The organism is Streptomyces sp. NPDC030021, from assembly GCF_055574035.1.
Genome location: NZ_JBVIAH010000017.1, coordinates 56138 through 112534 on the forward strand (window position 1 = coordinate 56138; position 56397 = coordinate 112534).

Here is a 56397-nt window from a genome sequence, read left to right on the forward strand (position 1 = left end):
GCCACCCTCGGCTCGCTGTACCACTTCTTCCCGGGCGGCAAGCAGGAACTCGCGGTGGCCGCGATCCACTTCGGCGACGAGGAGTTCGCGGAGCTGCTCCGCGCCGGGCTCGCCGCCCACACCGACCCCGCGGAGGCGGTCGAGGGCGTGGCCGCCGTGCTCGCGCAGGCACTGGAGGCCTCCGACTGGCGGGACGGCTGCCCGGTGACGGCCACGGCCCTGGAGACGGTCGGCCGTCTCCCGGAGCTCCAGGACGCCTGCGCCCAGGCCTTCGCCAACTGGCAGCACCTGGTGGCCGCGAAGCTCCTCGCGTCGGGCTACCCGGAGCCGGAGGCCCGCGACCTGGCGATCACCGTGATCAACACCCTGGAGGGCGCCGAGACGACCTCACAGGTCACCCGGAGCCGCACCCCGCTCCTGGTGGCGGGCCGGCACCTGGCCCGGCTGGTGGCCTCGTACCGGGACTGACCCCGGGGACCGGCCGGGCAGGTGCGACGGGACAGGACCTAGGAGATCGCGGTCCGGAGGCGGGCCACGTCGATCGGCTCGGTCTCGTCATGGGCCGTCAGGTCGATGACCTGGCCCACCGCGCGGGTCTCGTCGGTCGCCGGCTTGAACTCCGGCTCGGCCACGGCCTGGGCGGACTCGGCCTTGTGCACCGCGAGGGCCTCCGCGCCGACCACGTCGGCCAGGTCCTCGTTCTGCACCGCCTCGATCACCGCGCGGGCCTGCGCCGCGTTCTTGGTGCCGAAGAAGTCGAAGCCGCCCTCGACGCGCGAGGCGGTACGCCGCTGGGCCGCGTACGGGGCCACCGCGGCCGCCGGACGGCGCGCGGGGACCGAGGGCGCGGCAGCGGGGGCGGGAGCGTGGCCACGGCCGGGACCGGGATCGGGCTCCGGGGCCGACGGCCCCGCGGGCAGCGCCCGCGCCTCCCGCCTGCGGGAGGCCAGCGCCTCCAGGGCCGAGTGGGCCCGGGCGTAGCCGACCGCGGTGGGCGCGCCCGCCGAGGTGCGCTCCTCGGTGACGGGCGGAAGTTCCTTCGGTGCGGCGGCCGGCGCCGCAGAGGCCTCGATGGCCAGCAGCCGGCGGCCCTCCAGGGCGCTGGCGCGCTCGGTCTCGGCGGTCGCGTACCGGCGCAGCAGTGCCGCGTGCTCGCCGCGCAGGCCCGCCAGTTCGACCCGCTTGGCGCGCAGCTTGGCATCGAGCCTGGCCCGCAGCATCCGGGCCTCTTCGAGGTCGGATTCGAGCTCGGCTATCCGCTCGTCGGTCCGCCACTCGTCCTTGACCCGCTCGCGCGCGAGCTCGGCGACGCGGCGGCCCGCCGAGCGGTCCCAGGCGCGCATGACGACGGCGCCGGCGACCCCGGCCGCCGCCGTGACGGCCACGAGGAGCCGGAGCGCCATCGGTTCCGCCAGCAGCCAGGCCGCGCCGGCGGCGGCGACGGACACACCGGCCACGGTCGTCGGCGTGAGCAGCCGGTGCAGGGGTTCGGGATTGCGGTGGCGTCCACGGGGCATGGCCCGAAATTTACAGGGCATGGGGGTCCAGTGGGATACCCGCCCGGCAAACTCTTCCCGGGCAGTTGAGCCACTTTTCCCGGTCAACCCCGTGCGCGCTACTTCTTCAGCAGGCCCTTGGACTCCAGGTAGGCCTTCGCGACGTCGGCCGGCTTGGCGCGCTCGGCGTCCACCTTGCGGTTCAGGTCGACCAGATCGGCCGTCGTGAGCGCCTTGGTCAGCTTGTCGAGCGCGGCGGCGACCTCCGGCGTTCCGGCGTCCTTGGCGTTGACCACCGGCAGGACGTTGTCGGCGTTCTGGAGCTTCTTGTCGTCGTCCAGCAGGACCAGGCCGTAGCTGTCGAGGGTGGCGTCGGTGGTCGTGGTGAGCACGAGCTGGTCGGCGCCGTCCTTGACCGCCTGCTTGGCCTGCGGGGTGCCGACGCCCTTCGGGTCGATACCGGAAACCTGAATTCCGTACGTCTTCGTCAACCCCGGCGCGCAGAAGGGCCTGACGCTGCATTCGTCGCCGGCCGCGATCTTCACCTTGAGTCCGGACTTACCAAGATCGGAAAGCGTCTTCAGGTTGTTCTTCTGGGCGAATTCCCTGGTCACGGCGAATGCGTTCTGGTCGACCGCCTCACCGGCGGCCAGCGCCTTCAGACCGAGCGGGGCCGCGAGCTTCTCCAGGCCCGCCACCGTCGCCGCGACGTCGCTGGAGGCGACGGGCTTCTCCTCGGGCGCCTTCGGACCGTTCACCTTGGCGTTGAGGAACTCCGCGAGCGTGGCCGCGTACTCCGGGACGACGTCGATCTCGCCCTTCTCCAGCGACGGCTCGTAGAGCTCACGGTTGTTGACCGTCTTGACCGAGGTGCTGTAGCCCGCGTCCTTCAGGATCTGCGCATACAGCTCGGCCAGTACGTTCGACTCGGTGAACCCGGCCGCGCCGATCACCAGGCTGCCCTTGCCGCCGCCCGCGGACGAGGAGGAGTCGGCGGAGGCCGGGCCGCCGTCCTTGCTCTTCTCCAGGCTGTCGCCGCCGCACGCGGCCAGCGACACCGTCAGGGCCAGGGCGCCCAGGGACGCGCCAAGGACGCGCGTGGTCTTGGTCATGGAGGTACTCCGTTCGAGGCGATGGACAGGAATCAGCGGGACGACGCCGCCCGCGGCAGCAGCAGCCGGTCCGCCGCCACCAGCACGCCCTCCACCAGCAGGGCGAGTGCGGCCACCAGCAGGGCGCCCGCGACGACCTGCGGGGTGTTGTACGTGTTGAAGCCGGCGGTGATGATCCGGCCGAGGCCGCCCTGGCCGACCATGGCGGCGATCGTGGCCGTGGCGATGACCTGTACGGCGCCCGAGCGCAGCCCGGTCATCACCATGGCGCGCGCGAGCGGAAGTTCGACGCGCAGGAAGAGCTGGATCCCGGACATGCCCATGCCGCGGGCGGCCTCCACGACCGAGCGGTCCACCTCGCGCATGCCGACGTAGGCGTTGGTCAGCAGCGGCGGGACGGCGAAGAGCACGAGCGCGGCGATGGTGGGCAGGTAGCCGGCGTTGCGCAGCGGCGAGACCATGAACAGCGCCAGCACCGCGAAGACGGGGACGGCCCGGCCGATGTTGGAGATGTTGATCGCGAGGGTGCCGCCCTTGCCGAGGTGGCCGAGGAACAGGCCGATCGGCAGCGCCACCGCGCAGGCGATCGCGAGCGCGACCGCACTGACGTAGACGTGCTCGCCGAGCCGGTGCCAGACACCGCTCTCCCCCGACCAGTTGGCGCCGTTCGCCAGCCAGTCCCAGGCCCCTCCGATGACGCCCACGGATTCAGGCCTCCTTCGCCGGAGCCGCAGCCGCAGCCGGAGCCGCAGCCGCAGGCCGGGCACCGGCACGCGCACGGGCTCGGTCACCGGCACCGGCCCGGGTCCACGGGGTGAGCAGCCGCTGTACGCCGAGCAGCAGCAGGTCGGCCACGAGCGCGAGCAGCACGCACAGCACCGACGCGGTGAGCACCTGGGCCTTGAAGGAGCTGTTCACGGCCGGGGCGATGAGATTGCCGAGTCCGCCCTTGCCGACGATGGAGCCGACCGTGGTCAGCGCGACCGTCGAGACGGTGGCGATCCGGACCCCGGCGAGCAGTGCGGGCAGCGCGAGGGGCAGTTCGACCTGCCACAGCAGGCGCCCCGGGCCGTACCCCATGCCGCGCGCGGCCTCCCGTACGTCCTCGGGGACGGCTTCCAGGCCGGCCAGGACGTTACGGACCAGGATCGTCAGCGAATACAGCACCAGCCCGGTCACCACCAGTGCCGCCGAGAGCCCGAAGACCGGCAGCAGCAGGGAGAACATGGCCAGCGAGGGGATCGTGTAGAGGAGGGTGGTCAGGCCCAGGACGGGGGCCGCCCAGCGGCGTCCGCGGCGGGCCAGCAGGGCGAGCGGCACGGACACGGCTATGCCGATCAGGACGGACACGCCCGTGATCCAGATGTGTTCGAGGGTGGCGTCGGTGAGTTCCTGGGAGCGGGAGGTGACGTAGTCCCAGCAGATCCAGTCGTTCGCCACCAGGCAGTTCTGCGCCGCCATGCCCCTCACCCCCCCATCATTCGAACGTACGTCTTCACGATCACCTGTCACAGCGACCCTAACCCGCACCACCCTCAATGGCCGGAATCCTTCGCAGTCGGGCAACACGCCCTTCACAAATCAGCGGCCGGCGTGCGGAAAGATGGGCTTGTGATCCGATTCGAGCATGTGACCAAGCGCTACCCCGACGGGACGACAGCCGTCGAGGACCTGTCCTTCGAGGTGGCGGAGGGTGAGCTGGTCACGCTCGTGGGACCGTCCGGCTGCGGCAAGACGACCACGATGAAGATGGTCAACCGGCTCATCGACCCGACCTCCGGCCGGATCCTGCTGAACGGCGAGGACATCGCGGCCGCCGATCCGGTCGAGCTGCGCCGCCGGATCGGGTACGTCATCCAGCAGGTCGGGCTGTTCCCGCACAAGACGGTGCTGGAGAACACGGCGACCGTGCCGCAGCTGATCGGCACCCCGAAGGCACAGGCCCGCGCCCGGGCGGCCGAACTGCTGGAGCTGGTGGGCCTGGACCCGTCCGTGTACGGGGGCCGGTACCCGGAGCAGCTGTCCGGCGGGCAGCGCCAGCGCGTCGGTGTGGCCCGCGCGCTCGCCGCCGATCCGCCGGTGCTGTTGATGGACGAGCCGTTCGGCGCGGTGGACCCGGTGGTGCGTGAGCGGCTGCAGAACGAGTTCCTGACCCTGCAGAGGACGGTGCGCAAGACGATCCTGCTGGTCACCCACGACCTGGAGGAGGCGATCCGGCTCGGCGACCGCATCGCGGTCTACGGCACCGGCACCATCGAGCAGTTCGCCCGCCCGGCGGCGGTGCTCGGGGCGCCCGCCACCGAGTACGTGGCCTCCTTCGTCGGCGCCGACCGGGGGCTCAAGCGGCTCGCGGTCACCGCGGTCGAGGCGGCCGACCTGGCCGCGGCGCAGGGGAAGGACCCGGCGGCCTCGGTGGAACTGGGCGCGACACTGCGCGAGGCGCTCTCCGCCCTGCTGCAGGAGGACTCGGGGCGGATCGGGGTCACGGACCCGGAATCCGGCGCGCTGGTCGGCGTCCTGACGCCGGAGGGCGTCCACCGGGCACTGCGCCGGGCCCGGTTGCAGGAGGCGTAGGCCGTCTCTTCCGGATCCTGCGGGTCAGGCAGGATCCGGAAGAGACGGCCTCGCCCCGCAACGGCGCCGGGCGGCCCCGGAAGCAGCTGTGACCGGCCTCGGGAGGCCGGTCACGGGTGTGTCGGGCGGTCGGGGGCGCCGGACGTCGGACGTCGGCGCGAGGCGGGTCAGGCCTGGATGCGGCCGCTCATCCACATCAGCATCGGCGGGATCTCCCGTCGCCACGTGTTGAAGTTGTGGCCACCGCTGTCGAGGATGATGGAGGAGACCCGGTCCGGGCCCTGCACCTTCTTGATGAACTTCCTGGTGTCCGTGAGGTTCGGCTCGCCCTTCTCGCTGCTGGTCACGAGGAAGGACGTACCGCTCGGCTTCTTGTGCTCGATGCTGTGCAGCACATCCGCACGCTTCTTCAGCTTCTCGTCCCCGTGGAACAGGTCACCGGTCGTCGGGTCGTCCGGGGCCTCGTAGTACGCGGACAGACCCGCGGCGGCGCCGAAGGTCTGCGGGTAGTGCGCGGCGATCTTCAGGGCGCAGTAGCCGCCCGTGGAGTTGCCGATGAAGCCCATGTTCTGGGGCTTCTTGCCGACCCGGAAGGTGTCCGTGATGGCCTGCGGGAGGTCCTCGCCGAAGAAGGTCTCGGTCTGCGGGCCACCGGGTATATCGACGCACTCGGTGTCACGCGGCGGCGCCACGGTCGGGCGCAGCATGACCAGGATCATCGGCTTCATCTTGCCCGACTTGGACAGGCTGAAGGCCTTCATGGGGTAGTCGAGCCCTTTGACGAGGTTCTCGGCGGTGCCCGGGTACCCCGTCAGGACGATGGACGCGGGGAAGTTCTGGTCCTTGTGCTGGGGCTGGAAGTACTCCGGCGGGAGCCAGACGTAGCCGGGGCTCGTTATCTTCGACTTCTGCCCGGTTATGGCAACCTTCAGGATCTGACCACCGACCTGGGGCTTGGCGCCACCGGGTACGTCCAGCTTCTGCTTGTCGACGACCTTGATGTCCTTGCTGCTCATCGAGTGGTCGACGACCTTGCCCATGGACGTCTCCTGACCGAGCAGGTCGGCCCAGGAACCGTAGAAGAGGAACGACTTGTTGGCCGCCAGCCCCACAGCCGAGAACAGCGCCAGCTGGGTCGCCAGCAGCAGCCCGATCCGGCCGGCGAACGCGCGCCAGGTGCGGCCCGAGAGCTTCGGCCAGAACCACACCGTGGCCGCGAAGAGCAGCACACCGGCGATGATGGCCAGCGCCAGAACCGTATTACTGGTGAGACCCATGAGCAGTCAGTCGACTTTCTGGTGGCAGGACTGTTTTTTTCCGACGAAAGAGTGAACCCGCTCCTCGTCGATGTCGTCCTAAGGGACGCACCACAACACCGGAGGCTGTCGCGGCCTTCGGCCACATGATCTCTCGCGGAGCAACGGGAAGCGATGTCTAGCAGGATAGATGGCGATAAGTCGGGACAGGTTCCGAGCAGGGCCCGCCGAATCCTCCGAGGCCCACAGCCGGAGTCGGTGCCCGGCCTGGTAGGTACGGCCGTCATGATCGTCGGCCTTCTGGACGTCGCAGCAGGGGTGTTCCCGCGTTTCCGGCACAGCCGGATCCACGCGCTGGCGGAGGTGCTGCCGGTCTTCGGGCCGTTCGCAGCGGCCCTCGCCATCAGCGCGGGCGTACTGCTCCTGCTGCTCGCGCACGGCCTCAAGCGCCGCAAGCGCCGGGCCTGGCGGGCGGCGATCGTGCTGCTGCCGGCCGGTGCCGTGGCGCAGTTCCTCTACCGGCACTCGATCCCCGGCGTGATCATCGCGGCGGTGCTCTTCGCGCTGCTGCTGCGCCACCAGAGTGAATTCAAGGCGCTGCCCGACCCGCGCAGCCGCTGGAAGGCCCTCGCCAACTTCGTGGTGATGAGCGCCGGCTCCATCGGGCTCGGCCTGCTCATCGTGAACGTCCACCCGAACCGGGTCGTCGGCAACCCGAGCCTGTACGAGCAGATCACGCACGTCGTCTACGGCCTCTTCGGCTTCGAGGGCCCCGTCGACTACGCGGGCCAGGTGTCCTGGACCGTCGGGTACTCCCTCGGCGCCCTCGGCATGCTGACCGCCCTCACCACCATCTACCTGGCCTTCCGCCCCGAGCACCCGGCCGCCCGGCTCACCGCCGACGACGAGGGCAAGCTGCGCGAGCTGCTGGCCAGGCACGGCGGCCGCGACTCGCTCGGCCACTTCGCGCTCCGCCGCGACAAGGCCGTCGTCTTCTCTCCCAGCGGCAAGGCCGCCGTCACCTACCGCGTCGTCTCCGGTGTGATGCTCGCCTCCGGCGACCCCATCGGCGACGTCGAGGCCTGGCCCGGCGCGATCGAGCGGTTCATGGAGGAGGCCAAGGCCCACTCGTGGACCCCCGCCGTCGTGGGCTGCAGCGAGACCGGTGGCGAGGTCTGGACCCGCGAGACCGGTCTGGACGCCCTGGAGCTGGGTGACGAGGCGATTGTCGATGTCAAAGACTTCTCCCTCGCGGGCCGTCCCATGCGCAACGTCCGCCAGATGGTGAAGCGCATCGAGCGCAACGGCTACACCACCCAGGTGCGCCGGGTCAGCGAGCTGACCGAGGAGGAGCTGGAGCGGGTCCGCGGCGCGGCCGAGGCCTGGCGCGGCACCGACACCGAGCGCGGCTTCTCGATGGCCCTGGGCCGGGTCGGCGAGGAGGGCGACGGCGACTGCTTCATCGCCACCGCGCACCGCGTGGAGGAGGGCGACACCAGCCCGTTCGGCGACCTGAAGGCCGTCCTGCACTTCGTCCCGTGGGGCACCGACGGCATGTCGCTGGAGCTGATGCGCCGCGACCGCGCCGCCGACCCCGGCATGAACGAGCTGCTGATCGTCGCCTCCCTCCAGGCCGCCCCCGACCTGAAGATCGAGAAGGTCTCGCTGAACTTCGCGATGTTCCGCGCGGCCCTCGCCCGCGGCGAGAAGATCGGCGCCGGCCCGGTCCTGCGGATGTGGCGCGGCCTGCTGGTCTTCCTCTCCCGCTGGTTCCAGATCGAGTCGCTCTACAAGTTCAACGAGAAGTTCCGCCCCCGCTGGGAGCCGCGCTTCATGGTCTACCGCACCACCCGCGACCTGCCCCGCATCGGCTTCGCCGTGATGCAGGCCGAGGGCTTCGTCACGGTGGCCCTGCCCCGGCTCTTCGCCAGCCGCCGCCGTCCCAAGCCGGTGCGCACCTGCACGCACAACCACATGACGGCCGTGCCCAAGCAGCCGGAGCGCGAGGTCCAGGCGGCATAACCCCCGCAAGCGCCCGTCCAGGGCCCCGGCGGTCGCGAGACGCCGGGGCCCTGTCGTATCCAGGTCAGCCCTACCCTTGGACCTATGAACACGAAGCGCGGAGCCACCGGCAGGGGCCGGGTCGCAGGTCTGCCGGACTGGGACCGCTGCGCGGTCATGGGCGTCGTCAACGTCACCCCCGACTCCTTCTCCGACGGCGGTCGCTGGTTCGACACCACCGCCGCGGTCAAGCGCGGCCTCGACCTCGTCGAGCACGGCGCCGACCTCATCGACGTCGGCGGCGAGTCCACCCGCCCCGGCGCCTCCCGCGTCGACGAGGAGGAGGAGCTGCGCCGGGTCGTCCCCGTGGTCCGCGGCCTGGCCTCCGAAGGCGTCACCGTCTCCGTGGACACCATGCGCGCGGTCGTCGCCGCCCGCGCCGTCGAGGCCGGCGCGACCCTGGTCAACGACGTCAGCGGCGGCCTGGCCGACCCCGGGATGATCCCGGCCGTCGCCGCCGCCGAGGTGCCCTTCGTCGTGATGCACTGGCGCGGCTTCAGCGCCGGCATGAACAGCCTCGCCGTCTACGACGACGTGCTCGCCGAGGTCACCGCCGAGCTGCGGGCCCGGATCGACGCGGTCGTGGCCGGCGGGATCGCCCCCGAGCGGCTCCTCGTCGACCCCGGACTCGGCTTCGCCAAGAACGCCGAGCACGACCTGGCCCTCGTCGCCCACCTGCCCGAGCTGCGCGCCCTGGGCTTCCCGCTGCTGGTCGCCGCGTCGCGGAAGCGTTTCCTCGGCCGGGTCCTGGCCGGCGGGGCCGGCACCACCCCGCCGCCCGCCCGCGAACGGGACGCCGCCACGGCCGCCGTCTCCGCGATCGCCGCCCACCAGGGCGCCTGGGCCGTACGGGTGCACGAGGTACGGGCGACCGCGGACGCGGTTCGGGTGGCCCGTGCCGTGGAAGGCGCACTCTGATCCGTACCCACCGACAAGGAGCACCGTGAGCAGAACCGACATCGAGGCGGTCGAAGAGGTCAACACGGCCTTCTACGAGGCAATGGAGCGGGGGGACTTCGACTCACTGTCGGCGCTCTGGCTGGAGGACGAGATCTCCTGCGTCCACCCCGGCTGGCCGGTGCTCTCGGGCCGCGGCGAGGTCCTGCGCTCGTACGCGCTCATCATGTCGCACACCGACTACATCCAGTTCTTCCTCACCGACACCAAAGTGGCCGTAATAGGTGATACCGCCCTGGTGACGTGCACGGAGAACATCCTCAGCGGCGGCCCCGCCGAGGACGGCGGGGAACTCGGCCCGCTCGTCGGTCAGCTGGTCGTCGCCACGAATGTGTTCCGACGCACATCCGAGGGCTGGCGCCTCTGGTCCCACCACGGTTCTCCCGTCCTCACGGAGTCCGACGAGGACGAGGAGGAGGACGCCTCCTGACCCCTCCGGCGGGATCCGGAGTATTTCGCAGGTAAATTCGAAGACGGACGACGCCGACCGCACTCGGCGCAGCCATGGCCCCGGGGAGCCCCGGGACCGGAAGCACCTACGAAAGCAGGAGTGATTCGCGTGGATCGTGTCGCGCTGCGCGGCCTCAAGGCTCGCGGGCACCACGGCGTCTTCCCCCGGGAACGCGAGGAAGGCCAGACCTTCATCGTCGACCTCGTGCTGCACCTCGACACCCGCCCCGCGGCGGCCGGAGACGACCTGGCGAAGACCGTGCACTACGGGGTCGTCGCCGAGGAGGTCGTCGACGTGGTCCAGGGTGAGCCCGTCGACCTGATCGAAACCCTGGCCGAGCGAATCGCCCAGCAGTGCCTCAAGCACGAAGCGGTGGCACAGGTGGAGGTCGTCGTCCACAAGCCGGACGCGCCCATCACCGTCCCCTTCGACGACGTGACCATCACGATCACCCGGAGCCGCGCATGAACAACGGACTGAACGCACCGAGCGACCCCACCGTCCAGCCGGTACCCGCCTCCGTCGTCGAGACGGTCGACGCGGCGGACGTGACCCTGTCCAACCCCAAATGGGCCGTGATCGCGCTCGGCTCGAACCTCGGCAACCGGCTGGAGACCCTGCAGGGCGCCATCGACGCCCTCGGCGACACCCCCGGCATGCGGGTCAAGGCCGTCTCCCCCGTCTACGAGACCGAGCCGTGGGGGGTCGAGCCCGGCTCGCAGCCCTCGTACCTCAACGCGGTCGTCGCCGTGAAGACCACCCTGCCGCCGTCCTCGCTCCTGGAGCGCGCGCACGCCGTCGAGGAGGCGTTCGACCGCGTCCGCGAGGAGCGCTGGGGCCCGCGCACGATCGACGTGGACATCGTCGCGTACGCCGACCGGGTCTCCGACGACCCGGTCCTCACCCTCCCGCACCCGCGCGCGCACCAGCGTGCCTTCGTGCTGGCCCCCTGGCACGACATCGACCCGGAGGCCCGGATCCCGGGCCGCGGCCCGGTCACGGAGCTGCTGGCCGAAATCGGCCTGGTCGGCGTGGCGCCGCGCCCCGACCTGGAACTCCACCTCCCCGAGTAGTCGTTAGTAGCCTGTTCACGGCTACTCGCTGAAAGTGGGGAACAGGCAAGTGAAGCAACTGAGGCCGGGGGTCCTGGCGGGCATCTTCGTGGTCGCCGGGGTCCTGTCCTGGGCCGGTGCCCGGCTGTGGAACGCGTACGGCACCCTGCCGGGCGTTCCGCTGGCCGCGCCGATCGTCCTGGGCATCATCGCGGCGGTGCTGCTGGCCACGGCCCTGTCCATGCGCGCCCGCCTCAAGGCCCAGCGGGAGCGCCGCCCTGGCGCCAAGGGCGTGGAGCCGCTGATGGCGGCCCGCGCCGTGGTCTTCGGCCAGGCCAGTGCCCTGGTGGCGGCGCTGGTGGCGGGCATGTACGGCGGTGTGGGCGTCTTCCTGCTGACCGACGCCCTCGACGTCCCCGCCCGCCGCGACCAGGCCTGGTACGCCGGCTTCTCGGTCCTGGCGGGCGTGGCGGTCATCGCCGCCGCCCTCTTCCTGGAACACGTCCTCAAGCTGCCGGAGGACGAGGACCCGAGCAAGGCCCCGGCCCGGGCCTAGGTCCCCCACGACGTACGGACCAGATGCCCGTTCACCAGAAAGTCAGGGTGGGGGGGTGAGGCCGAAGTCGTACAGGGTGGACGGCTTGGCGCTGGGCGCCCGTGGCGTGACGGCTCTGACCTCGACCCACGCCGACTCATCGAGTTCGAGAGGGTGCTCCTCCGTCTGGAACGTCCCGCGCGACGGCCAGCTGTCGGCGACCACGAGCCGCGATGCCGAGCCGTTCGTACGGGGTGTGAACCGCGCGCCGATGACCTGTGCGAGCTCCGCCAGAAAGGGGGCGTTCGAGCTGACGAGCGCCCTCGCAGGCCATCGGGTGATCCTGTACCCGTCTCCGTCCTCGTAGCCGTCCAGGAATCCGCCGAAGGTCACCTCGTCTCTGAGTACGACCCTGGGAAACCGCTGGCGCATGTGGTGAGGGTCGCCGCCCACGTACTGCCGCATGAGGTCGGCGAGGTACGAAGAGACCACGCGGACCCGAAAACCGGGAGCGTCCCGCCCGAGGTAGCCGGATGGCCTTGTCACAGCTTCCAGCCGGGCAGGAAGTCCCGTGGCCCGCGTCAAGGACTCCGCGTACTTCGCGGCGAACGCCTCGTCGTTGACCACCAGGGACAGATAGTTCTTGCCCACCGTGCCGTCGGAGCACGTCGCCCCCACCAGGTACCCGAACTGGTATCCAGGCTGAATCGAAAGTCGTTCGCGGCGCAGCTTGCGCGCGTGAGCCCAGGCCACCACGGTACCCACGGCATCGCGTGCGTGCGTCCATCCGTCAGGAGTCCACAGAAGCTGGTCGGGAGCCACGGCGAAGGTCGCATGATCCGTGGTCACGTCGACGAGCAGGCGGGCCTTGGCCGCACGCACGTCGGTGACCTCGGTCTGCTCGGTTCGGCCTTCTCGCAGTGTCCATACACGGTCCCCCGGTCGGACATCACAGGCCCGGAGCCGCCCCCCGACGGCGTTCACCGTCTGCCTGCTCGGTACGCCCCAATGCATCGGTCCCCCTCCGTGACGTCCTGGAGGGGGACCGTAGCGGACGGTACTGACAACCCGGCTAGCGCGCCATGATCAGGCTCATCGCCTCGGCACGGGTGGCCGTGGCACGGAGTTGGCCGCGGACTGCGGACGTGGTGGTCTTGGCGCCCGGCTTGCGTATACCGCGGACCGACATGCACATGTGCTCGGCCTCGATCACCACGATGGCGCCGCGCGCATCGAGGATGTCCATCAGGGAATCCGCGATCTGCGTGGTGAGACGTTCCTGTACCTGCGGTCGGCGAGCGAAGACGTCCACGAGGCGAGCCAGCTTCGACAGGCCCGTGATCTTGCCGTTCTCCGCCGGGATGTAGCCGACGTGGGCGACTCCGTGGAACGGCAGCAGGTGATGTTCGCACAGCGATACGATTTCGATGTCCTTCACCAGGACCATCTCGTCATGCCCCAGGTCGAAGACCGTCGTCAGGACGTCTTCGGGCTTCTGCCACAGACCCCCCAGGATCTCCTTGTACGCCCGCGCCACGCGCGCCGGGGTCTCCAGGAGGCCCTCACGGTCCGGGTCCTCGCCGACCGCGATCAGGAGCTCACGGACCGCCGCTTCGGCGCGCTTCTCGTCGAACACGCCGATCGTGCCCTCATCGCCGGTCAGGGTCACTGGGTCCGTCATCGATTCCTCGTTCCTGTGAAAAAATACCGCGCCCCCCAGGCTAGAACCTGGGGGGCGCGGCTTCCATTCCGGGTGGGGCGAGCCGCCGGTTACTCGGGGCGGTCCTCTGGAGCCACCTCGATGCCCTTCTCCGTGGAGACCGGCGCGACGGCGGCAGACGTGCCGTTCGCCGAGTTCGTCAGCTGGAGCTCCTTGGGAGAGAGCACCGGCGGACGGGTGGAGGGGGTGCGGCGGGAGGAGCCGGTCCACGCGGGGCGGGCCGGACGCTTCACGATCGTCGAGAAGATCTCGGCGATCTGCTCCTTGTTCAGCGTCTCCTTCTCCAGCAGCGCGAGGACCAGGTTGTCGAGGACGTCGCGGTTCTCGACCAGGATCTCCCAGGCCTCGTTGTGCGCGGTCTCGATGAGCTTCTTGACCTCTTCGTCGACCAGCGCCGCGACCTCTTCCGAGTAGTCCCGCGGGTGCGACATCTCGCGTCCCAGGAACGGCTCGGTGTTGTCGCCGCCGAACTTGATCGCACCGAGACGCTCGGTCATGCCGTACTGCGTGACCATGGCCCGCGCCGTGGCGGTGGCCTTCTCGATGTCGTTCGCCGCGCCGGTGGTCGGGTCGTGGAAGACCAGCTCCTCCGCCGCGCGCCCGCCCAGCATGTACGCCAGCTGGTCGAGCATCTCGTTGCGCGTGGTCGAGTACTTGTCCTCGTCGGGCAGGACCATGGTGTAACCCAGGGCCCGGCCGCGGGACAGGATCGTGATCTTGTGGACCGGGTCGGAGTTCGGGGAGGCCGCCGCGACCAGGGCGTGTCCGCCCTCGTGGTACGCGGTGATCTTCTTTTCCCGGTCCGACATGATCCGGGTCCGCTTCTGCGGGCCCGCCACGACACGGTCGATCGCCTCGTCCAGCGCGTGGTTGTCGACCAGCTTCTTGTCCGAGCGGGCCGTGAGCAGCGCGGCCTCGTTCAGGACGTTGGAGAGATCGGCACCGGTGAAGCCGGGCGTACGACGGGCGACCGCGCCCAGGTCGACGTCCGGGGCGACCGGCTTGCCCTTCTGGTGGACCTTGAGGATCTCCAGCCGGCCCTGCATGTCGGGACGGTCGACCGCGATCTGCCGGTCGAAGCGGCCCGGGCGCAGCAGCGCCGGGTCGAGGATGTCGGGACGGTTCGTGGCGGCGATCAGGATGACGCCGCCCTTCACGTCGAAGCCGTCCATCTCGACCAGCAGCTGGTTGAGGGTCTGCTCGCGCTCGTCGTGACCGCCGCCGAGACCCGCACCGCGGTGCCGGCCGACGGCGTCGATCTCGTCGACGAAGACGATCGCCGGGGCGTTGGCCTTGGCCTGCTCGAACAGGTCGCGGACACGCGAGGCACCGACACCGACGAACATCTCGACGAAGTCGGATCCGGAGATCGAGTAGAAGGGGACACCGGCCTCGCCCGCGACGGCGCGCGCGAGCAGGGTCTTACCGGTGCCGGGCGGGCCGTACAGCAGCACGCCCTTGGGGATCTTGGCGCCGACGGCCTGGAACTTCGCCGGCTCCTGCAGGAACTCCTTGATCTCGTGGAGTTCCTCGACGGCCTCGTCCGCGCCCGCGACATCAGCGAACGTCGTCTTCGGGGTGTCCTTGGTGATGAGCTTGGCCTTGGACTTCCCGAAGTTCATGACCCGGGAGCCGCCACCCTGCATCTGGTTCATCAGGAACAGGAAGACCAGGACGATGAGCACGAAGGGCAGGAGCGAAAGCAGCACGCTCAGGAACGGGCTGGTCTTGTCCGGCGTGACGGAGTACCCGTCCGGGATCTGACCGGCGTCGTACTTGGTCTGGAGGCTCTGGGCGAGCTGGACGCCCTGATCCCCGATGTAGTTGGCCTGGAACTTGGTGCCGTCGTGCTTGCCGAGCTTCTCGCCTTGCTTGAGCTCGATCTTGATCATCTGGCTGTCGCCGGTGGTCAGCTTGGCTGTCTCCACCTGGCCAGTGTTGATCGCCTTGATGACCTCGCTGGTGTCCACCGACTTGTAGCCGCCGCCGGAGCCGACGACATTCATCAACACGACCACGGCGAGGACGGCCAGCACGATCCACATGACCGGCCCACGGAAGTATCGCTTCACGTCCATCCATACGGGACGCCAGGCGTCCCGTCCCTCCTGCCCGTAGGTAAATGCTGCTGTGAGTAAAGACTGTTCTTCGGAATGTACCCCTGAATTGTCACCCGCGGCCCTGTGGGACGGCTGACAGACCCGCCTTCCCCTGCTCCAACGGCGGGAATCGCCCCCAGGTTCCCCGCAGGCGTGCCGGGGTTCCCGGGGGCGGGAGCGGGATCAGCCGCCGTAGACGTGCGGGGCGAGCGTGCCGACGAACGGCAGGTTGCGGTACTTCTCCGCGTAGTCCAGGCCGTAGCCCACGACGAACTCGTTGGGGATGTCGAAGCCGACCCACTTCACGTCGATCGCGACCTTCGCGGCCTCGGGCTTGCGCAGCAGCGTGACGACCTCCAGGGAGGCCGGCTGGCGGGAGCCCAGGTTCGACAGCAGCCAGGACAGCGTCAGGCCCGAGTCGATGATGTCCTCGACGATCAGGACGTGCTTGTCCTTGATGTCGGTGTCCAGGTCCTTGAGGATCCGCACCACGCCGGAGGACTGGGTCCCGGCGCCGTACGAGGACACCGCCATCCAGTCCATGGTGAGCGGGGTGGACAAGGCACGCGCCAGGTCCGCCATCACCATCACGGCGCCCTTGAGCACACCGACGATGAGCAGGTCCTTGCCCGCGTACTCCGCGTCGATCTTCGCGGCCAGCTCGGCCAGCTTCGCGTCGATCTCTTCCTTGGTGATGAGCACCGACTGGAGGTCGTTGCCCATGTCCTTCTCGTCCACCCGCATCACTTTCGTTGTCGGCCGGGGCTCCGGGGGGCGACCCCGGAGGACTCAGCCGTGTTTCAGCACCAATCAGCCCTGCCGGATGACAAGTCTGCCACCCTGCCGCTGGGCCTCGACCCGGCCGGGCAGGTTGATGGCGCCCTGACCGCGCCATCCGGTGATGAGGCGGTCGACTTCTTCGATGTGACGGGCGAAGAGCGAGCCCGCGGGGGACCCCGCCGCGACGACGGCCCTGCGCAGCACACGGCGGCGGACGGCCGGGGGCAGGGCGTAGAGCTTGGCGCACTCCAGGCGGCCGTCCGCGTCGCGTACGCCGGTCTCCGCCTCGGCGGCCCAGGCGTCCAGGGCGTCGGCGTCGTCCCGGGAGAGCTGCGCGGTACGGGCGAGTGCCTCGACGACCCCCTTGCCGAGCGCCTTCTCCAGGGCGGGCAGTCCCTCGTGGCGCAGGCGGGAGCGGGTGTAGGCGGGGTCGATGTTGTGCGGGTCGTCCCAGACGGGGAGGGACTGGACCATGCAGGCCTTGCGGGCGGTCTGCCGGTCGACCTGGAGGAAGGGGCGGCGGTAGCGGTTCGTGCGGCCCGCGCTGCCGCCGGAGACCTCCGGCATACCGGAGAGCGAGCGGATGCCGGAGCCGCGGGCCAGGCCCAGCAGGACGGTTTCGGCTTGATCGTCCCGGGTGTGGCCGAGCAGCACGGCGGCGGCGCCGAGGCGGTCCGCGGCTTCGTCCAGGGCACCGTAGCGGGCGTCGCGGGCGGCGGCCTCGGGTCCGCCGTCGCGGCCGACGCGCACGGCGACGGCCTCCACCGGGTCGAGGCGGAGTGCGGTCATGCGGGTGACGACCTCGGCGGCGCGCAGGTCGGAGCCGGGCTGCAGTCCGTGGTCGACGGTGATGCCGCCGGCCCGGATGCCGAGCTTGGGGGCCTCGAAGGCGAGGGCGGAGGCGAGCGCCATGGAGTCCGCGCCGCCGGAGCAGGCGACGAGGACGAGCGGCAGGGGGCCCCCGGCGCGGCGGGGGCCGGCGGGACTGCCCGTGTGGTCGGTGAGGACGTCGTGGAGTACGCGGCGGACCGCCAGGCGTATCGCCGCGACCGCAGGATGGGGACCCATGTCCGGTGCCCTTCGATGGAGTTCGGATGCCTCGGAGGCGTTGGGGTGGTGTGCTGAGGTGCTGCTGCCCGGCTGCCCCCGCGGAACGGGAGGATGTCACTCAGAGTGCGTCGATGGTGACAGAGCCGAGCCGTTCCCCGAGCATCGCACGCCCTTCCACGGCCCACGGTCCCTCGGACGGGTGACGCTGCTTCCCCCAGTGAGACATGTTTACGCCCCCTGTGTCACTCCGCTTCGCTCGGTTCGCTCCCCTTGCGGTGCACCCGGGCCACCCAGTCGGCGGGCCTGGCGATCTCGGCCTTGGTCGGCAGTGTGTTCGGGGAGGTCCACACCCGGTTGAAGCCGTCCATGCCGACCTGGCCGACGACGGCGCGTACGAACCGCTCGCCGTCGCGGTACTGGCGCAGCTTGGCGTCCAGGCCCAGCAGCTTGCGCAGGGCGGCGTCGAGGCGGCCGGCCCCGCTGGCCCTGCGCTGCTGGAACTTCTCGCGGATCTCGGCGACCGAGGGCACCACCTGGGGGCCGACCCCGTCCATCACGAAGTCGGCGTGGCCTTCCAGCAGGGACATGACGGCGGTGAGCCGGCTCAGGATCTCGCGCTGCTCGGGGGTCTGCACGAGTTCCACGAGGGAGCGGCCTTCGTCGCCGTGCTCGGCGTCGGGGCGGGCGCCCGCGAAGGACTGGGCGGCCTCACGGATGCGTTCCAGGACGGTGGACGGGTCCAGCTCGGTGGCGCCGAGAAACGTCTGGATTTCGCCTTCGAGGTGGTCGCGCAGCCACGGGACGGCGGTGAACTGTGTACGGTGCGTCTCCTCGTGCAGGCAGACCCAGAGCCGGAAGTCGTGCGGGTGCACCTCCAGCTCGCGCTCGACGTGCACGATGTTGGGCGCGACGAGCAGCAGCCGGCCGCCGGCGGCGGAGGCGGGGAGGTCCCGGGAGACGGGTGCGAAGGTCTCGTACTGGCCCAGGACCCGGGAGGCCAGGAAGCTCAGCAGCATGCCCAGCTCGACGCCGGTGACCTTGCCGCCGACGGCTCCGAGGACGGCTCCGCCGGAGGCGCCCGCACGGCGGTCCTGCATCTTGCCGAGGAGCGGCTGGAGCAGCTCGCGGAAGCCGGCGACGTTGGCCTTGGCCCAGCCGGCCCGGTCGACGACCAGGACGGGCGTGTCGGGGACGGCCGACCCCTCGGGGATCATCCGGGTGAACTCGCGCACGTGCCGTTCCGAGGTCCTGGCGTGCCGCCGCAGCTCGGCGACGACGGCCCGCGCCTCGTCCCGGGTGACCTCCGGGCCGGGTCGTACCAGTCGGGTCGCGGTCGCCACCGCGAGGTTCCAGTCGACCATCTCCGCACCACCGATGCTCGTCATGCGTCAACCGTACGTGGACCGGCCCTCCGGCGGACCCCCTACGAAGCGGTCGCGACGGCCGCGGCCAGCTTGTCGAGGGCCTTCTCGGCGCCCTCGGGGCCGGGGGCGTTCGCCGTCAGGAAGGCGAAGGCGAGGAGTCGGCCGGAGGAGTCGACGACGGTCCCGGAGAGGGAGTTCACCCCGGACAGGGTGCCGGTCTTGGCGCGGAGCAGGCCTGCGGCCGGGGAGCTGCCGGAATTGCGGGCCTTCAGGGTTCCGGTGAATCCGGCGACGGGCAGTCCGGTGAGGACCGGCCGCAGCTCGGGGCGCTGGGGGTCGGCGGCCTTGGTGAGGAGCCCGGTGAGCAGGCCGGCGCTGACCTTGTCGGCGCGGTTCAGGCCGCTGCCGTCGGCGAAGCGGGAGCCGGCGGTGTCGATGCCGAGGGCGGTGAGCCGGTCGGTGACGGCCTTCTCGGCGCCCTCGAAGCTCGCGGGGCGGCCGGAGGCGAGGGCGGTCTGCCGGGCGAGGGCCTCGGCGATGTCGTTGTCGCTGTTGGTCAGCATCCGCTCGACGAGCCCGGCGACCGGGGTGGAGAGAGTGACGGCCAGCGGCTGGACGCCGGCGGCGGCCTTGGCCTTTGCCGGTTCGCCGGTGACCTTGATGCCGCGTTCGGCCAGGAGGGTGCGGAAGGCCCGGGCGGCGTCCTTGGAGGGGTCGTCGGACCGGTCCACGGGCCCGGAGGTGGAGTCGTCGGGGCGGCCCTCGTCGGCCGTCAGGGCGGTCACCGGAGCGATGTTGGGGTTGGCGCCGATCGGGTGGCGGGCGGGGCCGGTGTAGAGGCTGTCGTCGTATCCCAGGGTCACGGTGTCGGTGCCGGCGGCCTTGAGGGCCTGTGCGGTGTCGGCCGCGAGGGCGACGAGGCTGCCGCCGGATCCGGCGGGGCTCTTCTTCTTGGCGGTGAGCGAGGGATCGCCGCCGCCGGCCAGGACGATCTGTCCGGCGGCGTCGCCGGGCGTGACGGTGGTCCTGATCCGGTGCTCGGGCCCGAGGGCGGCCAGCGCGGCCGCGGCGGTGGCGATCTTGACGGTGGAGGCCGGGGTCATCGCGTCCCGCGCCCCGGACTCGTAGAGGACCTGCCCGGTGGCGGTGTCGACGACGGACGCGGTCCGCAGGCTGCCGAGCGCGGGATCGGCGAGCAGCGGCTTCAGCACGGCGGCCAGGCCCCCGGCGGAGGCGGGCGCGGCGGGGGCGCTCTGCGCGCGCGGGGCGCCGGGGCCGATGGCGCCGAGCACCCCGGGGGCGCTGGGCGCGGCCTCGGGCAGGGCGCCGGAACCGGGCCCTCCGCCGTGATCTGCGCCACCCGTACGGTCCCAGGAGGCGGCTGTGTCCCGCTCGGCCTTACGCTGGCCGGAGTCCCAAGGACCGGCCGCGGTCACCGCTGCCACCGACAGGGCGAGGCCGGCGACGGCCGACCCTGCGATGAGCTGCCAGGTCTTGACCAATGGCACCTCGGACCAGCCCCTTTCGCGATCACACATATGCGTGAGGGACACTTAACCACTGCGTCTTGCCGCGAGCATGGCACCCCACCCGGCAGGGCTGGGCCGGACGCGCACGCAGACGAATCGACGCAGTCCCGAAGCAATGCAGCTGATCATGGAGGAGCAGGACGTGGAGTTCGACGTCACCATCGAGATCCCCAAGGGTTCGCGGAACAAGTACGAGGTGGACCACGAGACCGGCCGGATCCGCCTGGACCGTCGCCTCTTCACCTCGACCAGCTACCCGGCCGACTACGGCTTCGTCGAGAACACCCTCGGCGAGGACGGCGACCCCCTGGACGCGCTGGTCATCCTTGACGAGCCGACCTTCCCGGGCTGCCTGATCAAGTGCCGCGCCATCGGCATGTTCAACATGACGGACGAGGCGGGTGGCGACGCCAAGCTGCTGTGCGTGCCGGCCTCGGACCCGCGTGTCGAGCACCTGCGCGACATCCACCACGTCTCCGAGTTCGACCGCCTGGAGATCCAGCACTTCTTCGAGGTCTACAAGGACCTGGAGCCGGGCAAGTCCGTCGAGGGCGCGAACTGGGTCGGCCGCACCGAGGCCGAGGCCGAGATCGAGGCCTCGTACAAGCGCCTGGAGGCGCAGGGCGGCCACCACTGAGCTCGCGCTCGGCGGTGACGGGCCGGGGCACTCCCCCGCGCCCCTTGTGACATGGCGGGCGGTATCCCTCTGGGATGCCGCCCGCTGTCGCGTTCGCGGGCCGCTGCGGCGGGCGCGGCCGGGTGGAGCGCCGGGTGGAGCGCCGGGTGGGCGCTGGGTGAGCGCTGGGTATGCGCTGGGTGTGCCGCGGGAGGAAACGATTCCGCATACTGATACCCCGGGTGATCACGGACTGGAGGACGCGTGGCGGAGGCCGACGGGGCAGAGGACAGGAAGCCCCAGTCCGACGAGGCGCACAGCGCCTTCACGCCGCCGCCCGGCATGGAGCCGGACGTTCCGGAGGAGGACCAGCCCACCTCGGAATTCGCCCGTCCGGCGGGCGCCGGTCCGGTGGAGCCCGAGCCCGAGGGGTCGGCCTTCGCCGCCCCGGCCACCTACCGGGCCGCGCAGTCCCCGCCCGCCTACACCCCCGGCCAGAGCTTCCCCGTCGCGCAGATGAAGGAATCGCCCTGGCAGGACCGCATGCGCACGATGCTGCGCATGCCGGTCGACGTGCGCCCCGTACCGGACCTCGTGCAGCGCCACAGCGAGACCGGGCCCGCCGTGGGCCGCGTGCTCGACCTGACCCTGCGCATCGGCGAGCTGCTGCTCGCGGGCGGTGAGGGCGCCGAGGACGTGGAGGCCGCGATGTTCGCGGTGGCCCGCTCCTACGGGCTGGACCGCTGCGAGCCGACCGTCACCTTCACCATGCTGTCGATCACCCACCACCCCTCGCTGGTGGGCGATCCGGTCACGGCCAGCCGAACCGTGCGCCGCCGCGGCACCGACTACAACCGGCTCGCGGCCGTGTTCCGGCTCGTGGACGACATCAGCGCCCATGAGATCGACGTGACGCTGGAGGAGGCCTACCGGCGCCTCGCCGAGATCCGCCGCAACCGGCACCCGTACCCCGGCTGGATGCTCACGGCCTCCGCCGGACTGCTCGCCGGGGCCGCCTCCACGCTCGTCGGCGGCGGGGTCCTCGTCTTCTTCGCCGCAGCGATCGGCGCGGTGCTCGGCGACCGCCTGGCCTGGCTGTGCGCCGGGCGCGGGCTGCCCGAGTTCTACCAGTTCGTGGTCGCCGCGATGCCGCCGGCCGCCCTCGGGGTCGCGCTCAACATGACGGGGATCGACGTCAAGGCCTCCGCCGTGATCACCGGTGGGCTGTTCGCGCTGCTGCCGGGACGGGCCGTGGTCGCGGCCGTGCAGGACGGCCTGACCGGCTACTACATCACCGCGTCGGCCCGGCTGCTGGAGGTCATGTACCTCTTCATCGGCATCATCATGGGCGTGCTGGTGGTGCTCTACGTGGGGCTGCAGTTCGACGCCTCGCCGCGGCCGGAGGAGGTCCTCCAGATCCAGCAGCGGCCGCTGATCCAGATCGCCGCCTCGATGGTGCTGGTGTTCACCTTTGCGATCCTGCTCCAGCAGGAACGGTCCACCGTGTGGATCGTGACGCTGAACGGCGCGGTCGCCTGGGTCACCTTCGGGGCCCTGCACTACGCGGGGGGCATCCCGCCCGTCCCGTCCACGGCCATCGCGGCCGGGCTGGTGGGCCTCTTCGGGCAGCTCTTCTCCCGCTACCGCTTCGCCTCCGCCCTGCCGTACGTGACGGCCGCCATCGGCCCGCTGCTGCCCGGCTCGGCGGTGTACTACGGGCTGTTGCTGATCGCCGAGAACCGGCTGAACGAGGGCCTCGGCTCGCTGGTGAACGCCGCGGCCATCGCGCTGGCCATCGCGATCGGGGTCAACCTCGGGTCGGAGGCCTCGCGGCTGTTCATGCGCATCCCGGGGGCCACGAGCGCCGCCAAGCGCCGTGCGGCGAAGCGGACCCGCGGCTTCTGAGCCCAGCCTGATCGGCAAGACACCCCCTGGGGCCCCGCCAGGGCTCCGTACGCGGCCTCGTACGGGCTCTGGTACGGGGTGCCGGGCGCGGGCCTCAGCGCTTGGCGTGGCGGCCGCGCGCGCCCGGGGCCTGCGGGGCGGAGCCGTCGGTCACGGCCTCGGCCGCCTCGGCGCCGGCGTTCGCCTTGTTCTCCTTGCGGGCCTTGAGGACCTCGAAGATCACGGGGATGACCGAGATCAGGACGATGCCCACCAGGATCGGCTCGACGTTCGTCTTGATGAACTCGATCTGGCCGAGCCAGTAGCCGGCGAGCGTGACGCCCGCACCCCAGCCGATGCCGCCGATGACGTTGTAGGTCAGGAAGGTGCGGTACTTCATCGTGCCGGCGCCCGCGACCATCGGGGCGAAGGTGCGGATGATCGGCACGAAGCGGGCGAGCACGATGGCCTTGGGGCCGTGCTTGTCCATGAACTCGTGCGCCTTGTCCAGGTTCTCCCGCTTGAAGAGCTTGGACTTCGGCCGGTTGAAGAGCTTCGGCCCGAAGAACTTGCCGATCATGTAGCCGACCTGGTCACCGATGATCGCGGCGGCCACGATCAGGGTGCAGACCAGCCACAGCGGCTGCTTGATGTACTGCCCGTCCGCGACCAGCAGGCCCGCCGTGAACAGCAGGGAGTCGCCGGGGAGGAACGCGAAGAGCCCGGACTCGGCGAAGACGATGACCAGGATGCCGATCAGGCCGAAGTGCGAGATCAGATAGTCCGGGGACAGCCACGTAGGGCCGAGCGCAAGCGTATACACGGGTTCCGGGCTCTCCTGGATCAGGGGTGTGCTGCGGGACGGGCGGTTTTCAATTATCAACGCACACGACCCCCACCCGGTTCCAGGCCCGGGAGGGGGTCGCTTGCGTGACATTCCGCTTACACGTTGCGCACGCCGTTCGCGAGGATCGCGTCCCTCAGGTGCTCGGCGAGACCCGGCTTCATCGCGCCGTAGAACGCCGCGAACCGCTCGTCCGCCACGTACATCTCCCCGAGCCACGTGTGCATCTCGTACGGGCAGTCGTAGAACCACTTGTGGATGTGCAGGCGGTGCTCCTCGGCCAGGTCCATCGCGCGCTCGCCGTCGGCGGGCTCGCCCGCCTCCATGACCGCCACGTACCGGCGGCCCCAGTCGGCGGACTCGTCCTGGATCCGCTGCCAGTCGTCCTTGGTGTACGAGGCCGCCCGGCGCTGCGACTCGGCGTACGCCTCGGTGTCGCCCCAGCGCTCCTCGACCTCTTGTGCGTACTGCTCGGGGTCCTGGTCCCCGAAGACCTCGAACCTCTCCTCGGGCGTGAGGTTGATGCCCATCTTCTTCGCCTCCATGGCGTGCTCAACGGCCTTGGCCATCTGCTGGAGCCGGGCGATCCGGTCGGTCAGCAGGGCATGCTGCCGGCGCAGATGCTCCTGAGGATCCGATTCCGGGTCGTCCAGCAGGACCGCGACCTCGTCGAGGGGGAAGCCGAGCTCCCGGTAGAACAGGATCCGCTGCAGCCGGTCCAGGTCGGCGTCGCCGTACCGCCGGTGTCCCGCGTGGCTGCGGCCGCTCGGGGAGAGCAGACCGATCTCGTCGTAGTGGTGCAGGGTGCGCACCGTGACTCCGGCAAAACCGGCGACCTGGCCCACGGAGTGGCCCATCTCTTCCCTCCTCAGGTTGGGTACGCCCTTCACTGTGGTCCCTCACGCGGCGTGAGGTGCAAGCCCGCTAGGGGATGTCTTGCCGGTCAGGCCGGATCAGGGAGCGGTGGCCGGTGCCATGGGGTCTCCCCAGGCCCGCCAGGGCCGAGGGGAAGGATCGCAAGGCGGACGAGGGAGGCGACGCGGAGCGTCGCCGACCGAGGACAACGCGGCGAGGCGCGGCACCGGCCACCGCGAGCCCGGCCTGACCGGCAAGACATCCCCTAGGGCAGCTACTTGCTCAGACCCCGGAAGCGGGCCACCGCCAGCGGGAAGAAGACCGCCAGCAGCAGGACCGGCCAGCCGACGGCGAGCAGCGCCGCGTGGTCGGCGGCCCACGACTGCCCGGCCGCGGCCGGGTTGCCGAACAGGTCGCGGACCGCGGTCGCCGTCGCCGACATCGGATTCCATTCCACCACCGCCCCCAGCCAGCCCGGCATCGCCTCCGGTGTGGCGAAGGCGTTGGAGAGGAAGCCCACCGGCCACACCAGGATCTGCACCGCCTGCACCAGCTCCGGACGGCCCGCGACCATGCCCAGGAAGATGCCGATCCACAGCATCGCGAAGCGCAGCAGCAGGAGCAGCGCGAAGGCGAGCAGGGCGGCCGCCGGGGAGCCGTGCGGGCGCCAGCCCAGCAGCAGGCCGACGCCCGCGAGGACGGCCAGGCCCACCGCCGACTGGAGCATGTCCGCAGCGCTGCGGCCGACCAGCACCGCCGCGGAGGACATCGGCATGGCGCGGAACCGGTCGATCACCCCCTTGCCCAGGTCCTGGGTGACGGCGGTCATCGTCGCCTCCAGCCCGAAGGCCATGGTCAGCGCGAGCATCCCGGGCACCAGGAACTCCACGTAATCGCCGTCGACCCCGCGCCCGCCGCCGATCAGGAAGCCGAACATCAGCAGCAGCATCACGGGGAAGACCAGTCCGACGACCGTCTGGACGGGCCGGCGCCCCCAGTGGGCGAGCTCGCGCCGGGTCATCGTCCAGGAGTCCACGACCACCCAGGGCGTGCTCATGCGGCCACCTCCGTGGCGTCCGTGCGGTCGGTCAGGTGCAGGAAGACCTCGTCGAGCGTGGGGCGGCGGACCGCGAGGTCCCGTGCCTCGATGTCCGCCCCCTCCAGCGCGCGCAGGGTCAGGGCCAGGCCCGCCATCCGGTCCTCCACCGGGAAGCTCAGGGTCAGGGAGTCCGGGTCCACGGCCGGGTCCGGCAGCAGCCGGGCAGCCTCGGTGAGCCGTGCCGCGTCCCGCACGACGACGACGATCCGGTCGGGCCCGACGAGGGACTTCAGCTCGTCGGCCGTGCCCTCGGCCGCCACCCGCCCCGCGTCGATCAGCGTGATGCGGTCGGCCAGCTGGTCGGCCTCCTCCAGGTACTGCGTGGTGAGCAGGACGGTGGTGCCGCCGCCCACCAGGGAGCGGACCGCGCTCCATACCTCGGTGCGGCCGCGCGGGTCGAGCCCGGTGGTCGGCTCGTCGAGGAAGAGCACCTCCGGCTCGGTGATCAGGGACGCCGCGAGGTCGAGCCGGCGCCGCATGCCGCCGCTGTACTGCCTCACCGGCTTGCGGCCGGTGTCCGCGAGGCCGAAGCGCTCCAGCAGTTCGCCGGCGCGCAGCCCGGCCCGCCGGGCGCCGAGGTGGTGGAGGCGGCCGAACATCTCCAGGTTCTGCCGCCCGGCCAGTTCCTCGTCGAGCGCCGCGTGCTGGCCGAGCAGCCCGATCCGGGCGCGGACGGCGGGCGCCTGGGTGCGTACGTCGTGACCGGCGACCCGGACCACGCCCTCGTCGTGCCGCAGCAGGGTGCTCATGACGCGCACCGCCGTGGTCTTCCCGGCTCCGTTGGGGCCGAGGACGGCGTGCACCGTCCCGGGCTTCACCTCCAGGTCGAGCCCCGCCAGCGCGGGCCTGCCGCCGTACCGCTTGTGGACACCTTCGACGAAGATCGCCAAAACCGCTCCTCCAGTAATCAAATTTGAATAGCTGGGCGCGCTCAAGGTAATGCCCACCTCTCGGCTAGTCAAACTTGATTATGCATCCCGGTGCGTGGCGTACGGATTCTCCTGGCCGTCCGCGAGGACCCCCACGAACGGATCGCCGCCCTCACCGGCGAAGGAGTACGCGCCCCCCTCGATCCGGGCGACGAGCCCCCGCGTCCACTCCGCCTCGGCATCCGCGGAGTGGACCCACCTGTGCATGATCTCGCCGATGTGGCCCAGCGCCTCCGGGCCGCCCTCCGGCGTGTAGTAGTCCGTCACCGACGACCGCCAGAGCGCCAGCTTCGCCATCCGCTCCCGGAGCAGCGCGAGCACCTCTGCCCGCGGCAGATCGACCATGAAGCCGATCGCCGCCGACAGCACGTCCGTCTTCTGGTCGTACGCCGCGAGGGCCTCGCGCAGCAGCCGGAAGTACTCTTCGCGGCCGGCGTCCGTCACCTCGTACTCGGTGCGCGGCGGCCCGCCCGCCGCGCTCGGCGCCACCTCGTGCGCGTGCAGGACGCCCTGCTTGGCCATCTGCTTGAGCGCGTGGTAGATCGATCCGGGCTTGGTGTTCGACCACTCGTGGGCGCCCCAGTACTCCAGGTCGTTGCGTACCTGGTACCCGTGGGCCCGCCCGTGCTGGCGGACCGCACCGAGGACAAGAAGCCGGATCGCTGACATGGGGCCAGGCTAAGCCCCCGCCCCGCTAGCCCATCGCCTTGGTGCCGTCGAGGGATTCGCGGACGATGTCCGCGTGGCCCGCGTGGCGGGCGAACTCCTCCACCAGGTGCAGGAGCATCCAGCGCATCGAGACCTTGGCGTCCTTGGGGAACCAGGGCGCCGGCGGGAGCGGGAAGGTGTCGTCCAGGCTCGGCACGGAGGCGACGAAGGCCGCCGTCTGCTCCGCGACCTCGTCCCAGAAGGCGAGGACCGACGGGATCGACTCGCCGTCGACCAGGCGGAAGGCCTCGCCCCAGGTCTCCTGGGTGCGCGCCTTCTCGTTCGGCACCTGCTGGGCGAGGCGCAGCCAGTTCAGCTCGACCTCGGCCACGTGCTTGAGCAGCCCGGACAGGGTGAGCTCGCTGACGCTGGGGCGGCTGGCAGCCTGCTCCTCGCTGAGCCCGAGGAGCGATTCGCGGATCGCCGTGCGCTGGGCGCCGACGAAGGCGAGGAGGGTGCCGCGCTCGTCGCCGGGGACCTCGGTGGAAATCTGAGCCATGACCGACCGCCTTATGCGTGAGGTGTGTCCTGCCGGGGGGCTCCTCCCCCCGACACGACACACGCTACGGAGCATTGAGGTCAGAGCCTGTCCTCATTGGCCGTTCAGTTGCCTTCGATCTCCCCGTCGGGGCGGAGCGCCGGCAGCGCGGTGGCGGGCTGCGGGAGCAGGGCCTTGGAGAGGTCCTGCTTGCCCGTCGGGTCGAGCCCGTACATCGCCTCGTAGATGTTGCGGACCGCCGGTCCCGAGGCACCCGAGCCGGTGCCGCCCTGGGAGATCGTCATGACGATCGCGTAGTCCTCGGTGTACGAGGCGAACCACGAGGTCGTCTGCTTGCCCTGGACCTCGGCCGTACCCGTCTTGGCGTGCATCGGGATCTGCTTCTGCGGCCAGCCGCCGAAGCGCCAGGCCGCGCTGCCGTTGGTGGCGACGCCCGCGAGGGCCTCGTCGATGTTGTCGCGGGTCTTCGCGTCCATCGGCAGCTTGCCCTGCTCCTTCGGCGCGATCTCCTGGACCGACTTCCCGTCGGCGCTGACGATCGCCTTGCCGATGCCGGGCTGGTGGAGCGTGCCGCCGTTGGCGATGGCCGAGTAGACGGAGGCCATCTGGACCGGGGTGACGAGCGTGTCGCCCTGCCCGATCGAGTAGTTGATGGCGTCACCCTCGCGCATCTGGTTGCCCTGGCGGCAGTTCTCGTAGGCGATCTTCTCGGCGAAGGAGCCGTTCTTCTTGCCGTCGCGGCACCAGGCGTCCTTGTTCGCGTCGAAGAAGTCCTGCTTCCACTTCCGGTCGGGGACCCGGCCGGGGACCTCGTTCGGCAGGTCGATGCCGGTGCGCTTGCCCAGCCCGAACTCGTGGGCGGTCTTGAGGAACCAGTCCTTCGGGTCCTTCTTCGGCTTGATCCCGCCGTCCTTCTTCCACTCCTGGTCCGCGATGGCGTAGTAGACGGTGTCGCAGGAGACCTCCAGCGCCCGGCCGATGGTGATGTCACCGTGGCCCTGCGACTCGAAGTTCGTGAAGGTCTGGCTGCCGACCGAATACGAGCTGGGGCAGGGGTAGCGGTTGTTGAACGGGTACCCGGCGTTGACCGCAGCCGTCGAGGTGACCACCTTGAAGATGGAGCCCGGCGCCGCCTGTCCCTGGATCGCCCGGTTCAGCAGCGGGTAGTTCGACTCCTTGTCGGTGAGGGAGGCGTAGTCCTTCGCGGAGATGCCGCCCACCCAGGCGTTGGGGTCGTAGGTCGGGTTCGAGGCCATCGCCACGACCCGGCCGGTCTTGGTCTCCATCACCACGACGGCGCCCGAGTCGGCCTCGTAGTTGCGGCCGGTGTTCTTGTCCCGGACCTTGCGGGCTTCGATCATCGCGTTGTTCAGCTCGCGCTCGGCGACCGCCTGCACCCGGGAGTCGATCGAGGTCACGATGTTCGAGCCGGGCCTCGCCGGGTCGGTCTCGCCCTGGCCGATGACCCGGCCGAGGTTGTCCACCTCGTAGCGGGTGATGCCCGCCTTGCCGCGCAGCTCCTTGTCGTACGTGCGCTCCAGGCCGGAGCGTCCGACCTGGTCGGAACGCAGGTACGGCGACTCCGACTTCTTCGCCTTGGCGATCTCCTCGTCGGTCACCGGCGAGAGGTAGCCCAGCACCTGGGAGGTGTTGGCCTGGTCCGGGGCGGCGTAGCGGCGCAGCGCGGTCGCCTCGGCCGTGATGCCCGGGAAGTCCTCGGGGTGCTCGCGGATCTGCAGGGCCTGCTCGGTGGTGGCCTCGTCGCTGACCGGGATCGGCTGGTAGGGGGAGCCGTTCCAGCAGGGCTGCTTGGTCTTGGCGTCGCAGAGCCGGACCTTGTCGATGACCTCCTGGGCGTCCATGCCCAGCACCCCGGCGAGCCGGGTCAGCACGGACTTGCCCTTGTCCTTCATGGTCAGCAGTTCGGTGCGGCTGGCGGAGACCACGAGGTGGGTCGCGTTGTCGGCGAGCGGAATCCCGCGCGAGTCCAGGATCGAGCCGCGCACGGCGGGCTGGACCACCTGCTGGACGTGGTTGTTCTTCGCCTCGTCCGTGTACTCCGGGCCATTGCGGATCTGGAGGTACCAGAGGCGTCCGCCCAGCGTGAGCAACAGCGAGAAGACCACGATCTGGATGACGACGAGCCGGTTCTGGACCCGAGGGGTCCGGCCGGTCTCCGGTATGTTGCTCAACTCGTTCTCCCCCGGGCGGCTGCCTACGCCCGGCCGAGTCTAGGGGGACGGCGGGGGTGACCTAGAACGGGAAGGTCGTCCGGCCGTGCTGTACGGAGATCCACTTCTGCGTGGTGAAGGCCTCGACCGTGGCCTCGCCGTTCAGCCGGCCCAGACCCGAGGCCTTCTCGCCGCCGAAGGCGGCCAGCGGCTCGTCCCCGATCGTGGAGTCGTTGACGTGGATCATGCCCGTCTCGATCCGCTGGGCGAAGCGGACGCCCCGCTCCACGTCCCGGGTGTGCACGGCTCCGCTGAGCCCGTAGGGGGTCGCGTTGGTCAGCCGTACGGCCTCGTCCTCGCCGTCGAAGACCACCAGCAGGGCCACCGGGCCGAAGATCTCCTGGCTCAGCAGCGGGGAGTCCTCGGGGATCCCGGCGAGCACCGTGGGTTCGACCAGGTTGCCGCGCGTAGACCCGCGTACGAGCGCCTGCGCGCCGGATTCCACGGCCTGGTCCACGAGCGCGGTCAGGGCGTCGGCCTGGAAGGAGTTGATCAGGGGGCCGATGTGGGTGTCGGCCTCGTGCGGGTCGCCCGTCTTGAGGCCGCGCACGCGTGCGGTGAACTTCTCGGTGAACTCCTCGGCGACGGAGGCGTCGACGAGGATCCGGTTGGCGGCCATACAGACCTGGCCCTGGTAGACGAAGCGGCTGAAGACGGCCGCGTCCACCGCGTAGTCGAGGTCGGCGTCGTCGAGCACGACGAGCGCGCTGTTCCCGCTGAGCTCCAGGACCGTGCGCTTGAAGTGGCGGGCGGCGATCGCCCCGACGTGCCGGCCGACCCGGTCCGATCCCGCGAACGAGATGACCTTGGGGACGGGGTGGGTCAGGAGCGCGTCGCCTATCTCGGCGATGTCGGTGACCAGGACGTTCAGCAGGCCGGCCGGCAGCCCGGCGTCCTCGAAGATCTTGGCGATCACGCCGCCGCCCACGACCGGGGCGTTCTGGTTGGGCTTGATGACGACCGCGTTGCCCAGCGCCAGGGCCGGGGCGACCGACTTCAGGGTCACCAGGAAGGGGAAGTTGAAGGGGCTGATCACGGTGACGACGCCCACGGGGAGCCGCTGGACCCGGTTCTCCTTGCCCTCGACCGGCGAGGGCAGGATCCGCCCCTCGGGCCGGACGGCGAGCTGGAGGGACTCGCGGATGAACTCCATCGCGAGGTGGACCTCGTACTCGGCCTTGGGACGCGTCCCGCCGAGCTCGTCGATCATCGCCTCGACGATCTCCTTCTCGCGCTCCTCGGTGATCCGCAGGGCGCGCTCCAGGACCGCGCGTCTGATGTAAGGGCTGGTGGCGGCCCACTCGCGCTGGGCGCGTTCGGCGCCGCGGTAGGCCTGGTCCACCTGCTCGACGGTGGCCACCGTGATGGCCGCGAGCTTCTCCCCGTTGAAGGGGTTGACGTCGATGATGTCCCACGAACCGGTACCGGCCAGCCATTCGCCGTCGATGTACTGGTGAGCCAGGTCGCTGAATATGGACATGCCATCCCTTACTGCGAGCGCGCACCCGTGCGCTGCACCGGAGACCGATCGGTCATCATGCACTGATCAGACGTCATACTACGTGCGAATCAAGACAGTTGGAGCAGGCCACGGAGAAGATCCCGGGTCCGTTCGACGTCGGGGCAGTCCGCCTGGAGCCGTTCCATCGCCCTTTCGTACTGCCCCACTTCCTCGCCCTTGTCCAGGTAGAGGGCACTGGTGAGCTGTTCCAGATAGACGATGTCCTGGAGGTCGGACTCGGGGAAGCGCAGCAGGGTGAAGGCTCCGCTCTCGCCCGCGTGGCCGCCGAAGGAGAAGGGCATCACCTGGAGCTGCACGTTGGGCCGCTGGGAGACCTCGATGAGGTGCTCCAGCTGGCCGCGCATGACTTCGCGGTCGCCGTACGGCCGACGCAGCGCGGCCTCGTCGAGGACGGCGTGGAAGATGGGGGCGTTCTCCGAGACGAGGACCTTCTGGCGCTCCAGGCGCAGGGCGACGCGGCGGTCGATCTCGGCGGCGGTGGCGCCGGGCATGCCGCGGCTGACGACGGCGTGCGCGTACGCCTCGGTCTGCAACAGTCCGTGGACGAACTGGACTTCGTAGATCCGGATGAGCGAGGCGGCGCCCTCCAGGCCGATGTACGTCTGGAACCACCCGGGCAACACGTCGCCGTAACTGTGCCACCAGCCGGTCGCGTTGGCCTCCCGGACCAGTCCGAGCAGCGACTCGCGCTCCGTGCTGTCCGTGACTCCGTAGAGCGTGAGGAGATCCTCGACGTCTCTGGCCTTGAAGCTCACCCTTCCCAACTCCAAGCGGCTGATCTTCGATTCGGATGCGCGGATCGAGTAGCCGGCCGCCTCACGGGTGATGCCGCGGGATTCTCGGAGTCGCCTGAGCTGGGAGCCCAGGAGGATGCGGCGCACCACAGAACCGCTTGCTTCTGCGGTCACTAGTACTGCCCTCCCCATCGCATTGGCGTGCGCGTGGTGTGCGCGAGCGTCTCGGGGCCCCCGTACCCCAGGGGCCGCAGTCTGCCACCAAAACGCATCGGCCCGTACTCGTTCTGTAACGGAATCCCGTCTCCGGGAAAAGAAGTCCGTAAGTATGCGTAGGAAGAAATGAGTCAGAACCGTCACGGGAGCGGACAGGTCCGGCGCGTGCACGTGCATCTGCCCTTGCATCCGGCTCCGGCATTCGGAACGATGGTCCCCGCGCACCTGCGTGCTGTTCGCGCCGGCGCCGGACCCACCCCGCAGTTCTTTCTGGACGGAGATGACCGCTCCGCCCGCGAATCCCGGGAGTGCCTCGCATGGGGACGAATGGATCGACCATGCTCGAGCCGTTACGGCAGGGGCTGCCCCCGGTCGACCCCACGGCTGTCTCCGGGTCCGCCTCCTGCGCTCTGCCCGCCCGTTACGAGGCGGTGCGCGGAGCCCGCTCCTTCTGTCGTTCGACCCTGTCCCAGTGGGGCCTCGACGACCGCTTCGACGATGTGGCCCTGGTGGTCTCCGAGCTCGTCACCAACGCGCTGCGCCACGCCCTGCCCGAGGACGCGCGGGGGGCGGACGCCGAGCCGGAGCCGCCGGTACGGCTGCACCTGATGCGGTGGAGCACGCGGCTGGTGTGCGCGGTGCGGGACCCCAGCGAGGACCGGCCCGGCGGGGCCTTCTCGCCGGAGCGCACCGAGGAGAACTTCGACCTGGAGTCCGGGCGCGGGCTGTTCCTGGTGGACTCGTACAGCGACAGCTGGGGCTGGCACCCGCTCGCGGGCCGGCTGACCGGCAAGGTGGTCTGGGCGCTCTTCCTGCTCCAGGACTGAACCGCCGACGGACGCCGATCAAGGGCGAACACAGGACAACTGGCCGGGATTGATCATTGCGATCAGTCCCGGCCAGTGCACGTGCATGGCGTGATGAGTGCGCTGTTCCGTCAGCTGATCAGGTGATCGAACTCGCCGTCCTTGACGCCCAGAAGCAGAGCCTCGATCTCGGCCGGCGTGTAGACGAGCGCCGGTCCGTCGGGAAAGCGCGAATTGCGCATGGCGACATCGCCTCCCGGCAGCCGTGCGAACTCCACGCAGGAACCCTGCGAGTTGCTGTGTCTGCTCTTCTGCCACGTCAGCTCAAACAAGGTAGCGAGTTCTGCAGCTGCCATCCCGTTGTACGCGTGGTCCACAGGAAGCCCCCGATAGTGCAGATGTCAACTCCTCCGGATCATAGCTGTGTTCATGAGCTGCTGCATGGGCAGATGCACGTGCACGCGGGGTGGTCCGTTGATCACAGACAGGTCCCTACTCAGGAGTAGGGACCTGTCTAGCGGGGCAGCGGCTTCTGCCTGCCGCCCATGTGGGCGCGGTCGGCGGCGGCCGTGCCGTCCTCCCAGCCCGCGTGGTCGGTGGCGCCGCGCAGCCGGGTCGTGGTGGTCCGGGGGAACATCTCCTCCGCCCGCGAGGTGACCGCCACGTCGCGGGCCACCAGGGCCGGCAGGTTGTCGGGGGCCTCCGTCGCCGTGTGCTCGGCGGTCTCGGCGAGCCGGTGGCCGAGCCGGCTGGCGTAGGCGAGCAGGAAGGACTGCCTGAAGGTCTTCGTCCGCTTGCGCCCGCCGGAGCGCTGCGCGGCCTCCGCGCGGGTCATCGCCGCCGTGCCCTGCACGAGCAGCGACGTGTAGAGCAGCTCCACCGCCTCCAGGTCGCTCTCGAAGCCGACCACCGTGGAGAACTCGAAGCCGCTGTTCCACACCGCCCGGCAACGGTTGGCGCCGGCCACCGCGTCGAGCAGGACCGCCTTCGCCTCCTCGTACGGCGGCTCGACACCGATCCGGCAGGCGCCGGGCACCTGGGCCGGGCCCTTGCCGCTCGCCGCCAGCAGCGCCTCGTCCACGGTGTGCCGGGCCATCAGCTCCTGTGCCTTGGCGCTGAGCGCCTCCGCCTCCTCCGGGAAGGTCGTCGCCTCGGCCTTGGCGAGCAGGGCCCGGATCCGGCCCAGCATGCGCGGCTCGATGTGGGCGTGCTCGGCGAGCGCGTCGGCCGGGTCGCCGGGCAGCGGACCCACCGGTTCGATCGAGGGCAGCCGGATCAGCAGCCGCAGCACCTCCAGGAAGGCGGTGGCCAGCGTGAACCGGTCCGCCCGTTCCCGCTGCGCGAGCCGGTCGGCGTACTCCTCGTCGCCCGTCCACCACACCTCGGCGGCGCCCCAGCGCGCCGGGAGCCGGGCGTAGCGGCGCGCCTCGGCGGCGATCAGGTCCCCGGTGATCCGCAGGTGCCGCTCGTCGAGGTCCCGGCGGACCAGCCGCAGCACGTCGGCCGGCTGCCAGCCCCGCTCCCAGCCCTGGCGTACGTACGCCTCCCCGCGCGCCAGCAGCTCCCGCCCGACCCCGGGCCAGCCCCCCTGGTCCGCGACGAGCAGCGACGCGCCGGTGTCCAGCCCGGTGTCGTCCTGGGCGTAGAGGGCGGCGGCGAAGGCTCGGTCGACGGTCTCGGCAAGGTCTCTCACACCTCTCAGCTTGGCATGTCCGCCTTCGCGTCCCATTCCCGCCCGGCCCTGGAGACCTACGCGGCGATGGCCCATCCCAGCCCCGCCAGGGGGTACCTCCCAGCGGTAGCTGGGGGAGTTTGAGGCGCACTCTCAGCCTCGCCGGCGTTTGAGGCGCGGGGGTCCCGGGGGCAGCGCCCCCGCAACGGCGCCGCACCCCGCACGGCCCGCCGCACGGCCACTGTCAGACCCCGGTGGGACACTCGCACCCATGAGCGACCGCACTCCCCGGTGGGCCCTCGCCGAGGACGGCGACGGGTGGTGGCACGCCGCGCCCGTACCCCCTGCCGACGGAGTCCGGATGCGCGTGCGCGACCCCGCCGACGCGGTGCGCGCCGCCCCGCCCGGCACGCGCTGGGTCTGGCGGTCCACCGCGGCCGTGTACCCCCGGCTGCTCGCCGCGGGCGTGCGCGTCGAGCGGTGCCACGACATCGAGGACGCCGAGCTGCTGCTCCTCGGCCACGAGGGCCGTTTCGGCGAGCCCCGCTCGGCGGCCGCCGCCTGGGCCCGGCTCACCGACGCCCCCGTACCGCCCGATCCGCGCCCGCGCGCCGCCGAACCCCGCGCCCAGGACTCCCTCTTCGACCCGCAGCCCACCCCGGTCCCCCTGGACGCCCTGCTCGCCGTCCACGCCGACCAGGCCGAGCGGCTCGACGCCACCGCCCACCCCGCCCGGATGCGGCTGCTCACCGCCGCCGAGTCGGCGGCCTTCCTCGTCGCCGCCGAGATGAACCGCGTGGGCCTGCCCTGGCGGGCCGACGTGCACCGCGCCCTGCTGACCGAGCTGCTCGGCGAGCGGTACGCGGGCGGCGGGGAGCCCCGGCGCCTCGCCGAGCTGGCCGACCGCGTGTCCGCCGCCTTCGGCAGACGCGTGCGCCCCGATCTGCCCGCCGACGTGATCAAGGCCTTCGCCGGGGCCGGGATCAAGCTCAGGTCCACCCGCCGCTGGGAGATCCAGGAGCTGGACCATCCCGCCGTCGAGCCGTTGATCGAGTACAAGAAGCTGTACCGGATCTACACCGCCCACGGCTGGGCCTGGCTCGCGGACTGGGTGCGCGACGGCCGCTTCCGCCCGGAGTTCATCCCCGGCGGCACCCTCACCGGCCGCTGGGTCACCAACGGCGGCGGGGCCCTGCAGATCCCCAAGGTGATCCGCCGGGCCGTGGTCGCCGACCCCGGGTGGCGGCTCGTCGTGGCCGACGCCGACCAGATGGAGCCGCGCGTCCTCGCCGCGATCTCCCGCGACCCCGCCTTCATGGAGGTCGCCGGGGAGGCCTCGGACCTCTACACCGCCGTCTCCCGCCAGGGCTTCTCGGGCGACCGGGACAAGGCCAAGATCGCCGTGCTCGGCGCCGTCTACGGCCAGACCTCAGGGGACGGCCTGAAGAACCTGGCCGCGCTCCGCCGCCGCTTCCCCCGGGCCGTCGCGTACGTGGACGACGCGGCGAAGGCCGGGGAGGAGGGCCGGCTCGTACGGACCTGGCTGGGCCGCACCTGCCCGCCGCCCGCCGGCTCCGGCGAGGGGGACGAGGCCGGTGACGGCGGCGTCGACCCGGGCGAGGGGTACGGGGAGGGCGGGACCGGGACCCCGCAGGACCGGGACGACGGCTGGACCCCGAGCTACGCCTCCACCAACACCCGGGCCCGCGGCCGGTTCACCCGTAACTTCGTCGTCCAGGGCAGCGCGGCCGACTGGGCCCTGCTGCTGCTCGCTGCCCTGCGGCAGGCGACCGCCGGCATGCGGGCCGAGCTGGTGTTCTTCCAGCACGACGAGGTGATCGTGCACTGCCCGGCCGAGGAGGCCGAGGCCGTCGTGGAGGCGATCCGGGCCGCCGGCGAACGGGCCGGCCGGATCGCCTTCGGCGACACCCCGGTCCGGTTCCCGTTCACGACGGCGGTCGTGGAGTGCTACGCGGACGCCAAGTGAGCGGGATCAGTGGGCGGGCGCTCCCGGGTTCCAGTCCGGGGCGAGCGCGATCCGCCGCAGCTGCTCCATCGTCAGCGCGGGTGAGGGGCGGGTGGCCGGGCCGTTCTGGTCCGCCGTGCCGAAGGCGGTGACCAGCACGCGCAGCCCGTCCGTGCGCAGGGTGTCCACCTTCCACTGGGTCACGCTCTTGTTCTTCTCCCCGGGCCCCGCCGTGACCTTCACCTTCGTGCCGTCGGACTCCGTGGTGACGGCCGGGTTCCCGGTGAAGCCCGGGGCGTTCGCGTGCGGCTGGACGTTGATCTGGACCAGGGACTTGCCCTTGCCGTCGTCGAGCACGACGTAGCCGTACGTCCCCTGCCCGCCCTTGGAGACGATCGGGACGGTGATCCCGAACCGGTTCATCAGGTACTCCAGGGCGTCCACGGCCTTCCGGTCCCGCAGGGCGATCGACTCCGGCCCGGGCGCCGGCTCGGGGTCGGCCGCGGGCAGGTCGTTCAGGGCCGCGTGCCAGGTGTCCGAGGTAACCAGGCTCTTCAACTGCGCGACCGTCAGCGGCGGGTCGGTGCGCGAGACGGGGGCGCCCTTGTCGGCCGCGGCGTTCCACTCGGACGCGTCGACCAGGAAGCCCTGCACGGTCACGAGCACGGCCCGCCAGACCTTGATGTCCGCCCGGCGGTCCGGGTACTCGTACCCCTGGTGGAGCAGCAGCCTGGAGCCGTCCGGCAGCTGCTCGGTCCGGCAGTCGTCGTAGGTGTGCAGGTTCTTGTCCTCGCACTCGGTCTGCGCACGGGACTGGCTGCCGAACGGGTCCACCCGCTGGAGGCTGAGGGAGATGGCCGCCGGGCCCTTGCCGTCGTCGTACACGACGCCGACCCTCGGTCCCAGCTCGTCCTCCGTGCCCCGCGCCTTGGGCTCGGTGAGCCGGCCGGCCGGCAGGAGCGACTTCAGGTTGCCGATCATCCGGTCCGCGGTGACCGCGCCGGTTCCGGTCCGGCGCCCGTCGGCCGGCGGGGTCGGCGGCGGCGGCGACGCGGCGTGGACCGCAGCCTCGTCCCCGGAGCCGCCGAACAGGCCGCCGGAGTAGGCCCCCGCCGTGGCGATCAGGGCGAGGGCCAGCACGGATCCGCCGGCCACGGCGGCCCGGCGGCGCGCCACCCGTCGCCGGCCGCGCTCCTCGCCCGCGTCCGCGAGGGCCTCGGGGTCGGTCGTGAAGCCCTCCCCCGTGCGCCGGAGGGCTTCGGCGAGTTCGTCTTCGATGGACATTGGGAACCGGACCTTCCGTTTGCTGGGTGGGTGAGGGGAGGGGCCGACCGGAGCGGACCGGCGGTCTCAGAGGTCCACGAAGGCGGCAAGGCTGCCGCCCAGCTGCTCCCGCAGCCGCGCGAGCGCCCGCGAGGTCCGGGTACGGACCGCGGCCGAGGAGGCGTTCATCGCGTCGGCGGTCTCCTCGACGCTGCGGTCCTCCCAGTAGCGCAGCACCAGCACCGCCCGGTCCTTGGGCTCCAGTCGCCCCAGCGCCTCCAGCAGCGTCGGCCGCTGCGCCGGATCCCCGCCGGCCTGCGCGGGCGCGCCCCGGCCGGGGTGCTCCCCGACCGGCCGCTCCCCCGCCGGCCGGCGGCGCCGGTGCGTGAGGAAGACCCGTACCAGCACCGTCTGGGCGTAGGCCGCCGGATTGTCGATCCGGGAGATCCGGCCCCACCGCTGGTACATCCGCCCCAGGGTCTCCTGCACCAGGTCCCCCGCGAGGTGGGTGTCCCCGCCCACGAGCAGACATGCCGACCGGTACAGGGGGCCCGAGCGGCCCGCGGCGAACTCACGGAACCCGTCCCTGCGCCCCTGGCGCATGTGCTCCCCCCTCGCGTCCGTCCCACCCCTGTGACGCGAGGGAGGCGGAGAACGTTTCATCCCCCGCTCATCCCCCGCCGCCGTTCCCGTCGATGCTCCTGCCGCAGGCCGGTCAGCCCAGGTCGTGGAAGTACACGTGGAACTCCTCACGGACGAAGCCCTCCGCCTCGTACAGGCCCTGCGCGACAGTGTTGTCGTACGCGGTCTCCAGCTGCACACCGGACACCCCGGCCTCGCGGGCCCGGCGCAGCACCTCGCGCAGCAGCGCGCGGCCGGCCCCGGTGCGGCGGCCGGCCGGGGCGACGTAGAGGTCGTTGAGGACCCAGGCGGTCCGCAGGGAGAGGGAGGAGAACCCGCGGTAGACCTGCGCGAAGCCGACCGTGCCGGCCTCCGGGACATCGGCGAGCAGCACCAGCGATTCGTCCTTGGCGATCCGCTCCGCCAGGAAGGCCCGCGGGGCGTCCGGGTCCTCGATGTCCACCTCGTAGAAGTCGAGGTAGCCGCGGAACAGCACGGCCGCCGCGTCGACGTCCGCCTCGCCCGCCGCGCGGACCGAGACCGCGGAAGCGGAGTCCTCCGCCGGGGACCGGCCGTCCTTCTGTGCTGCCTGACCGTTCATGTGCGTCTCCCTCAGGGGTGTTTCGCGCCGCGGACCGTGGTGGGTGGAGGGTGCCGAGCCGTCCGCGACCCCCGGCGCCCTCGACTCCCTACGCTACGGCGGGAGTCGGCCGTGGCGAAGGACGGGCGGCACACGCGACGGCGGGCCCCGGGACCGAAGTCCCGGGGCCCGCCGCGCACATGCGTGTCCGGCCGGGCCCGCTCACGACGCCGGCTGGGCGGGGAGCGTGTAGATCCGGTCGGGGGTCACGATCTTGGTGATCGCCTCGCCGAACAGGGTGCTGGGCTCCTGGCCCTGGTACCCGATGTCCGTGTTGACCAGGACGACCAGCGTGGCCTTCGATTCCGGCAGGTAGAGGACCAGCGATCCGTAGCCCGGCAGTGAGCCGTTGTGCCCGATCCAGCCCTGGACGTTGAAGATGCCGAGGCCGTAGCCCGTGCCCGGGAGCGCGTCGACCACGTCGAGGCGCTGGGCCTGGGTGGCGGGGGTCAGCAGGGTGCCGGTCGCCAGGGTCTTCGCCCAGCTGCGCAGGTCGGTGAGGTCGGAGATCATCGCGCCGGCCGCCCAGCCCCAGGAGGGGTTCCAGTCGGTGGAGGTCTCGACCTTCCCGGAGGCCGTCTGGTCCGTGTAGCCCTGGGCGTGCGGGCTCGGGAACTCCGGGCCCGTGGGGAACACCGTGTGCTTCAGCCCGGCGGGCTCGACGACCTCCCGGTCGATGAACCGGTCGAGGGGGACGCCGCTGACCTTCTCCACCACCAGCCCGAGCAGGATCAGGTTGGTGTTGCAGTAGTAGAACTTCGCGTTCGGTTCGAAGAGCACCGGGTGCTTGAAGGAGTAGGCGAGCAGCTCCTGCGGGGTGAAGGGCCGGTCAGGATTGCTGGTCAGCGCCTTGTAGAAGCCCTCGTCCGCCGAGTAGTTGAAAAGACCGCTGCGCATGCCGGCCAGCTCGCGCAGGGTGATCCGGTCGCCGTTCGGCACGCCGTCGATGTACGTGCCGATCGGGTCGTCCAGACCGACCTTCCCCTGGTCGACCAGCTCCAGCAGGGCGGTCACGGTGAAGGTCTTCGTCACGCTGCCGATCCGCATGTTCAGGTTCGGGGTCATGGGCGCGCCCGTGGCCTTGTCGGCGGTGCCGAAGGACCGTACGTAGTCACCCTTGCCCGGGGCCGACACGGCCACGATCACGCCGGGGATCTTCGCCTCGGCCAGCACGTTCTTGATCGCGGCGTCCAGCCGGCGGGTGACGGCGGGGGTCAGCTGCGCGAACCCGTCCGGGGCGGGTGTCGGGGCGGGTGTCGGGGCCGGCGCCGGGACCGTCGCGGCCGGCACGGGGGCCGCGGGCGCCGCCGCGTCCCGTGCGTACACCGCACCCGCCCCCGCGCCCGCGGACCCCGCCACGAGTACGGCCGCCGCCACGGCCACGGCGGCACTGCGCCGGCATGTCGTCATGCCCGGCCTCCTCACCCCGCGAGCCAAGGAACCATCACTCCACGCTAGACCTGCGCACCCGGGCGGGCGACCGGAGCTGCTCGCGGCGAATTCGTCCAAAAATCTATTCTAGAAATATCTCCGGATCAGCCAGACTTCCCCCATGACCGGTCGTACCTCCGGCCCATGGCCGGAACCCGACGAGCAGGGACCCGCCGGCTTCGGCCCGCCGCCCGCCCCGTTCGCAGCGCCCCCACCGCCCGCACCGACCGCCCCGCCTGCCCCGCCTGCCCCGCCCGCACCGCCCGCACCGTTCACGCCGACCGCCCCGCGATCCGGCGGCCGGCCGCGGCTGCCCCGGCCCGTGGCCGCCGTCGGCGCCGCCCTGGCGCTGCTCGCCGCCCTGCTCCTCATCGGCGGCGGCGCCTACCGCCTCACGGTCCGCGGCGGGCCCGCGCAGCCCCTGGCCGGACCCTCCGGCTCGCCCTCGGTCGACCAGGGCGACGGCAAGGGCCCCGGTGGGGGACCCGGCACCTACGACCCCAACGCCGGCATCCGGGCGGGCGAGGCCCGGGTCTGGGTGCGCGACAACCAGGCCGAGGTGGCCGGGGCGGGTGTCTCGCAGTACGGTCCCTGGCGCGTGGGCGACACCGTGGTCAGCGCGATTCCGAGCGGTCTCACCGGCTACGCGGTCACCGACGGCCAGGAGAAGTGGAAACTCCCGCTCCAGACCCCGCTGTGCGGGGTCCCGCCGGCCCCGTCCGCGCACGGCAAGCTCGTCGTGGGGGTGAAGGAGAGCACGTCGGAGAGCTCGCGCTGCACCCACCTCCAGCAGATCGACCTCACCACGGGGCAGGCGGGCTGGAAGATTCCGCTGCCGCCGGAGAACGACCACGACACCACGACGCAGTTCGAGCTGGCGATCAGCGGTGACACCGTGGTCGTCGGCCGGCCGGCCCTCATGAGCGGCTTCTCGGTCACCGACGGCCACAAACTCTTCGGCACGTCGAGCCCGAACGGCTGCTACCCGTCCGCCTTCGCCGGGGGCTCGCGGCTGATCGGCATCCGCCGCTGCCCCGACCCGAACGACGTCCACGCATCCGGACAGGAGATGGTCGAGGAGCTGGATCCAGCCACCGGCGCCGCGCGGTGGAGCTACAAGTACGCCCCGGACTGGACGGTCGGCCGGGTGCTGTCCGTCGACCCGCTGGTGATCGCCGCGCACCACAAGGACAAGAAGACCTGGAACCTCACGGCGTTCGCCGCCGACGGCACGGTCCGCTCACAGAGCACCCCGGCCTTCGGGGTCAGCGGCCGGTGCAACGGATTCGGCAACGCGAGCGGCTTCCAGGAGTGCTACGCCGCCGCGGCCGACGCCGACTCGCTCTACATCGGCGCGGGCAAGCCCGGCACCACCCTCGACACCGAGGTCACCGACCAGGTCGTCGCCGTCGACCTGAACACCGGCAAGGAGCGGTGGCGCACCGCCGGGCAGCCCAAGGGGCGCACGATGTGGCCGCTGGCCGTCGAGGACGGCAGGGTCCTCACGTACGTCACCCCGGGCAACAACGAGGCGGGGGCGGTCGTCTCCCTCGCCGCGGCCGACGGGGCCTCGCAGCCGGCCTTGCAGAGCCCGGCCGCGGCCCGCGGCGCCGAGGGGGTCTTCTACCCCCACGGCATCCGCATCGCGTGGGCGGGCGGACGGCTGTTCCTGCTCAACGGCCGGGTCAACAGCCCGGAGCCGCGCAAGGCGAGCCGCGCGATCCTGTCCTTCGGCAAGTAGGGCAGGCAGGTACCAGGAGGGGCACCGTGCAGAACCCGTACCAACAGCCGAGTCACCCCGGCGGCCCGTACCGGCCGCCGCCCGTCGCGCCGCCGCAGGAGCCCGGCGGCGGCAGGCGCCGGATCAGCAGAGGACGGCTCGTCGTCGGGATCTGCGCCCTGACCGCCATGGCGGTCGCGGCCGCGGCGACCGGCGTCGTACTCGGCGTCCGCGAGAACCGGGACCGCTCGGCGGCGGCCGTGGCGGCGTCGGCGGCGGACCCGACGAAGCCGCTCGTCGCGGGCTGGAAGACCGTGATCAACCCCACGCACGGCACTGCCTTCGACGTCCCGCCGGGGTGGGAGGTCCTTGAGCCCCAGGTCTTCAGCGGCTATGAGGACACCAAGGACAGGGAGAAGGTCCTCATCGGGCACACGGCCCCAGCCTTCTACAAGTCCCAGTGGTGCAGCATCGACGCGAACGGCGACGGCCAGGTCACGGACGTCCGGCTCGGCAACGTCGGCACCAAGGGCGCCGGTGGCGCCAAGGACCCCGCCGACATCGCCGTGAAGGAGGCGCCCACCTGGGTCTACGCCGCCTACACCCAGCCGGACAAGAGCGTGGTCACGGCGGACAAGCCGGTGGCGTACACCACCAAGTCGGGAGTCAGGGGGAGTTACGTCAAAGCCCGCTCCTCGGGCGCCCAGCGGCCCAACCGCTGCGCGGGCGACGGCCAGGCGGTCGTCTTCGGCTTCAAGAACTCCCGGGGCGACCTCGTCTCCTGGGACTTCTACGGCCGCACGGGCGTCCCGGGCGCCGTCGACGACGCCCTGATCATGCGCATCCTGAGCACGGTCCGGCTGGCGGGCGACCCGAAGGACCCCGGCCCCGGGCCGTGATCGCCCCCGGCCGTCCGCCCCCCGGGCACAGACGGCCGTGTCAGCCCTTCAGGAGCCGGGCCTCCGCCTCCTCGGCGAGGCCGTCCGCCAGGGTCAGCCCGCCCTCCGGGACCGATCGCTGCCAGGCCCAGGTGTCGGCGACCGTCTCGGTGACCGGGCGGCAGACGAGGCCCGTGGCATGGGCCCGGGAGACGTCTCCCGCGTGGATCGCGGCGTGGAAGTCCGTGCCGGGCGGGGCCCATACGGGGAGATCGGTCCACGGGGAGAGGCCCGCGGCGGCGATCGCCTCGGGGGAGGTCCAGCGCAGTTCGGCGGCGGCGCCCGTGACGCGTACGCAGGTGTCCAGGAGCTCACCGATGGTGGTGTGGCCCGGCTGCGAAACGAGGTTGTAGGGGCCGTGCAGGGACGACTCCAGCGCGTTCAGCAGCCACGTCGCCAGGTCGCGTACGTCGACGTACTGGAGCGGGGTGTCCCGGGGGCCGGGGGCCGGGATCTCGCCGCCCCGGGCGATGCGCGACAGCCACCACGGCAGGCGGCCCGCGTTCTCGCGCGGGCCCAGGATCAGGCCCGGCCGGACCAGCAGGGTGCGGTCCTCGCCGAACGCGCGCAGCACGGCCAGTTCCGCGCCCCGCTTGTCGGCCGCGAAATCGGTCGCCTCCGCGTCCGGGTCGCCCTCGGCCAGCGGTCCGAACTCGTCCAGCCCCGCCGGCACCGGCCACGCGTACACCGAGCGGCTGGAGACGAAGGCGTGGCGTCCGGCGCGCCCGGCCAGCAGGGCGGCCGCGTCGCGCACCACCGTCGGGGCGCCCGACCAGGTGTCGACGACCGCGTCCCACTCCCCCGTCGCGAGGGCGGCCAGACCGTCCTCGTGCGTACGGTCGCCGCGGCGGACCCGCACGCCGGGCGGGGCCGGGTGCTCGCCCCGGTGGAAGACGGTCACGTCCCAGCCGCGGGCGACCGCGCCCTCGGCGACGGCGCGCCCCGCGAAGTCCGTTCCGCCCAGCAGCAACAGCCTCATCCTGGTCCCTCTCCGTGGAGCTCGTCCGTCGTGTCGTACAGCGCGCGAACGCCGCCGGGGGCCGTGCGGGCCGCCGGCGGCGCCAGGCCGTGGTCAGCGGGCGGTGCGGTCCCGGTACGCCGCGAAGCGCTCGGCGATCTCCCGGGCGCGGCCCTCGGCCTCCGAGAGCTTCATCTCGGCGCAGTCGTAGCCCAGTTCCTCCTTCATGATCGCCATGGCGGAGGGCTCGAAGACGACGGTGCCGTCCGCGCGGATCTCGCTGATGCCGTCGTGCAGCTGCCCGGAGACGTTGATGGCGTGCGCCTGGTCCGCCGTCATGCCGTCGGGGAGCAGCGCGCGGAACTTGCCGTTCTCGATCGCCACCGGGTAGCCGCCGAGCGCCCCGTCCGCGCCGGGCGCGTGGACCACCGCGTCGCGCCCGTCGGCGAGCGGCTCCAGCACGCTGAGCGCGGAGGACGCGGTCATCGTCTGGCCGGGCAGGCCGCCGGTGCGGCGGTACGCGCCGGGCAGCCGGTTCAGGAGCTCCGCGACGTCCAGCTCGCCGGTGACGTCGCGCCCGTCGAGGCGGATGCCGAGGCCCATGCCGGCGGGACCGCTGTTGCCGGTGCGGGACAGGCGGTGCGAGACGTAGTGGTGGGCCACCAGGCGCACCTCGACGTCGGCGGTGCTGCGGCCGAGCTCGTCGGCGGCCACGGCCGTGATGCCCGGGACGTTGTTGGCGACGTTGCCGATGCCGATGTCCGGGGAGAGGCCGATCGCGGTGAGCGCGGGGTGCACGGCGTCGGGGTAGGCGGCGTTGACGACCAGGGCCTGGGTGCCGGAGAGGCGCACGGCCTCCATGGCCTTCATCACCGGGACCAGGTGCATGGGCAGCCACGGGCCGTAGTTGGCGGCGTAGACCCGCTGGAAGGCGTCCTGCTGGAGGGTGGAGATGACCCACCAGGACTGGTAGCTGACGGCCAGGAAGATGATGTCGGGGCCGAAGGCGGATATCCGCTCGGCGGTGCGCGCCACGTCCGTGATGTCGGTCTGCGCGTGGCTGACCTCGTTGGTGTGGCCGCGCTGGACGCTGCAGAAGCGCGTCAGGTTGGCGGCCTTCAGGACGGTCTCCTCGTCGCGGCCGACGAGCTGGACGTGGCGGGGGTTCGGGCTGTGGGCCAGCTCGTGGAAGACACGGCGGCCGATGTCGCCGGCACCCAGGACCATGATCTTGCGGGCGTTGTTCATGAGGTACCTCCGAAGGGTGCGGCAGCGGCGAAGGGGGCGGTGACGGGCGCCATCAGGTGGGCGTCGCGGACGAGCCGGGGCAGCGAGCGCATGGACGGGAAGGTGAGGGCGCCCTCCCGGTGGGGCGGGGTGGCCGGGTCGGCGGTGTACTGCAGGACCCGCATCCCGGCGGCCACGGCGGCGTCCACGCCGACCGGGCTGTCCTCGACCACGACGCACTCGTCGGGCGTGACGCCGCAGCTCTCGGCGGCCCAGCGGAACAGCTTCGGGTCGGGCTTCCAGGCGTCGGCGTCGTACGCCGAGAAGAGCCGGTCGCCGAAGTGGTGCAGGATCCGGGCCTTCTCCAGGCGGCTGCGCATGATGGCGAGCGGGCTGTTGGAGGCCACGCACATGCGCTCGCCGACGGCGGCGGCGAGCTGTTCGAGGGCGTACGCGACGCCGTCGATGGGCTCGATGCGGTCGCCGATCAGCTCCTCGCACCTGGCGCGGGCGATCACCATGGCGTCCTGGGGCGGGGCGTTGCCCGACAGGTCCGCCATCAGGTCGAAGCACTCCTGCATCTTCTTGCCGGAGAACAGCTCGTCCCGCTGGTCCTTGTCCAGCCGCAGGCCCATCATCTCGCCGACGTGGGCGATCCCGCCGTTCTCGGCGTCCTGCGTGTCGACGAGGACGCCGTCGAGGTCGAAGACGACGAACTCGGCTGCTCGTACGGGGAAGTCACTCATAGTCGATCCAGTCCACGCTCTCGATGGCGGCGACGGTCGCGGCCAGTTCCTCATGGGTGGTGGCGGAGCCGATGACGGCCGCCGTGTTGCCGCGCGCGCCGATCCGCCAGTCCACGTCGGCGCCGGGCTCGGCGAGGACGACGACCCGGTCGACGCGGGCGAGGCGGCGCAGTGCGGAGACGCCCCGGATGGCGCGCACCCGGCGGGCGCCGACGGGCGGCACGGTCAGGTAGTGGAAGGCGATCGGCCCGCCCTGCTTGACCTCGGGGGTCTCGTACGGGAGGCCGAGCGCGGCGGCGACCGCGACGTACGCCGGGTCGGAGGTGCCGGAGCGGACCGCGAGGTCGTCGACCCAGGCGCCGAGCCGGCCGTTGACCTCGATGACCCGGGGGCCGTCGGCGGTCAGTTTGATCTCGACGTCGGCGACGCCGTGGATGTTCAGGGCGCGCACCGCGCGGCAGGCGAGGTCGCGGACCTCGCGCTCCTCGGCCTCCGGTACGACGGAGAAGCCGCCGTAGCCGCCGCGCTCGCGGAACGGCTCGGCCAGGGCGAACTTGCTGGTGACGAACACCGGCCGGACGTCGTCGCCGTCGGCCACGCAGTCCACCGCGATGTAGTCGCCCCAGGGCGCCGGGGTGGGCCGCCCGACCAGGAGCTCCTCCAGCATCACGGCCGTCTCGGCGGGCCCGGCGTCGGAGCCGGTGAAGATCGCGGCGAGGGCGGCCCGGCACTCCTCCGGGGTGGCGACGGCCTGCGTGTTGCGGCTGGACGCGCCGATCACCGGCTTGATGATGGCCGGCAGTCCGACGTAGGCGATCGCCTCGTCGGCCTGGGCGGGGTCGGTCAGGGTGCGGAAGCGCACGCTGTCGACGCCCGCCTCGGCGAACCGCCGGCGCTGCAGGTCCTTGTGGGTGATGGCGTCGACGTCGGCCGGCCGGTGGTAGCGCAGGCCGAGCGCCTCGGCGAGCCGCACGGTGGGGGCGATCTGGAACTCGCTGAAGGTGATGATGCCCGCCGGGGCGAGCGCGCGCAGCGCCTCCTCGGTCTGTGCCCCGGTGCGGCCCGCGGTGTTCACCACGGTGCCGACCATCTCCAGGGTCGGGATCATCTCCTGGGCGTGCGCGGTGTCCGCGGTCACGAACACCAGGTCGCAGCCGGCCTGCCGGGCCGCCTCGGCGAGCCGGGTGGGTGCGAGGCTGCCGGCGTCGTAGACGACGAGCAGCACGGGGTTGGCGGGGGTCGCGGTCATGGGTCAGCCTCCGGCCGGGAACGCGCCGGTGCGGCGGGCGACGGTCAGGGCCCCCGCGAGCGACTCGACGGTCGGGTAGGTGAACAGGGTGCGCACCGGGATCTCCAGGCCGAATTCCTCCTGGAGCCGCAGCGCCACCCGGGTCGCGGTCAGCGAGTCGCCGCCGAGGTCGAAGAAGTCGTCCCCGGCGCCGACCTCGTCGGCGTACAGCGTCTCGGCCCACACCCGGGCCACTGCCCGCTCGGCGGGGGTGCGCGGGGCGATGAACTCGGCCTCCAGGCCGGTGCGTTCGCCGTCCGGTGCGGGCAGCGCCTTGCGGTCGGTCTTGCCGCTGGTGGTCAGCGGCATCCGGTCCAGGAAGACGTACGTACCGGGCACCATGTAGCCGGGCAGGGTGCGGCCGCACCAGTCGCGCAGCGCGCCGATGCCGGGCACCGGGCGGCCGGACACCGGGACGACGTACGCCACGAGCGTCTTCTCGCCGGGCACGTCCTCGCGGACGGTGACGGCGCAGGAGTCGACGTCCTCGTGGGCCAGCAGCGCGGACTCGATCTCGCCGAGTTCGATGCGGAACCCGCGGACCTTGACCTGGTGATCGAGGCGGCCGAGGAACTCCAGTTCGCCGTCGGGCAGCCACCGCACCAGGTCGCCGGTGCGGTAGACCCGGCCCGTGGCGAACGGGTTGCGGATGAAGCGCTCGGCGGTCAGGTCGTCGCGGCCGAGGTAGCCGCGGGCCACGCCGGCGCCGCCGATGAGCAGTTCGCCGGGTACGCCGACGGGGACCGGGCGGTCCGCGTCGTCGACGACGTACAGCTCGGTGCCGGCGGTGGGTCGGCCGATGGGGACGGCGCCGGTGGCACCGGTGATCTCGGCGACCGAGGCGTAGACGGTGGTCTCCGTCGGCCCGTAGCCGTTGAGGACCCGGGTGCCGGCGCGCAGCATCCGCGCGGCCAGCTCGGCGGGCAGGGCCTCTCCGGCGGCGAAGATCTCCAGGGCGCGCGGCCGGTCGCCGAGGGCGTCCAGGAGCGGGCGCAGCGCGGACGGCGTGGCCTGCACGAGGGTGACGGCGTGCCGGTCGATCAGCTCGACGAGGGCGGGCGGGTTGTGGATCTGGTCCTGGTACGCGCCGATGATCCGGCCGCCGGTGATCAGCGGCAGGAACACCTCGACGCCCGCGATGTCGAAGGTGGCCGAGGTGGTGAACAGGACCCGCTCGTTCGCCGGTGCCGGGAAGGTCTCCCGCATGCCGCACAGCAGGTTGCGGAAGCCGCCCCGGGTGACGGCGACGCCCTTGGGGGTGCCGGTGGAACCGGAGGTGTAGAGGACGTAGGCGAGGTGCCCGGGCCCGGCGGCCGCCGCCGCTTCCACGACGGGGGAAGCGGCGATCGCCGCGGCGTCGGTGTCGACGGCGACGAGCGTACGCGGCCCCGCGCCGTCGCCGCCGGACAGCCGCCCGCGCAGCGTCTCCTGGGTGACGACCACCGGTGCGGCCGTGTCCCGCAGGACGAACTCCAGCCGGTCGACCGGGTGCTGGGGGTCGAGCGGCACGTAGGCCGCGCCCGAGCGGAGCACGGCGAGCAGCGCCACGATCAGTTCGGGGCCGCGCTCCAGGCAGACCGCGACGGGCACGTCGGGGCCGGCGCCGAGGCCGCGCAGATGGTGGGCGAGACGGTCGGCGCGGGCGTCGAGCTCCCGGTAGGTGACCTCCTCGGTGCCGAAGACGACCGCGACGGCGTCGGGGACGCGCCCGGCCTGCCCGGAGACCAGACCGGCCACGTCCGCGGCGGCCTCCGCGTCGGCGGCTTCGGGGAATGCGGCGCGGCCGCGGCCCCAGCCGGTGAGCAGCAGCTCGCGCTCGGCGGAGCCCAGCGGATCGAGTCCGTGCAGCGCGATGCCCGGGGTTTCGGCGATCGCGGTGAGCAGGGTCAGGTAGCCGTCGGTGAACCGCTCCGCGCTCGCCACGTCGAACAGCTCGGCGGCGAAGCCGACGTGCACGCCGAGGCCCTCGCGGCCGTGGTCCGGGTCGAGCGCCAGGGTCAGGTCCGGCGGGCACACCCCGTCGGCCCGGTAGGCCGGCCCGTCCGTGAACAGGGCCTGGACCACGGGGTGGTGGCCGTCGGCCCCGGATTCGAACACGGCGGTCAGGCGGGCCACCGGCAGCGCGGCGGCCCGGCCGCGGGTCAGCGCGGCGTCGGTCCGCGCCACGAGCTCGGCGAAGGCCGGGCCCGCGGTCAGGTCGGCGCGTACGACGGCCAGGACGCCGTCGGGGCCCGGGACGCCCACCGCGAGGTCGTGCTGCCGGGTCCACCGGCCGAGCAGCACCTGGTAGGCGGCGAGCAGCACGGCGGACAGCGGGGCGCCGTACTCGGCGGCCGCCTTGTCCAGCCCCCGCACCGTACCGGCCGGGACGGTGCGGGTGACGTGGCCCAGGGCGCCGGTGCGCGCCGAGGGGCGCGGCCGGTCGGTGGCCGGCTCCAGCGGTTCCAGGCCCGCCAGTTCGGTTCGCCAGTACTCCAGCGCGTCGGTCATGACCCCTCCGTCGTGTCGAGGATCCGCGCCAGTGCCTTGCGGTCCGTCTTTCCGTTGTCGTTGAGCGGCAGCCCGCCCGGCAGGTGGGTGAGCGAGGCGGGCACCATGTGCAGCGGCAGCAGATCGCGCAGCCAGGCGTCGAACCGCTCGGGGTCCACCTCGCGGCCCGCGTAGGCACCGGCCAGCTCGGTCTCGCCGTCCGGGCCGGGCAGGGCCAGCACCGCGGCGTCGATGACGTGCGGGTGGCGGTGCACGGCCGCCTCGACCTCGCCGAGCTCGATGCGGAAGCCGCGTACCTTGACCTGCTGGTCGAGGCGGCCCCAGTGCACGTAGAGCCCCTTCTCGCGCCGGACCCGGTCACCGGTGCGGTACCAGTGGCGGCCGGTCAGTGCGGTGCTGCCGTCGTAGCCCGTGGCGGGGCCGGCGCCGGACTCGTACGACACGAACCGCCCGGCGTTCTCGCGCGGGTCGAGGTAGCCGCCGAAGCGCTGCGGGCCGCGCACGCACAGCTCGCCCTCGTCGGCCGCCAGGCCGTCCTCGTCCAGCAGCACCATCTCCATGCCGGGGAAGGGGACGCCGATCGGCACGGTGCCGTTGGAGAACTCCGGCCAGTCCGTACTCGGCCCGGACAGCCCGTGGTGGGTGCAGCACACCGTCAGCTCGGTGGGCCCGTACACGTTGTGGATCACCGTGTTCGGGGCGACCGCGCGCCAGAGTGCGGCGTGCTGTGCGGTGACCGGCTCGGCGCCGAACATGCTGTGCCGGAGGTTCCCGGCGCGGCCCAGGGGCAGGTTGCCGAGCCGCTGCGCCTCCCGGATCACCGAGGGCACCGAGAACCAGTGGGTGAGCTCGCGTTCGACGATGAAGTCGACCGGCCGGTACAGGTCGGCGGCGAGCGGCACCACCAGGGTGGCGCCGCCGCCCCAGGTCGCGAACAGGTCGATGAGGCTCGCGTCGAAGGTCAGGCCGAAGGTCTGGGTGAGCCGGGCGCCCGGCGCGATCTCGTACCGCTCGATGTTGTGCGCGAGGAACAGCGAGGTGTTCCGGTGCCGGATCGGCACGCCCTTGGGCTGGCCGGTGGAACCGGACGTGAACAGCAGGTACGCCTCGCGGTCCGGGTCGTCCGGGACCGGCGGCAGCGACTGCTCCGCCACCTCGGCCGCCGCCGCGGACACCCGCTCGTCCTCGTCGAGTCCGAGGACGGTCGGCCGGTGGCGCTCGGGCAGCCGGGTGAACAGGCCGGCGGACCGGGTGTCCACCAGAGCCACCTGTACACCGGCCCGCTGGGCGATGTCGAGGTTGCGCTGCGCGGGGTAGTCGGGGTTGAGCGGGACGACGCTCGCGCCGAGCCGCTGGATCGCCAGGTAGCCGGCGTACGCGGCAACCGAGCGGGTGGCGGCGAGCGCCACCCGGGTGGGCAGCGAGCCGTGCTTGGCGGCGATGCGGTCGGCGAGGGTGAGCGCGAGGGCGCGCAGCTCGCCGTAGGTCAGTACCTCGTCGCCGATCTCCAGGGCGGGCAGGCCGGGGTGACGCAGGGCCGATTCCTCGAACCACTGGTAGAGCGTGCGCTGTTGCCGGTCGTTCATCGCTTCCTCGGTATCGGTGTGCTGGTCTGGCGGGTGCGCCCGCGGGCGCGCATGGCCTCGGCGCGGGCCTGGGCCCGGCTCTGCCCGCGCTCCCCGGCGGCCGGCGGGGCGTCCGTGGCGGGGGCGCCGCCCAGGAAGGCGGCCATGGCCTTGACGGTGGAGTGCCGGAACAGGTCCACCACGTCGACCTCGCGCTCCAGTGCGCTGCGCAGCCGGTCGCGCAGCCGGATCAGGAGCAGCGAGTTGCCGCCGACGTCGAAGAAGTTCTCCGACGCTCCGACCGGCCGGCCCAGCACCTGCTCCCAGGCCGCGGCGACGGTCCGCTCGGCGTCGCTCGCCGGCTGCGCGTCGGCCCCGTCGGCCGGCTGCCCGGCCCCGGCGGCGGCCGCCTCGGCGAGCAGCTTGGCGACCGCCTCCCGGTCGGGGCGCCCGCCGGGCAGCAGCGGCAGCCGGTCGGCCAGGTGCAGCCGGGCGGGCAGCAGGTGGCCGGGCAGCAGGTCCCGCAGGTGGGTGCGGAGTGCGTCGGCGGTGAGGTCCGTGCCCGGCCGGGCCGCCACGGCCGCCGCGAGGGAGCCGTCCGCCGGGTCGGTCAGGACCTGCGCCCGGACGACACCGGGGTGCGCGAGCAGCGCGGCCTCGACGTCGAGGGCGGCCACGCGGACGCCCCGCACCAGGGCGTGGTCGCCGGACCGGCCGGCGAAGACGATCTGTCCGTCGGGGAGCCGGCGGGCCAGGTCGCCGGTGGCGAACAGGCGTGCGCCGGGCTCCCCGCCGAACGGGTCGGGCAGGAAGCGTTCGGCGGTGCCGCGCGCCCGGTCCAGGTAGCCGCGGGTGACGGCCGGGCCGCCGATGTGCAGCTCGCCGACCGCGCCGGTCGCCGCGATCTCACCGCGCGCGTCCAGGACGTACGCCGTGGCGCCGGCCGGCAGCCCCAGCGGCAGGGGGCCGTAGCCCTCTCCCTCCGGGGACCGCGCCGGGCCCGCGAGCGCGGGGCCGGCCGTCTCGGCGCACGTGTACAGCTGGTGCACGTCCGTGGCCCCGGCGGCCAGGGCGGCTGCGAGGGTGCCGGGGAACAGGGGCTCGCCCGCGGTGAGTACGGGGACCCGCGCGCCGCCGGTGAGGAGCCCCGCGAGCTCGGCGGGGGCCGCGAGCACGGTGGCCGCGTCGCCGCCGGTGGGGACGACCGCGCGGCCGCCCCGGGTCAGCGGGCCGAACACCTCCAGGAACGCGGCCGGCGAGTCCGGGGCCGCCAGCAGGGCGACCGCGTCGAGGGCGGCCGCGGGCAGCTCGCGGTGGGCCCAGCGCAGCCGGGACACCAGGTTGCGGTGCTCGGCGACGACCGCGCGCGGCTCGCCGGTGACACCGGCCGTGCGCAGCACCCAGGCGGCGCCCCGCGCGGTGACCCCTGCGGCCTCCGGCGCCGCCCCGTCCGCGTCGGCGGCGTCCTCCGGGTCGAGCACGTCGACCTGGGTGTGGTCGAACAGCGCGCCGGAGTACGGGTCGGCGAGGACCGTCCGCAGTCCCGCGTCGTCCACGGCGAGCCGCAGCAGGAACGCGGGCAGCTCCGGGTCGAGCGGTACGCACGCGCCGCCCGCCCTGACCACCCCGAGCTGGGCCGCGGCCAGCGCGAAGGATTTCGGGACGCACACCCCGACGGGGGTCTCGGGGCCGACCCCGAGCGCCCGCAGGCGCGCCGCCACCCGGTCCGCCGCGCGGTCGAGTTCGCGGTACGTCCAGGTGCGCGCCCCCGCGGCCACCGCGACCGCGTCGGGGGTGCGGGCGATCTGCTCGGCGACCAGCCCGTGCAGGGTGGCCGCGTCCTCGTACGCCGCCACGGGCGCCGGGGCCCCGGTGCGCAGCAGCGCGGAGACGCGGGACTTCGGGTCCGCGCCGATCCGCTCCAGGACCGTGCGCAGCCGGTCGAGCAGCAGCCGGGCGGTGGCCTCGTCGAAGAGGTCGGTGCGGTAGTCCGCGAGGGCCAGCAGGCCGTCCTCGGTCTCCACGGTGTCGATCGCCAGATCGGTCTTCATGGTGGGCAGGCGCAGTTCGGCCGCGCCGAACCGGGAGCCGGCCGCCTCGTGGACGGGCGCGGCCGGCGCGTGCGTGTACATGACCTGGTAGAGCGGGTGGTAGCTCGGGTCGCGGGCGAGCCCGAGCCGGTCCATGACCTCGTCGACGAGCAGGTCGGGGTGGTCGAGGGCGTCGAGGAGGTCCCCGCGCACCCGGCCGACCAGGTCGGCGAACTCCGGGTCGTCGGCCAGCTCTCCGCGCAGGACGACGGGCCGGGTGAGGTAGCCGATCACGCCGGCGCTCTCGGTGGTGTCGCGGCCGGAGACGGCCATGCCGGTCAGCACGTCGGTGCCGCCGTACTGGCTGAGCACCACGTCCACCGCGGCCTTGAGCACCATGAACAGGCTGGCGCGCTTGGTGCGGGCCAGCCGGCGCAGCGGCTCCACGACCGGCTCGGGTACGACGGTGGTGACGCGGGCCCCGGCGTGCCCGGCCCGCGCCCGGCGGGGCCCGGCGAGCGGCAGTTCGAGGAGTTCGGGGGCGCCGGCCAGGCGCTGCGTCCAGTAGGCGAGCCGTTCGGGCCTGGCTGCCTCGTCCAGCGCGGTGCGCGCGGCGAGGAACTCCCCGTACCCGGCGGCGGGACGGGGCAGCGGGTCGTCGAGGCCGCCCGCGAACGCCCCGTACAGGGCGACGAGTTCGGCGGTGAACAGGTCCAGCGAGGCCCCGTCGAACACGATGTGGTGGACGCCGACGAGGAGCTGGTGCCGCGTCTCGGACAGGCGCAGCAGCTCGGCCCGCAGCAGCGGTCCGCCGTCGAGGTCGAAGGGGGTGCGCGCGAAGGCGTCCGCGCGGGCGGCCGCCTCCTCCCGCGTCGCCTCGACAACGTCGAGGGCGACCGGACCGGGCGCCCCGATCCGCTGCACGGGCTCGCCGTCGGCGTCCCGCACGATGCGCACCCGCAGCGCGTCGTGCCGCCGGACGAGGGCGTCCAGGGCGCGCTGCAGGGCGTCGCCGTCGAGCGGGCCCTCGATGGTGACGGCGAAGGGGATGCTGAAGAACGGGTCGCCGGGCCGGAGCTGGCCCAGGGCCCACAGCCGCCGCTGGGCGGGGGTCAGGGGAAGCGTGGGCGGGGGAAGCGTGCTCATGCGACGGCCTCCGGTTCCGGGGTGCCCGCCCGGTCGCCGCGGCCGCCGCGCAGCCGGGGGACGAGCAGGACGAGGGCCGCGACGACGAGGACGGCGCCGGCCACGACGATGGAGTCGGCGATGCCGACGAGTCCGGCGAGCAGGCCGCCGGCGACCACGCCGAGGACGGTGAAGTTGACCATCAGGGCGTTGAGGAGGCCGACGCCGCGGCCGCGCAGCTCCTCGGGCAGGTCGCTGAGGAGCGTGTTGGCGACCGGCACCTGGAAGAGCCCCGAGCCGAGACCGGCCAGGACGCACCAGAGCAGGACGACGGTCAGACCGAGTGCGCCCTGGTCGGTGGCCTCCCATGCCGTGCCCGTGGGGGCGAGCAGCAGCAGGGAGGCGCCGAAGAGCACGATCGACCCGATGAGCAGCCCCCGGTCAGAGAACCGGCGCACCAGCGGAGGACCGGTGAGCGCGCCGATCACGCAGCCCGCGCCGAAGCCGGCCTGGGCCAGCCCGTACTCGAAGGCCGGCAGCTCGAAGACGCTCAGGAGCTGGGAGTTGAGGTTGGTGGTGAACAGGCCGAGGACCAGCATCACCGGGACCATGACGATAGCCAGGAAACGCAGCGAGGGTACGGCGAGCACACCGGAGATGCCGGTGCGCAGGGACTGCCAGTACCCCTCGCGGCCGCTGTCGGCGCCCCGCACGGGCACCTCCCGCAGCACCGCCATGCTGGCGAGCAGCACCGCCGAGAGCACGAACGTCACGGCGTCGAGCACGAAGACCGTGGTGACGCTGCCGAAGGCGATGAGCAGCCCGCCGAGCGCGGGGCCCACCAGGTTGAGGGTGTGGTTGGTGGACTGGAAGAGGGCGACCGCCGTGGGGATGCTGTGCCCGCGCACGATCAGCGGGATCGCGGTGATGCGGGCCGTCTCGAAGAAGGCCTTGGCGATGCCGCTGAGCAGGATGAGCACGAGCAGCAGCAGCGGCGAGTCCCGTACGACGATCATCGCGAGCACCAGGGCGACGCGGACCAGGTCCGAGCCGACCATCAGCAGCCGGGCCGGCAGCCGGTCGGCCAGCGGTCCCACGAACGCGCCGAGCACGCCGAAGGGCAGCAGCTGCGCGATGACGACCAGGGACACGTACAGGACCGGGTCGTCGGTCTCGGTGGCCACCACGTAGATCAGGGTGATCTTGGTGATGGCGTCACCGAGGAAGGAGGCGACGACGGCCAGCCAGTACCGGATGTACGTCCGGTCCTTCAGCAGCTCAAGCATCGTCTCCCTCACCGTTCCCGGCAGCGCCGTTCAGTACCTGGTTGAGGACGTCGGCGACGCCCTCGATGTGGGGGTGGCGCATCATCGTGTAGTGGTTGCCGCCGACCGTGCGGACGTCGAAGTGCTGCCCGGTCAGCTCGGTCCAGGAGGTGGCGAGGTCCCACTCCTCCTCGTCGGCGCGGATCAGCGTGACCTTGCCCTTGACGGGGCCGGGCCGGAAGTTCCACACCAGGCGCAGGTTGGCGACCCACAGCTCGTAGATGTCGCGGATCTGCTCGCGTCCGGCGTCCGGCGGCAGGTAGTCGCACTCGCGGGCGATGCCGAGCAGGTAGTCGAGGTGCGCGTCCTCGTCCATGGTCTGCAGTTCGGCGAGCGGCTTGAGGCGCTGACCGTAGTCCCACTGCAGGTTGGCGGCGATGGCCTCGACGATCTCGGCCGGGTCCGGCTCGGAG

General features: G+C 72.1%; 49 protein-coding genes and 1 pseudogene (2 of these 50 only partly in view). 14 read left to right on the forward strand and 36 right to left on the reverse strand.

The features are described from left to right. Positions 1 to 468 carry the 3' portion of a TetR/AcrR family transcriptional regulator gene (locus tag ACZ4YL_RS29220; RefSeq protein WP_468120678.1) on the forward strand. It extends 126 nt beyond the left edge of the window, so only the last 468 of its 594 coding nucleotides appear in the window; its start codon lies off the left edge, out of view; the stop codon is at positions 466 to 468. A 38-nt stretch (positions 469 to 506) separates the two neighbouring features. On the opposite strand, the gene ACZ4YL_RS29225 is transcribed toward ACZ4YL_RS29220, so the two are convergent. The 4 genes from ACZ4YL_RS29225 to ACZ4YL_RS29240 form a co-directional block, all read right to left on the reverse strand. Beyond that, positions 507 to 1517 carry a hypothetical protein gene (locus tag ACZ4YL_RS29225; RefSeq protein ID WP_468120679.1) on the reverse strand — a complete coding sequence of 337 codons (1011 nt, stop codon included), beginning with the start codon at positions 1515 to 1517 and terminating at the stop codon, positions 507 to 509. Positions 1518 to 1615: 98 nt separating this feature from the next. Then, on the reverse strand, positions 1616 to 2608 hold the full coding sequence (locus ACZ4YL_RS29230) for an ABC transporter substrate-binding protein (protein ID WP_468120681.1): 993 nt from the start codon (positions 2606 to 2608) through the stop codon (positions 1616 to 1618). A 32-nt stretch (positions 2609 to 2640) separates the two neighbouring features. Next, positions 2641 to 3312: an ABC transporter permease gene (locus ACZ4YL_RS29235; RefSeq protein ID WP_468120683.1), complete on the reverse strand. Its 672-nt coding sequence runs from the start codon at positions 3310 to 3312 to the stop codon at positions 2641 to 2643. 4 nt (positions 3313 to 3316) lie between these two features. After that, a complete protein-coding gene (locus ACZ4YL_RS29240) occupies positions 3317 to 4069 on the reverse strand; it encodes an ABC transporter permease (RefSeq protein ID WP_468120684.1) in 753 nt (250 codons plus the stop codon). 150 nt (positions 4070 to 4219) lie between these two features. Between ACZ4YL_RS29240 and ACZ4YL_RS29245 the strand changes: the two genes are divergently transcribed. Next, positions 4220 to 5182, forward strand: coding sequence for an ABC transporter ATP-binding protein (locus ACZ4YL_RS29245; protein WP_468120686.1), 963 nt, complete (start codon positions 4220 to 4222; stop codon positions 5180 to 5182). A gap of 167 nt (positions 5183 to 5349) precedes the next feature. On the opposite strand, the gene ACZ4YL_RS29250 is transcribed toward ACZ4YL_RS29245, so the two are convergent. Next, positions 5350 to 6459, reverse strand: coding sequence for an alpha/beta hydrolase (locus ACZ4YL_RS29250; protein ID WP_468120688.1), 1110 nt, complete (start codon positions 6457 to 6459; stop codon positions 5350 to 5352). Between the two features lie 153 nt (positions 6460 to 6612). On the opposite strand from ACZ4YL_RS29250, the gene ACZ4YL_RS29255 reads away from it, so the two are divergent. The 6 genes from ACZ4YL_RS29255 (at position 6613) to ACZ4YL_RS29280 (ending at position 11515) form a co-directional block, all read left to right on the forward strand. After that, a complete protein-coding gene (locus ACZ4YL_RS29255) occupies positions 6613 to 8460 on the forward strand; it encodes a phosphatidylglycerol lysyltransferase domain-containing protein (protein WP_468120690.1) in 1848 nt (615 codons plus the stop codon). Positions 8461 to 8544: 84 nt separating this feature from the next. Next, positions 8545 to 9417: a dihydropteroate synthase gene (gene folP, locus ACZ4YL_RS29260; RefSeq protein WP_468120692.1), complete on the forward strand. Its 873-nt coding sequence runs from the start codon at positions 8545 to 8547 to the stop codon at positions 9415 to 9417. A 25-nt stretch (positions 9418 to 9442) separates the two neighbouring features. Then, entirely contained in the window at positions 9443 to 9886 is a 444-nt protein-coding gene (locus ACZ4YL_RS29265) for a nuclear transport factor 2 family protein (protein ID WP_266603374.1), read from the forward strand. 129 nt (positions 9887 to 10015) lie between these two features. After that, complete coding sequence (gene folB, locus ACZ4YL_RS29270) at positions 10016 to 10375, forward strand: dihydroneopterin aldolase (RefSeq protein ID WP_030010912.1); 360 nt, start codon at positions 10016 to 10018, stop codon at positions 10373 to 10375. After that, on the forward strand, positions 10372 to 10980 hold the full coding sequence (gene folK / locus ACZ4YL_RS29275) for a 2-amino-4-hydroxy-6-hydroxymethyldihydropteridine diphosphokinase (protein ID WP_468120693.1): 609 nt from the start codon (positions 10372 to 10374) through the stop codon (positions 10978 to 10980). The genes folB and folK overlap by 4 nt, the downstream gene beginning before the upstream one ends. A gap of 49 nt (positions 10981 to 11029) precedes the next feature. Next, positions 11030 to 11515 carry a DUF3180 domain-containing protein gene (locus tag ACZ4YL_RS29280; protein WP_468120695.1) on the forward strand — a complete coding sequence of 162 codons (486 nt, stop codon included), beginning with the start codon at positions 11030 to 11032 and terminating at the stop codon, positions 11513 to 11515. A gap of 42 nt (positions 11516 to 11557) precedes the next feature. Here the strand turns inward: ACZ4YL_RS29280 and ACZ4YL_RS29285 are convergent, their stop codons facing one another. From ACZ4YL_RS29285 to dacB, 7 genes are all read right to left on the reverse strand, one after another. Then, positions 11558 to 12376, reverse strand: a complete 819-nt coding sequence (locus ACZ4YL_RS29285) for a hypothetical protein (RefSeq protein WP_468120696.1) — start codon at positions 12374 to 12376, stop codon at positions 11558 to 11560. A 190-nt stretch (positions 12377 to 12566) separates the two neighbouring features. Next, complete coding sequence (folE, locus tag ACZ4YL_RS29290; RefSeq protein WP_301368324.1) at positions 12567 to 13175, reverse strand: GTP cyclohydrolase I FolE; 609 nt, start codon at positions 13173 to 13175, stop codon at positions 12567 to 12569. A gap of 89 nt (positions 13176 to 13264) precedes the next feature. Then, positions 13265 to 15292, reverse strand: coding sequence for an ATP-dependent zinc metalloprotease FtsH (gene ftsH, locus ACZ4YL_RS29295; protein ID WP_382544974.1), 2028 nt, complete (start codon positions 15290 to 15292; stop codon positions 13265 to 13267). 204 nt (positions 15293 to 15496) lie between these two features. Beyond that, complete coding sequence (gene hpt, locus ACZ4YL_RS29300; protein ID WP_030010907.1) at positions 15497 to 16057, reverse strand: hypoxanthine phosphoribosyltransferase; 561 nt, start codon at positions 16055 to 16057, stop codon at positions 15497 to 15499. 66 nt (positions 16058 to 16123) lie between these two features. Beyond that, positions 16124 to 17161 carry a tRNA lysidine(34) synthetase TilS gene (gene tilS, locus ACZ4YL_RS29305; RefSeq protein ID WP_468120698.1) on the reverse strand — a complete coding sequence of 346 codons (1038 nt, stop codon included), beginning with the start codon at positions 17159 to 17161 and terminating at the stop codon, positions 16124 to 16126. A 224-nt stretch (positions 17162 to 17385) separates the two neighbouring features. Then, complete coding sequence (locus ACZ4YL_RS29310) at positions 17386 to 18528, reverse strand: zinc-dependent metalloprotease (protein ID WP_468120700.1); 1143 nt, start codon at positions 18526 to 18528, stop codon at positions 17386 to 17388. A 38-nt stretch (positions 18529 to 18566) separates the two neighbouring features. Further along, positions 18567 to 20045, reverse strand: a complete 1479-nt coding sequence (dacB, locus tag ACZ4YL_RS29315; protein ID WP_468120701.1) for a D-alanyl-D-alanine carboxypeptidase/D-alanyl-D-alanine endopeptidase — start codon at positions 20043 to 20045, stop codon at positions 18567 to 18569. A 133-nt stretch (positions 20046 to 20178) separates the two neighbouring features. Between dacB and ACZ4YL_RS29320 the strand changes: the two genes are divergently transcribed. Next, the gene (locus ACZ4YL_RS29320) at positions 20179 to 20673 is read left to right on the forward strand and encodes an inorganic diphosphatase (RefSeq protein WP_214947725.1); all 495 of its coding nucleotides are present in this window, start codon (positions 20179 to 20181) and stop codon (positions 20671 to 20673) included. 243 nt (positions 20674 to 20916) lie between these two features. Then, positions 20917 to 22557: a threonine/serine exporter family protein gene (locus tag ACZ4YL_RS29325; protein WP_468120703.1), complete on the forward strand. Its 1641-nt coding sequence runs from the start codon at positions 20917 to 20919 to the stop codon at positions 22555 to 22557. A gap of 94 nt (positions 22558 to 22651) precedes the next feature. Here the strand turns inward: ACZ4YL_RS29325 and ACZ4YL_RS29330 are convergent, their stop codons facing one another. The 9 genes and pseudogenes from ACZ4YL_RS29330 to ACZ4YL_RS29370 all read right to left on the reverse strand — a co-directional run bounded on the left by ACZ4YL_RS29330 (position 22652) and on the right by ACZ4YL_RS29370 (position 32149). Next, entirely contained in the window at positions 22652 to 23359 is a 708-nt protein-coding gene (locus ACZ4YL_RS29330; RefSeq protein WP_468120705.1) for a DedA family protein, read from the reverse strand. Positions 23360 to 23478: 119 nt separating this feature from the next. Further along, positions 23479 to 24237, reverse strand: a complete 759-nt coding sequence (locus ACZ4YL_RS29335; RefSeq protein WP_468120706.1) for a MerR family transcriptional regulator — start codon at positions 24235 to 24237, stop codon at positions 23479 to 23481. A 272-nt stretch (positions 24238 to 24509) separates the two neighbouring features. Next, positions 24510 to 25292 (reverse strand): ABC transporter permease, encoded by a 783-nt coding sequence (locus tag ACZ4YL_RS29340; RefSeq protein WP_468120707.1) that lies wholly within the window; start codon positions 25290 to 25292, stop codon positions 24510 to 24512. Further along, on the reverse strand, positions 25289 to 26224 hold the full coding sequence (locus ACZ4YL_RS29345) for an ATP-binding cassette domain-containing protein (RefSeq protein WP_468120709.1): 936 nt from the start codon (positions 26222 to 26224) through the stop codon (positions 25289 to 25291). The genes ACZ4YL_RS29340 and ACZ4YL_RS29345 overlap by 4 nt, the downstream gene beginning before the upstream one ends. A gap of 78 nt (positions 26225 to 26302) precedes the next feature. Then, positions 26303 to 26932 (reverse strand): PadR family transcriptional regulator, encoded by a 630-nt coding sequence (locus ACZ4YL_RS29350; RefSeq protein ID WP_468120710.1) that lies wholly within the window; start codon positions 26930 to 26932, stop codon positions 26303 to 26305. Between the two features lie 25 nt (positions 26933 to 26957). Beyond that, positions 26958 to 27470 carry a DinB family protein gene (locus ACZ4YL_RS29355; RefSeq protein ID WP_468120711.1) on the reverse strand — a complete coding sequence of 171 codons (513 nt, stop codon included), beginning with the start codon at positions 27468 to 27470 and terminating at the stop codon, positions 26958 to 26960. Positions 27471 to 27583: 113 nt separating this feature from the next. Next, positions 27584 to 29662 (reverse strand): annotated as a pseudogene (gene mrdA, locus ACZ4YL_RS29360) (penicillin-binding protein 2); the annotation flags it as partial. 61 nt (positions 29663 to 29723) lie between these two features. Further along, a complete protein-coding gene (locus ACZ4YL_RS29365; RefSeq protein ID WP_468120713.1) occupies positions 29724 to 31181 on the reverse strand; it encodes an aldehyde dehydrogenase family protein in 1458 nt (485 codons plus the stop codon). Positions 31182 to 31270: 89 nt separating this feature from the next. Continuing rightward, positions 31271 to 32149, reverse strand: a complete 879-nt coding sequence (locus ACZ4YL_RS29370) for a helix-turn-helix domain-containing protein (protein ID WP_382545002.1) — start codon at positions 32147 to 32149, stop codon at positions 31271 to 31273. Between the two features lie 341 nt (positions 32150 to 32490). On the opposite strand from ACZ4YL_RS29370, the gene ACZ4YL_RS29375 reads away from it, so the two are divergent. After that, entirely contained in the window at positions 32491 to 33000 is a 510-nt protein-coding gene (locus ACZ4YL_RS29375) for an ATP-binding protein (protein WP_094744647.1), read from the forward strand. 110 nt (positions 33001 to 33110) lie between these two features. Here ACZ4YL_RS29375 and ACZ4YL_RS29380 read toward each other — a convergent pair whose 3' ends face one another. Both ACZ4YL_RS29380 and ACZ4YL_RS29385 read right to left on the reverse strand, forming a co-directional pair. Further along, on the reverse strand, positions 33111 to 33356 hold the full coding sequence (locus tag ACZ4YL_RS29380) for a DUF397 domain-containing protein (protein ID WP_030726905.1): 246 nt from the start codon (positions 33354 to 33356) through the stop codon (positions 33111 to 33113). A 137-nt stretch (positions 33357 to 33493) separates the two neighbouring features. Then, complete coding sequence (locus ACZ4YL_RS29385; protein ID WP_468120715.1) at positions 33494 to 34708, reverse strand: DUF2786 domain-containing protein; 1215 nt, start codon at positions 34706 to 34708, stop codon at positions 33494 to 33496. A gap of 214 nt (positions 34709 to 34922) precedes the next feature. On the opposite strand from ACZ4YL_RS29385, the gene ACZ4YL_RS29390 reads away from it, so the two are divergent. Next, entirely contained in the window at positions 34923 to 36638 is a 1716-nt protein-coding gene (locus ACZ4YL_RS29390) for a bifunctional 3'-5' exonuclease/DNA polymerase (RefSeq protein WP_468120717.1), read from the forward strand. A gap of 6 nt (positions 36639 to 36644) precedes the next feature. Here ACZ4YL_RS29390 and ACZ4YL_RS29395 read toward each other — a convergent pair whose 3' ends face one another. The 4 genes from ACZ4YL_RS29395 to ACZ4YL_RS29410 all read right to left on the reverse strand — a co-directional run bounded on the left by ACZ4YL_RS29395 (position 36645) and on the right by ACZ4YL_RS29410 (position 40551). Next, positions 36645 to 37901, reverse strand: coding sequence for a hypothetical protein (locus ACZ4YL_RS29395; RefSeq protein WP_468120719.1), 1257 nt, complete (start codon positions 37899 to 37901; stop codon positions 36645 to 36647). 66 nt (positions 37902 to 37967) lie between these two features. After that, complete coding sequence (locus ACZ4YL_RS29400) at positions 37968 to 38483, reverse strand: SigE family RNA polymerase sigma factor (protein WP_468120721.1); 516 nt, start codon at positions 38481 to 38483, stop codon at positions 37968 to 37970. 112 nt (positions 38484 to 38595) lie between these two features. Further along, on the reverse strand, positions 38596 to 39102 hold the full coding sequence (locus tag ACZ4YL_RS29405) for a GNAT family N-acetyltransferase (protein ID WP_468120723.1): 507 nt from the start codon (positions 39100 to 39102) through the stop codon (positions 38596 to 38598). A gap of 201 nt (positions 39103 to 39303) precedes the next feature. Next, positions 39304 to 40551 (reverse strand): serine hydrolase domain-containing protein, encoded by a 1248-nt coding sequence (locus tag ACZ4YL_RS29410; protein WP_468120724.1) that lies wholly within the window; start codon positions 40549 to 40551, stop codon positions 39304 to 39306. 142 nt (positions 40552 to 40693) lie between these two features. Between ACZ4YL_RS29410 and ACZ4YL_RS29415 the strand changes: the two genes are divergently transcribed. Next, positions 40694 to 42313 carry an outer membrane protein assembly factor BamB family protein gene (locus ACZ4YL_RS29415; RefSeq protein ID WP_468120725.1) on the forward strand — a complete coding sequence of 540 codons (1620 nt, stop codon included), beginning with the start codon at positions 40694 to 40696 and terminating at the stop codon, positions 42311 to 42313. 26 nt (positions 42314 to 42339) lie between these two features. Next, positions 42340 to 43191, forward strand: a complete 852-nt coding sequence (locus tag ACZ4YL_RS29420; RefSeq protein WP_468120726.1) for a DUF8017 domain-containing protein — start codon at positions 42340 to 42342, stop codon at positions 43189 to 43191. Between the two features lie 40 nt (positions 43192 to 43231). Here ACZ4YL_RS29420 and ACZ4YL_RS29425 read toward each other — a convergent pair whose 3' ends face one another. The 9 genes from ACZ4YL_RS29425 to ACZ4YL_RS29465 form a co-directional block, all read right to left on the reverse strand. After that, positions 43232 to 44209 carry an NAD-dependent epimerase/dehydratase family protein gene (locus ACZ4YL_RS29425; RefSeq protein ID WP_468120727.1) on the reverse strand — a complete coding sequence of 326 codons (978 nt, stop codon included), beginning with the start codon at positions 44207 to 44209 and terminating at the stop codon, positions 43232 to 43234. A 93-nt stretch (positions 44210 to 44302) separates the two neighbouring features. Beyond that, positions 44303 to 45436 carry a hypothetical protein gene (locus ACZ4YL_RS29430; RefSeq protein ID WP_468120729.1) on the reverse strand — a complete coding sequence of 378 codons (1134 nt, stop codon included), beginning with the start codon at positions 45434 to 45436 and terminating at the stop codon, positions 44303 to 44305. Continuing rightward, complete coding sequence (locus tag ACZ4YL_RS29435; protein WP_468120730.1) at positions 45433 to 46161, reverse strand: HAD family hydrolase; 729 nt, start codon at positions 46159 to 46161, stop codon at positions 45433 to 45435. The genes ACZ4YL_RS29430 and ACZ4YL_RS29435 overlap by 4 nt, the downstream gene beginning before the upstream one ends. Next, a complete protein-coding gene (locus tag ACZ4YL_RS29440; RefSeq protein WP_468120732.1) occupies positions 46154 to 47410 on the reverse strand; it encodes an ATP-grasp domain-containing protein in 1257 nt (418 codons plus the stop codon). The genes ACZ4YL_RS29435 and ACZ4YL_RS29440 overlap by 8 nt, the downstream gene beginning before the upstream one ends. A gap of 3 nt (positions 47411 to 47413) precedes the next feature. Further along, a complete protein-coding gene (locus ACZ4YL_RS29445; RefSeq protein ID WP_468120734.1) occupies positions 47414 to 49939 on the reverse strand; it encodes a non-ribosomal peptide synthetase in 2526 nt (841 codons plus the stop codon). Next, positions 49936 to 51525 carry an amino acid adenylation domain-containing protein gene (locus ACZ4YL_RS29450; protein WP_468120735.1) on the reverse strand — a complete coding sequence of 530 codons (1590 nt, stop codon included), beginning with the start codon at positions 51523 to 51525 and terminating at the stop codon, positions 49936 to 49938. Before ACZ4YL_RS29450 ends, ACZ4YL_RS29445 begins: the two co-directional genes overlap by 4 nt. After that, positions 51522 to 54680 carry a condensation domain-containing protein gene (locus ACZ4YL_RS29455; protein WP_468120737.1) on the reverse strand — a complete coding sequence of 1053 codons (3159 nt, stop codon included), beginning with the start codon at positions 54678 to 54680 and terminating at the stop codon, positions 51522 to 51524. Before ACZ4YL_RS29455 ends, ACZ4YL_RS29450 begins: the two co-directional genes overlap by 4 nt. Next, positions 54677 to 55945, reverse strand: a complete 1269-nt coding sequence (locus tag ACZ4YL_RS29460; protein WP_468120739.1) for an MFS transporter — start codon at positions 55943 to 55945, stop codon at positions 54677 to 54679. Before ACZ4YL_RS29460 ends, ACZ4YL_RS29455 begins: the two co-directional genes overlap by 4 nt. Then, positions 55938 to 56397, reverse strand: partial view of a non-ribosomal peptide synthetase gene (locus ACZ4YL_RS29465; protein ID WP_468120740.1) — the end only. 3638 nt of this gene lie beyond the right edge of the window; the window shows 460 of its 4098 coding nt (coding positions 3639-4098); its start codon lies beyond the right edge, outside the window — the gene reads right to left on this strand; the stop codon is at positions 55938 to 55940. Before ACZ4YL_RS29465 ends, ACZ4YL_RS29460 begins: the two co-directional genes overlap by 8 nt.

What these genes read in the sequence shown, in the direction of transcription:
- ACZ4YL_RS29350 (WP_468120710.1), bottom strand. Translation starts at nt 26,932, where the DNA reads ATGTCAGCGATCCGGCTTCTTGTCCTCGGTGCGGTCCGCCAGCACGGG.
- ACZ4YL_RS29355 (WP_468120711.1), bottom strand. Translation starts at nt 27,470, where the DNA reads ATGGCTCAGATTTCCACCGAGGTCCCCGGCGACGAGCGCGGCACCCTC.
- ACZ4YL_RS29445 (WP_468120734.1), bottom strand. Translation starts at nt 49,939, where the DNA reads ATGACCGACGCGCTGGAGTACTGGCGAACCGAACTGGCGGGCCTGGAA.
- ACZ4YL_RS29375 (WP_094744647.1), top strand. Translation starts at nt 32,491, where the DNA reads ATGGGGACGAATGGATCGACCATGCTCGAGCCGTTACGGCAGGGGCTG.
- ACZ4YL_RS29385 (WP_468120715.1), bottom strand. Translation starts at nt 34,708, where the DNA reads ATGGGACGCGAAGGCGGACATGCCAAGCTGAGAGGTGTGAGAGACCTT.
- folE (WP_301368324.1), bottom strand. Translation starts at nt 13,175, where the DNA reads ATGACGGACCCAGTGACCCTGACCGGCGATGAGGGCACGATCGGCGTG.
- ACZ4YL_RS29240 (WP_468120684.1), bottom strand. Translation starts at nt 4,069, where the DNA reads ATGGCGGCGCAGAACTGCCTGGTGGCGAACGACTGGATCTGCTGGGAC.
- ACZ4YL_RS29250 (WP_468120688.1), bottom strand. Translation starts at nt 6,459, where the DNA reads ATGGGTCTCACCAGTAATACGGTTCTGGCGCTGGCCATCATCGCCGGT.
- ACZ4YL_RS29440 (WP_468120732.1), bottom strand. Translation starts at nt 47,410, where the DNA reads ATGACCGCGACCCCCGCCAACCCCGTGCTGCTCGTCGTCTACGACGCC.
- ACZ4YL_RS29435 (WP_468120730.1), bottom strand. Translation starts at nt 46,161, where the DNA reads ATGAGTGACTTCCCCGTACGAGCAGCCGAGTTCGTCGTCTTCGACCTC.
- ACZ4YL_RS29460 (WP_468120739.1), bottom strand. Translation starts at nt 55,945, where the DNA reads ATGCTTGAGCTGCTGAAGGACCGGACGTACATCCGGTACTGGCTGGCC.
- ftsH (WP_382544974.1), bottom strand. Translation starts at nt 15,292, where the DNA reads ATGGACGTGAAGCGATACTTCCGTGGGCCGGTCATGTGGATCGTGCTG.
- folP (WP_468120692.1), top strand. Translation starts at nt 8,545, where the DNA reads ATGAACACGAAGCGCGGAGCCACCGGCAGGGGCCGGGTCGCAGGTCTG.
- ACZ4YL_RS29370 (WP_382545002.1), bottom strand. Translation starts at nt 32,149, where the DNA reads ATGGGGAGGGCAGTACTAGTGACCGCAGAAGCAAGCGGTTCTGTGGTG.
- ACZ4YL_RS29230 (WP_468120681.1), bottom strand. Translation starts at nt 2,608, where the DNA reads ATGACCAAGACCACGCGCGTCCTTGGCGCGTCCCTGGGCGCCCTGGCC.
- ACZ4YL_RS29340 (WP_468120707.1), bottom strand. Translation starts at nt 25,292, where the DNA reads ATGAGCACGCCCTGGGTGGTCGTGGACTCCTGGACGATGACCCGGCGC.
- ACZ4YL_RS29425 (WP_468120727.1), bottom strand. Translation starts at nt 44,209, where the DNA reads ATGAGGCTGTTGCTGCTGGGCGGAACGGACTTCGCGGGGCGCGCCGTC.
- ACZ4YL_RS29395 (WP_468120719.1), bottom strand. Translation starts at nt 37,901, where the DNA reads ATGTCCATCGAAGACGAACTCGCCGAAGCCCTCCGGCGCACGGGGGAG.
- ACZ4YL_RS29450 (WP_468120735.1), bottom strand. Translation starts at nt 51,525, where the DNA reads ATGAACGACCGGCAACAGCGCACGCTCTACCAGTGGTTCGAGGAATCG.
- ACZ4YL_RS29310 (WP_468120700.1), bottom strand. Translation starts at nt 18,528, where the DNA reads ATGACGAGCATCGGTGGTGCGGAGATGGTCGACTGGAACCTCGCGGTG.
- ACZ4YL_RS29335 (WP_468120706.1), bottom strand. Translation starts at nt 24,237, where the DNA reads ATGGGCCACTCCGTGGGCCAGGTCGCCGGTTTTGCCGGAGTCACGGTG.
- ACZ4YL_RS29255 (WP_468120690.1), top strand. Translation starts at nt 6,613, where the DNA reads ATGTCTAGCAGGATAGATGGCGATAAGTCGGGACAGGTTCCGAGCAGG.
- ACZ4YL_RS29365 (WP_468120713.1), bottom strand. Translation starts at nt 31,181, where the DNA reads ATGTCCATATTCAGCGACCTGGCTCACCAGTACATCGACGGCGAATGG.
- ACZ4YL_RS29400 (WP_468120721.1), bottom strand. Translation starts at nt 38,483, where the DNA reads ATGCGCCAGGGGCGCAGGGACGGGTTCCGTGAGTTCGCCGCGGGCCGC.
- ACZ4YL_RS29455 (WP_468120737.1), bottom strand. Translation starts at nt 54,680, where the DNA reads ATGAGCACGCTTCCCCCGCCCACGCTTCCCCTGACCCCCGCCCAGCGG.
- ACZ4YL_RS29410 (WP_468120724.1), bottom strand. Translation starts at nt 40,551, where the DNA reads ATGACGACATGCCGGCGCAGTGCCGCCGTGGCCGTGGCGGCGGCCGTA.
- ACZ4YL_RS29390 (WP_468120717.1), top strand. Translation starts at nt 34,923, where the DNA reads ATGAGCGACCGCACTCCCCGGTGGGCCCTCGCCGAGGACGGCGACGGG.
- ACZ4YL_RS29430 (WP_468120729.1), bottom strand. Translation starts at nt 45,436, where the DNA reads ATGAACAACGCCCGCAAGATCATGGTCCTGGGTGCCGGCGACATCGGC.
- hpt (WP_030010907.1), bottom strand. Translation starts at nt 16,057, where the DNA reads ATGCGGGTGGACGAGAAGGACATGGGCAACGACCTCCAGTCGGTGCTC.
- folK (WP_468120693.1), top strand. Translation starts at nt 10,372, where the DNA reads ATGAACAACGGACTGAACGCACCGAGCGACCCCACCGTCCAGCCGGTA.
- dacB (WP_468120701.1), bottom strand. Translation starts at nt 20,045, where the DNA reads ATGTGTGATCGCGAAAGGGGCTGGTCCGAGGTGCCATTGGTCAAGACC.
- tilS (WP_468120698.1), bottom strand. Translation starts at nt 17,161, where the DNA reads ATGGGTCCCCATCCTGCGGTCGCGGCGATACGCCTGGCGGTCCGCCGC.
- ACZ4YL_RS29405 (WP_468120723.1), bottom strand. Translation starts at nt 39,102, where the DNA reads ATGAACGGTCAGGCAGCACAGAAGGACGGCCGGTCCCCGGCGGAGGAC.
- ACZ4YL_RS29225 (WP_468120679.1), bottom strand. Translation starts at nt 1,517, where the DNA reads ATGCCCCGTGGACGCCACCGCAATCCCGAACCCCTGCACCGGCTGCTC.
- ACZ4YL_RS29415 (WP_468120725.1), top strand. Translation starts at nt 40,694, where the DNA reads ATGACCGGTCGTACCTCCGGCCCATGGCCGGAACCCGACGAGCAGGGA.